This window comes from Neorhizobium phenanthreniclasticum, from assembly GCF_040066075.1.
Lineage (GTDB): Bacteria > Pseudomonadota > Alphaproteobacteria > Rhizobiales > Rhizobiaceae > Neorhizobium > Neorhizobium petrolearium.
On sequence record NZ_JBEAAL010000020.1, the window covers coordinates 106,031 to 151,888 of the forward strand.

44 protein-coding genes (1 of these 44 running past the window's edge) are annotated in these 45,858 nt (G+C 61.6%); 39 read left to right on the plus strand and 5 right to left on the minus strand.

What is annotated here, in order from left to right; all coding sequences use genetic code 11:
- The 14 genes from ABK249_RS23150 to lpxB all read left to right on the plus strand — a co-directional run.
- Window positions 1–287, plus strand: partial view of a pentapeptide repeat-containing protein gene (locus ABK249_RS23150; protein WP_227702731.1) — the end only. 391 nt of this gene lie to the left of the window's left edge; 287 of the gene's 678 nt are visible here — the last part of the coding sequence; its start codon lies off the left edge, out of view; it ends in the stop codon at window positions 285–287.
- A gap of 214 nt (window positions 288–501) precedes the next feature.
- On the plus strand, window positions 502–1,269 hold the full coding sequence (gene rpsB, locus ABK249_RS23155; RefSeq protein WP_037154952.1) for a 30S ribosomal protein S2: 768 nt from the start codon (window positions 502–504) through the stop codon (window positions 1,267–1,269).
- Window positions 1,270–1,437: 168 nt separating this feature from the next.
- Window positions 1,438–2,364, plus strand: coding sequence for a translation elongation factor Ts (gene tsf, locus ABK249_RS23160; protein WP_348864188.1), 927 nt, complete (start codon window positions 1,438–1,440; stop codon window positions 2,362–2,364).
- A 116-nt stretch (window positions 2,365–2,480) separates the two neighbouring features.
- On the plus strand, window positions 2,481–3,203 hold the full coding sequence (gene pyrH / locus ABK249_RS23165) for a UMP kinase (RefSeq protein WP_227702732.1): 723 nt from the start codon (window positions 2,481–2,483) through the stop codon (window positions 3,201–3,203).
- A gap of 48 nt (window positions 3,204–3,251) precedes the next feature.
- Window positions 3,252–3,812: a ribosome recycling factor gene (gene frr / locus ABK249_RS23170; protein ID WP_037154961.1), complete on the plus strand. Its 561-nt coding sequence runs from the start codon at window positions 3,252–3,254 to the stop codon at window positions 3,810–3,812.
- 36 nt (window positions 3,813–3,848) lie between these two features.
- Complete coding sequence (locus ABK249_RS23175) at window positions 3,849–4,592, plus strand: isoprenyl transferase (RefSeq protein ID WP_037154963.1); 744 nt, start codon at window positions 3,849–3,851, stop codon at window positions 4,590–4,592.
- Window positions 4,592–5,425 carry a phosphatidate cytidylyltransferase gene (locus ABK249_RS23180; protein ID WP_348864189.1) on the plus strand — a complete coding sequence of 278 codons (834 nt, stop codon included), beginning with the start codon at window positions 4,592–4,594 and terminating at the stop codon, window positions 5,423–5,425. The genes ABK249_RS23175 and ABK249_RS23180 overlap by 1 nt, the downstream gene beginning before the upstream one ends.
- 39 nt (window positions 5,426–5,464) lie before the next feature.
- Window positions 5,465–6,586, plus strand: a complete 1,122-nt coding sequence (gene rseP, locus ABK249_RS23185) for an RIP metalloprotease RseP (RefSeq protein ID WP_227702734.1) — start codon at window positions 5,465–5,467, stop codon at window positions 6,584–6,586.
- 199 nt (window positions 6,587–6,785) lie between these two features.
- Window positions 6,786–9,149, plus strand: a complete 2,364-nt coding sequence (bamA, locus tag ABK249_RS23190) for an outer membrane protein assembly factor BamA (RefSeq protein ID WP_348864190.1) — start codon at window positions 6,786–6,788, stop codon at window positions 9,147–9,149.
- Between the two features lie 51 nt (window positions 9,150–9,200).
- Window positions 9,201–10,268: a UDP-3-O-(3-hydroxymyristoyl)glucosamine N-acyltransferase gene (lpxD, locus tag ABK249_RS23195; RefSeq protein WP_348864191.1), complete on the plus strand. Its 1,068-nt coding sequence runs from the start codon at window positions 9,201–9,203 to the stop codon at window positions 10,266–10,268.
- Window positions 10,261–10,725, plus strand: a complete 465-nt coding sequence (gene fabZ / locus ABK249_RS23200; RefSeq protein WP_037154974.1) for a 3-hydroxyacyl-ACP dehydratase FabZ — start codon at window positions 10,261–10,263, stop codon at window positions 10,723–10,725. Before lpxD ends, fabZ begins: the two co-directional genes overlap by 8 nt.
- On the plus strand, window positions 10,722–11,537 hold the full coding sequence (lpxA, locus tag ABK249_RS23205; protein WP_348864192.1) for an acyl-ACP--UDP-N-acetylglucosamine O-acyltransferase: 816 nt from the start codon (window positions 10,722–10,724) through the stop codon (window positions 11,535–11,537). The genes fabZ and lpxA overlap by 4 nt, the downstream gene beginning before the upstream one ends.
- A gap of 6 nt (window positions 11,538–11,543) precedes the next feature.
- A complete protein-coding gene (locus tag ABK249_RS23210) occupies window positions 11,544–12,434 on the plus strand; it encodes an LpxI family protein (protein ID WP_348864194.1) in 891 nt (296 codons plus the stop codon).
- Entirely contained in the window at window positions 12,431–13,609 is a 1,179-nt protein-coding gene (gene lpxB, locus ABK249_RS23215; protein ID WP_037154980.1) for a lipid-A-disaccharide synthase, read from the plus strand. Before ABK249_RS23210 ends, lpxB begins: the two co-directional genes overlap by 4 nt.
- A 30-nt stretch (window positions 13,610–13,639) precedes the next feature.
- On the opposite strand, the gene gltA is transcribed toward lpxB, so the two are convergent.
- On the minus strand, window positions 13,640–14,929 hold the full coding sequence (gene gltA, locus ABK249_RS23220; protein ID WP_037154982.1) for a citrate synthase: 1,290 nt from the start codon (window positions 14,927–14,929) through the stop codon (window positions 13,640–13,642).
- A 289-nt stretch (window positions 14,930–15,218) separates the two neighbouring features.
- Between gltA and ABK249_RS23225 the strand changes: the two genes are divergently transcribed.
- Complete coding sequence (locus tag ABK249_RS23225) at window positions 15,219–17,714, plus strand: ComEC/Rec2 family competence protein (RefSeq protein WP_348864195.1); 2,496 nt, start codon at window positions 15,219–15,221, stop codon at window positions 17,712–17,714.
- Here the strand turns inward: ABK249_RS23225 and lexA are convergent.
- Window positions 17,695–18,417, minus strand: coding sequence for a transcriptional repressor LexA (lexA, locus tag ABK249_RS23230; RefSeq protein WP_227702741.1), 723 nt, complete (start codon window positions 18,415–18,417; stop codon window positions 17,695–17,697). The genes ABK249_RS23225 and lexA overlap by 20 nt on opposite strands.
- A 199-nt stretch (window positions 18,418–18,616) precedes the next feature.
- On the opposite strand from lexA, the gene ABK249_RS23235 reads away from it, so the two are divergent.
- From ABK249_RS23235 to lipA, 12 genes are all read left to right on the plus strand, one after another.
- Window positions 18,617–19,489, plus strand: coding sequence for a VOC family protein (locus ABK249_RS23235; RefSeq protein ID WP_348864196.1), 873 nt, complete (start codon window positions 18,617–18,619; stop codon window positions 19,487–19,489).
- 4 nt (window positions 19,490–19,493) lie between these two features.
- Window positions 19,494–20,342: a 3-deoxy-8-phosphooctulonate synthase gene (kdsA, locus tag ABK249_RS23240; protein WP_348864197.1), complete on the plus strand. Its 849-nt coding sequence runs from the start codon at window positions 19,494–19,496 to the stop codon at window positions 20,340–20,342.
- Window positions 20,343–20,461: 119 nt separating this feature from the next.
- Complete coding sequence (gene eno, locus ABK249_RS23245) at window positions 20,462–21,736, plus strand: phosphopyruvate hydratase (protein ID WP_348864198.1); 1,275 nt, start codon at window positions 20,462–20,464, stop codon at window positions 21,734–21,736.
- Window positions 21,737–21,990: 254 nt separating this feature from the next.
- Window positions 21,991–22,308 carry an FtsB family cell division protein gene (locus ABK249_RS23250; RefSeq protein ID WP_348864199.1) on the plus strand — a complete coding sequence of 106 codons (318 nt, stop codon included), beginning with the start codon at window positions 21,991–21,993 and terminating at the stop codon, window positions 22,306–22,308.
- A 194-nt stretch (window positions 22,309–22,502) separates the two neighbouring features.
- A complete protein-coding gene (pdhA, locus tag ABK249_RS23255; protein ID WP_037155014.1) occupies window positions 22,503–23,588 on the plus strand; it encodes a pyruvate dehydrogenase (acetyl-transferring) E1 component subunit alpha in 1,086 nt (361 codons plus the stop codon).
- A gap of 18 nt (window positions 23,589–23,606) precedes the next feature.
- Window positions 23,607–25,001, plus strand: coding sequence for a pyruvate dehydrogenase complex E1 component subunit beta (locus ABK249_RS23260; RefSeq protein WP_037155027.1), 1,395 nt, complete (start codon window positions 23,607–23,609; stop codon window positions 24,999–25,001).
- Between the two features lie 15 nt (window positions 25,002–25,016).
- Complete coding sequence (locus ABK249_RS23265; RefSeq protein WP_348864200.1) at window positions 25,017–26,411, plus strand: pyruvate dehydrogenase complex dihydrolipoamide acetyltransferase; 1,395 nt, start codon at window positions 25,017–25,019, stop codon at window positions 26,409–26,411.
- Window positions 26,412–26,473: 62 nt separating this feature from the next.
- On the plus strand, window positions 26,474–27,112 hold the full coding sequence (locus ABK249_RS23270) for an SGNH/GDSL hydrolase family protein (protein ID WP_348864201.1): 639 nt from the start codon (window positions 26,474–26,476) through the stop codon (window positions 27,110–27,112).
- An 86-nt stretch (window positions 27,113–27,198) separates the two neighbouring features.
- On the plus strand, window positions 27,199–27,465 hold the full coding sequence (locus tag ABK249_RS23275; RefSeq protein ID WP_037155035.1) for a YdcH family protein: 267 nt from the start codon (window positions 27,199–27,201) through the stop codon (window positions 27,463–27,465).
- An 80-nt stretch (window positions 27,466–27,545) separates the two neighbouring features.
- A complete protein-coding gene (gene lpdA, locus ABK249_RS23280; RefSeq protein ID WP_348864202.1) occupies window positions 27,546–28,991 on the plus strand; it encodes a dihydrolipoyl dehydrogenase in 1,446 nt (481 codons plus the stop codon).
- Window positions 28,992–29,207: 216 nt separating this feature from the next.
- The gene (locus ABK249_RS23285) at window positions 29,208–29,453 is read left to right on the plus strand and encodes a GlsB/YeaQ/YmgE family stress response membrane protein (RefSeq protein WP_227702750.1); all 246 of its coding nucleotides are present in this window, start codon (window positions 29,208–29,210) and stop codon (window positions 29,451–29,453) included.
- Between the two features lie 28 nt (window positions 29,454–29,481).
- Window positions 29,482–30,456 (plus strand): lipoyl synthase, encoded by a 975-nt coding sequence (lipA, locus tag ABK249_RS23290; RefSeq protein WP_037155086.1) that lies wholly within the window; start codon window positions 29,482–29,484, stop codon window positions 30,454–30,456.
- A 23-nt stretch (window positions 30,457–30,479) separates the two neighbouring features.
- Here lipA and ABK249_RS23295 read toward each other — a convergent pair whose 3' ends face one another.
- Window positions 30,480–30,665: a hypothetical protein gene (locus tag ABK249_RS23295; RefSeq protein WP_037155363.1), complete on the minus strand. Its 186-nt coding sequence runs from the start codon at window positions 30,663–30,665 to the stop codon at window positions 30,480–30,482.
- Between the two features lie 286 nt (window positions 30,666–30,951).
- Here ABK249_RS23295 and ABK249_RS23300 point away from each other — a divergent pair, with 286 nt between their 5' ends.
- Both ABK249_RS23300 and ABK249_RS23305 read left to right on the plus strand, forming a co-directional pair.
- The gene (locus ABK249_RS23300; RefSeq protein ID WP_348864214.1) at window positions 30,952–31,536 is read left to right on the plus strand and encodes a P-loop NTPase family protein; all 585 of its coding nucleotides are present in this window, start codon (window positions 30,952–30,954) and stop codon (window positions 31,534–31,536) included.
- A gap of 9 nt (window positions 31,537–31,545) precedes the next feature.
- A complete protein-coding gene (locus tag ABK249_RS23305; protein ID WP_348864203.1) occupies window positions 31,546–32,001 on the plus strand; it encodes a type II toxin-antitoxin system RatA family toxin in 456 nt (151 codons plus the stop codon).
- Here the strand turns inward: ABK249_RS23305 and ABK249_RS23310 are convergent.
- Together ABK249_RS23310 and ABK249_RS23315 are read right to left on the minus strand one after the other, a co-directional pair.
- Window positions 31,992–32,510, minus strand: a complete 519-nt coding sequence (locus ABK249_RS23310; RefSeq protein ID WP_348864204.1) for a CinA family protein — start codon at window positions 32,508–32,510, stop codon at window positions 31,992–31,994. The genes ABK249_RS23305 and ABK249_RS23310 overlap by 10 nt on opposite strands.
- A complete protein-coding gene (locus ABK249_RS23315) occupies window positions 32,507–33,730 on the minus strand; it encodes a bifunctional 2-C-methyl-D-erythritol 4-phosphate cytidylyltransferase/2-C-methyl-D-erythritol 2,4-cyclodiphosphate synthase (RefSeq protein ID WP_037155097.1) in 1,224 nt (407 codons plus the stop codon). The genes ABK249_RS23310 and ABK249_RS23315 overlap by 4 nt, the downstream gene beginning before the upstream one ends.
- A 154-nt stretch (window positions 33,731–33,884) precedes the next feature.
- On the opposite strand from ABK249_RS23315, the gene dusB reads away from it, so the two are divergent.
- The 10 genes from dusB to ABK249_RS23365 form a co-directional block, all read left to right on the plus strand.
- On the plus strand, window positions 33,885–34,904 hold the full coding sequence (dusB, locus tag ABK249_RS23320) for a tRNA dihydrouridine synthase DusB (RefSeq protein ID WP_348864206.1): 1,020 nt from the start codon (window positions 33,885–33,887) through the stop codon (window positions 34,902–34,904).
- Entirely contained in the window at window positions 34,901–36,061 is a 1,161-nt protein-coding gene (locus ABK249_RS23325; protein WP_037155103.1) for a two-component system sensor histidine kinase NtrB, read from the plus strand. The genes dusB and ABK249_RS23325 overlap by 4 nt, the downstream gene beginning before the upstream one ends.
- A complete protein-coding gene (gene ntrC, locus ABK249_RS23330; protein ID WP_037155105.1) occupies window positions 36,058–37,509 on the plus strand; it encodes a nitrogen regulation protein NR(I) in 1,452 nt (483 codons plus the stop codon). The genes ABK249_RS23325 and ntrC overlap by 4 nt, the downstream gene beginning before the upstream one ends.
- Window positions 37,510–37,841: 332 nt before the next feature.
- Window positions 37,842–40,130 (plus strand): sensor histidine kinase NtrY-like, encoded by a 2,289-nt coding sequence (locus tag ABK249_RS23335; RefSeq protein ID WP_348864207.1) that lies wholly within the window; start codon window positions 37,842–37,844, stop codon window positions 40,128–40,130.
- On the plus strand, window positions 40,120–41,484 hold the full coding sequence (gene ntrX, locus ABK249_RS23340; protein ID WP_037155107.1) for a nitrogen assimilation response regulator NtrX: 1,365 nt from the start codon (window positions 40,120–40,122) through the stop codon (window positions 41,482–41,484). The genes ABK249_RS23335 and ntrX overlap by 11 nt, the downstream gene beginning before the upstream one ends.
- A 35-nt stretch (window positions 41,485–41,519) precedes the next feature.
- A complete protein-coding gene (trkA, locus tag ABK249_RS23345) occupies window positions 41,520–42,896 on the plus strand; it encodes a Trk system potassium transporter TrkA (RefSeq protein ID WP_348864208.1) in 1,377 nt (458 codons plus the stop codon).
- 30 nt (window positions 42,897–42,926) lie between these two features.
- Window positions 42,927–43,790 carry a D-amino-acid transaminase gene (locus ABK249_RS23350; RefSeq protein ID WP_348864210.1) on the plus strand — a complete coding sequence of 288 codons (864 nt, stop codon included), beginning with the start codon at window positions 42,927–42,929 and terminating at the stop codon, window positions 43,788–43,790.
- A 105-nt stretch (window positions 43,791–43,895) separates the two neighbouring features.
- Entirely contained in the window at window positions 43,896–44,138 is a 243-nt protein-coding gene (gene hfq / locus ABK249_RS23355) for an RNA chaperone Hfq (protein WP_037155370.1), read from the plus strand.
- Between the two features lie 74 nt (window positions 44,139–44,212).
- A complete protein-coding gene (hflX, locus tag ABK249_RS23360) occupies window positions 44,213–45,565 on the plus strand; it encodes a GTPase HflX (protein ID WP_348864211.1) in 1,353 nt (450 codons plus the stop codon).
- 142 nt (window positions 45,566–45,707) lie between these two features.
- Window positions 45,708–45,858: helix-turn-helix domain-containing protein (locus ABK249_RS23365; RefSeq protein ID WP_348864215.1), on the plus strand; the 151-nt coding region annotated here is incomplete at its 3' end.

Sequence of the window (45,858 nt, forward strand, 5' to 3'; positions counted from 1 at the left end):
AAGCCGATCTGAGTCGGGCCATTTTCGACAAGACCGTGCTCACCGGTGCGAACTTTTCCTATTCCAATCTGTCGCGTGCCGATCTGACGACAGCCGTTTTCGAGGGGGCGATCAATTTCGAGGACGCCTTCTTTTTTCTGACGCGGATAGAGGGCGTGGATCTTTCGGCGGCGATCGGTCTCGATCAGCATCAGGTGGACATAGCCTGCGGCAATGCCGCTACCAAACTGCCGGCCGGTTTGGTTACGCCCAAGAAATGGCCTTGCGCCGAAGCCGAGAAGGACTGAAGCGCGACAGGGGCGCCGCCTCACGGCGTTCCGCAAGGTCCAAGCTTTTTTCGCGATACCCTTGCATTTCCGGCAAATCGAATGTATGGCCAGCCGCATTCCACACGTAGGGCATGGGATCGTCCGGGAGAAATCCGGGCTTTTCCGCCGGTGGCATTCCCGAAGGGTTTGCTGATCGCCTTGCGGAGGTTCAACCGGAAAAGGAGAAAAAGGCATGGCATTGCCTGATTTCAGCATGCGCCAGCTTCTGGAAGCTGGTGTTCACTTCGGCCACCAGACCCACCGCTGGAACCCGAAGATGAAGCCGTACATCTTCGGCGATCGTAACAACATCCACATCATCGACCTCGCACAGACCGTGCCGATGCTGTCGCGCGCCCTGCAGGTCATCAGCGACACCGTCGCCCGTGGCGGCCGCGTTCTTTTCGTCGGCACCAAGCGCCAGGCTTCGGAACTGATCGCCGACAGCGCCAAGCGTTCGGCCCAGTATTACGTCAACTCCCGCTGGCTCGGCGGCATGATGACGAACTGGAAGACGATCTCGAACTCGATCCAGCGCCTGCGCAAGCTCGACGAGATACTGTCTTCGGAAGCATCGGGCTTCACCAAGAAGGAGCGCCTGAACCTCGAGCGCGAGCGCGAGAAGCTTGAAAAGGCTCTCGGCGGTATCCGCGACATGGGTGGCACGCCGGACCTGATGTTCATCATCGATACCAACAAGGAAAAGATTGCCATCGACGAAGCGAAGCGTCTGGGCATCCCGGTCGTCGCCATCATCGATTCGAACTGCGATCCGGACCTCATCGATTACCCGATCCCGGGCAATGACGATGCCTCGCGCGCCATCGCTCTTTATTGCGACCTGGTTGCCCGCGCTGCCATCGACGGTATTGCCCGTCAGCAGGGCGCTTCGGGCCGCGACGTCGGCGCTTCTGCCGAAGCCCCGATCGAGCCGGCGCTGGAAGGCGAAGCCGAAGCTTGATTTCTCATGGAGAGGCGGCGCTCAAGCCGCCTCTTTCCCCCGTCCCGGAATCGAGACCGGGCGGTGTGGATCGAAACATCACGCTGTCATACTCCGGGTATAATCGTCCCGAAATCCATGCGCCCGCCAACCCGGCTGGGCGCTAAATGAATCGACAAGAGGTAAACAATGGCCGAAATCACAGCCGCAATGGTCAAGGAACTGCGCGAAAAGACCGGCGCAGGCATGATGGACTGCAAGAAGGCGCTTGCTGAAACCAATGGCGACATGGAAGCGGCGATCGACTGGCTGCGCGCCAAGGGCATTGCCAAGGCCGACAAGAAGTCCGGCCGCACTGCAGCCGAAGGCTTGATCGGCATCGCCAGCGCTGGCACCAGGGCCGTCGCCGTCGAGATCAATTCCGAAACCGACTTCGTCGCCCGCAACGACGCCTTCCAGGGCCTCGTCCGAGGCGTTGCCGAAGTGGCGCTTTCGACCGACGGTTCCGTCGACGCGATCGGTGCTGCGACCTATCCGGCGTCCGGCAAGTCCGTTGCCGACACGATCAAGGACGCGGTTGCGACGATCGGCGAAAACATGAATCTTCGCCGCGCCGCGCTGCTCTCCGTCGAGGATGGCGTCGTTGCGACCTACATCCACAACGCGGTTGCCGACAGTCTCGGCAAGCTCGGCGTTCTCGTCGCGCTGAAGTCGACCGGTAACAAGGATGCGCTCGCCGCCATCGGCAAGCAGGTCGCGATGCACATCGCCGCAACCGCGCCGCTGGCCATCCGTGCCGAGGAAGTCGATCCGGCCGTTGCCGAGCGTGAACGCAACGTCTTCATCGAGCAGTCCCGTGCTTCCGGCAAGCCGGACAACATCATCGAGAAGATGGTCGAAGGCCGCATGCGCAAGTTCTTCGAGGAAGTCGCGCTTCTTTCGCAGGCTTTCGTCATCAATCCGGACCTGACCGTCGGCGCTGCCATCAAGGCTGCCGAGAAGGACGTCGGCGCCCCGATCGAAGTAACCGGCATGGCACGCTTGCTGCTCGGCGAAGGCGTCGAGAAGGAAGAAACGGATTTCGCGGCGGAAGTCGCCGCAGCCGCCAAGGGCTGATTAAGCTCTTTAGCAAAAGCCGACAAAACCGAAGGGCACCGGGTGACAAGCCGGTGCCCTTCGTGTATCCGCAAGCCGTTTCCCTCCGCAGGCAGTCTCGATTCCAAGGAGCCCCCATGTCGCCTCAGCCCCTCTACAAGCGTGTCTTGCTCAAGGCCTCCGGAGAAGCCCTGATGGGCAGCCAGGGCTTCGGGATCGACGTCAACGTCGCCGATAGGATCGCCTCCGATATCGCAGAAGCGCGCGCCATGGGCGTCGAGGTCGGTGTGGTGGTCGGCGGCGGCAACATTTTCCGCGGCGTGGCGGTGGCGTCCAAGGGCGGTGACCGGGTGACCGGCGACCACATGGGCATGCTCGGCACGGTGATCAACGCGCTTGCACTTGCCACCTCGCTTCGCAAGCTGAATGTCGACACTGTGGTACTTTCGGCGATCTCGATGCCGGAAATCTGCGAGAGCTTCACCCAGCTCCGCACGCTGCATCATCTGGGGCAGGGCAGGGTGGTGATCTTCGCCGGCGGCACGGGCAACCCCTTCTTCACGACCGATTCGGCTGCCGCGCTACGCGCCGCCGAGATCGGTGCCGAGGCGATCTTCAAGGGCACCCAGGTGGACGGCATCTATTCGGCCGACCCGAAGAAGGATCCGACCGCGACCCGTTTCGAGACGCTGACGCATGGCGAAGTGCTCGAAAAAGGGCTGGCTGTAATGGATGTAGCGGCGGTAGCGCTTGCTCGCGAGAATGCGATACCGATCATCGTGTTCTCGATTCATGAAAAGGGTGGCTTCGCCCAAATCTTGACCGGCGGCGGCCGCAAGACCATCGTAGCGGACAACTGAGCCGCAAGTTTTCAGGGCTGCCCAAATAACAATAAGGGAGTAGATGTGATGAGTGGAGCAATCGATCTCAACGATATCAAGCGTCGCATGGACGGCGCAATTACCGCTTTCAAGGGCGATATCGCATCGCTCAGGACCGGCCGGGCTTCGGCCAATATTCTCGATCCGGTGACGGTCGAGGCCTATGGTTCGCGTATGCCGCTGAACCAGGTCGCCAACATCACCGTGCCGGAATCGCGCATGCTCTCCGTCTCCGTCTGGGACAAGTCGATGGTGGGCGCGGTGGATCGCGCGATCCGCGAATCGCATCTTGGCCTCAATCCGATTGTTGATGGCCAGAATCTGCGCATCCCGCTTCCCGAACTCAATGAAGAGCGCCGCAAGTCGCTGGTCAAGGTTGCTCACGATTATGCGGAAAAGGCCAAGGTTGCGATCCGTCATGTGCGCCGCGATGGCATGGACGGCCTGAAAAAAGCCGAAAAGGACGGCGTAATCGGCCAGGACGACAGCCGCGCGCAATCGGAAAAAGTGCAGAAGATGACGGATGATACGATTTCCGAAGTCGACCGCTTGCTTGCGGACAAAGAAAAGGAAATCATGCAGGTCTAAGGCTTGACCTTGGCCGCCAAAGGAACCGCATAGAATATGGCGAATCCCGAACTTGCGATCATCCCTCAACATGTTGCCATCATCATGGATGGCAACGGCCGCTGGGCCAACAAGCGCGGGCTTCCCCGCACCGTCGGGCACAGCAAAGGAGTGGAAGCAGTCCGGGAAACGGTGCGCGCCGCAGGCGAGGCAGGCGTCAAATACCTGACATTGTTTGCCTTCTCCTCGGAGAACTGGAGCCGCCCTGAATCCGAAGTGAATGATCTTCTAGGCCTTCTGCGCCGCTTTATCCGCCGCGATCTCGCCGAACTTCATCGCGAGAATGTTCGCATCCGGGTGATCGGCGAGCGCGACGAACTCCAGGGCGACATTCTGCCGTTGCTGGTGGAGGCCGAAGAGACGACGCGGTTCAATACGGCTCTCACGCTCGTCATCGCCTTCAATTATGGCGCGAGAAACGAGATCGCCCGTGCGGTCGCCAAGCTTGCCCGCGACGTGGAGGCTGGCCTTTTGACGGCGGCCGATATCGATGCCGACCGGATCAGCGAGAGCCTGGACACTGCCGGCATTCCCGATCCCGATCTCATCATTCGCACGAGCGGTGAGGAGAGGCTCTCGAACTTCCTTTTGTGGCAGGCCGCCTATTCCGAACTCGTCTTCCTGCCGGAATACTGGCCTGATTTCGACCGCAAGCTCTTCTATGATGCCCTCAGGATTTTCGCGTCGCGCGACCGGCGTTTCGGCGGCTTGTCGAACCAGACCGCCGCAGTGGTCGGTTGATGAGCCCGGAACTCAAACGCCGCATCGTTTCCGGCCTGATTCTTGCGGTGGTCGTGCTTGCGGCCACCTGGTATGGCGGTTTTTCCTTCCGCGCGTTGGCGGCGGTGATCGCCATCCTGATCTATTACGAATGGTCGACGATAACCAAACTTGGCGAACGCGATTTTTCGGCAAATGCCTTCGGCTGGGTCGCGATCCTTCTGGTCGCCTACAATATCGTCTTCGGTGAGAGGGATCTGGCGATCCCGCTTCTCGGCGGCGCTGCGATCACGGCCATTCTCCTCGTGCTGTGGCGCAAGGGAAGCTGGTGGTTGCCGGGCGGCATCGTTTATGCGGGCCTGAGCGGGATATCGCTCGCCGCAATTCGGGCCGACGATCAGGCCGGGTTCGTTGCGACGCTCTTTATTTTTGCAGTCGTTTGGGCAACCGACATCTTCGCCTATTTTGTCGGTCGGGCCTTGCAGGGACCGAAGCTGGCGCCAAGGATCTCACCGGGAAAGACGTGGTCGGGTGCGATCGGTGGTACCGTTTCCGCTGCCATCGCGAGCTCGGCGGTGGCGCTGGTCGTCTTTTCGCGGCTGTCCCTCTGGACCGTGGCGATCTCGATCCTGCTGTCCGTCACCAGCCAGATCGGCGATCTTTTTGAATCCTTCATCAAGCGCCGGTTCGGCGTGAAGGATTCGAGCCATCTCATTCCGGGACATGGCGGTGTCATGGACCGTGTCGACGGCCTCGTTTTCGCCTGTTTCGCAGCGTTTCTGTTGACACTTGTTTACTCGGCCTCGACGGGCCATCTTGGTATATCGGTTGCGGCCTTCCTTTTCGGTTTTTGAAGGCGCTGCGACCGATAGAATGTTGAAACGGAAACTTTGATGGCCATCCTCAGCTTCATCACCGGCTACATCATCCCCTTCATACTCGTCCTGTCGCTGCTCGTTTTCGTGCATGAGATGGGCCATTATCTCGTCGGCCGCTGGTGCGGCATCCGCTCCACCGCCTTTTCGGTCGGTTTCGGCCCGGAACTTTTGGGGTTCACTGATCGTCGTGGCACGCGGTGGAAGATCTCCGCGATCCCTCTCGGGGGGTATGTGAAGTTCTTCGGCGATGAGGATGCGGCGAGCCTGCCGGATGCGAGCGGGCTTCAGGGGATGACCGAGGAAGAGAAGGCTCAGACGCTGGCCGGGGCGAAATTGTGGAAGAGGGCGGCGACTGTCGCGGCTGGCCCGATCGCCAACTTTATTCTCGCGATTGCGATCTTCGCAGTCCTGTTCAGCGTTTACGGCAAGGTCGTTGCCGATCCGGTGGTTGCCGAAGTGCAGCCGGACAGCGCCGCTCTGGCGGCCGGCGTTGAGCCCGGTGACCGGCTGGTGGCGCTTGACGGCTCGCGCATCCGCACCTTCGACGACGTGCGGCGTTATGTCAGTGTCAGGCCCGAGACCCCGATCGTCGTGACGGTCGAGCGCAACGGTCAGGATATTGACCTGCCGATGATCCCCAAGCGGACGGAAATCACCGACCAGTTCGGCAACAAGGTCGAGCTCGGCCTGATCGGCATCGTCACCAACGAGGAGCGCGGCAATTTCCGGGTCGAGAGCTTCACGCCGCTGCAGGCGGTGGCAGAAGGTGTCACGGAGACCGGGCATATCATCACGGGCACTTTCCGCTATATCGGCAACCTGGTGACCGGCCGCATGAAGGCCGATCAGCTCGGAGGGCCGGTGCGCGTCGCCCAGGCATCCGGACAGATGGCGACGCTCGGCTTTGCCGCCGTGATCCAGCTTGCCGCCGTTCTTTCCGTATCGATCGGGCTTCTCAATCTGATGCCTGTCCCGGTTCTGGACGGTGGACATCTCGTTTTTTATGCCATAGAGGCAGTGCGTGGCAGACCGCTGGGAGCCGGTGCTCAGGAGATGGCTTTTCGCATCGGACTTGCCATGGTGCTGAGCCTGATGGTTTTCGCGACCTTCAACGACATCAGCAACCTGATCGGCTGATGTCCTTCAAATGATGAAGGAAACTGTTTATTCACCATGTTTCCAACTGTTGCGTGGCGATTGGGTCACGCATGAGAAGGAAGTAAACAGAAATTAACGCGATCGCTTGCTTGTAGGGCAAAAGAAGGTAAAACGACACACGTGGCCGGAGTCGGGCTCCCACCCGGTGAGGGACAACGGGAAAAGGTAAGAATTGAAAATGAAGGCTGGTTCAAAGTTCTTGAACGCAGTGTCGGCGGTTGCGCTGTCTGCTAGTGTTGTTGCATCGGGCGCAGGTGTACTGGTACTTGCTTCCGCACCTTCTGCCGAAGCGGCGGTGATCCGGAGCGTCCAGGTTCGGGGCGCACAGCGGGCGGGCGAGGAAGCCGTTCGTTCCAATCTGACGATCCGTCCCGGTGTCTCCTTTTCCAACAATGACATCGACGAATCCGTACGCCGGCTCTATTCGACCGGCTACTTCTCCGATGTCCGCATCAGCGTTTCCGGCAGCACGCTGGTTGTTACGGTGAGCGAGAATCAGCTCATCAACCAGGTCGTGTTCAACGGCAACCGCAAGATCAAGGACGACAAGCTGCAGACGGTGGTGCAGACGCAGCCGCTCGGTCCCTACAGCGAGACGATGATCAATGCCGATATCGAGCGCATCCGCGAAGCCTACCGGGCGATCGGTCGTGACGATGTGGAGGTCACCACGCAGACCGCACCGGTCGGCGAGGGCCGTGTCAATCTTGCCTTCGTGGTCAACGAAGGAGACCGTACGAAGATTGCCGACATCAATTTCGTCGGCAACCAGGCTTACGGTGACGGCCGCCTGAAATCCGTGATCATCACGAAGGAATCCGGCCCGCTCTCTTTCCTGACCCGCAAGGATATCTATAGCGAGGACAAGCTGCGCGCCGACGAGGATGCGCTGCGCCAGTTCTATTACAATCACGGCTATCCGGATTTCCGGGTGATTTCCTCGAGTGCCGAACTCGACGAGTCGACCAACAAATACAACATCACCTTCACCGTCGAGGAAGGTCAGCGTTACCAGTACGGTAACATCGGGGTCGAATCCACCGTCGAAGGCGTCAGCGGCGAGGATCTCCAGGGGCTCGTCGAGACTCGCCAGGGCGGCACTTACGACGCGCGCGAGATCCAGAAGACCATGGAAGGGATTTCCCGGCGCGTTGCCGCGGCCGGTTATCCGTTCGCTCGCGTCACTCCGCGCGGCGACCGTAATATGGAAAACCACACGATCGGCGTCAGCTATCTCGTTGATCAGGGCGAGCGTGCTTATGTCGAGCGCATCGAGGTTCGCGGCAACACCCGCACTCGTGACTACGTGATCCGCCGCGAGTTCGATTTCAGCGAAGGCGACGCCTTCAACCAGGAAATGATTTCGCGTGCCAAGCGTCGCCTGGAAGCGCTGGGTTATTTCACGAAGGTCAACATCTCGACGACGCAGGGCAGCGCATCCGACCGGGTGGTCGTCGTGGTCGATGTGGAAGATCAGCCGACCGGCTCGTTCGGTATCGGTGCCGGCTATTCCGCCGGTGGCGACGGCTTTATCCTGGAGGCCTCTGTCGAAGAGAAGAACTTCCTGGGGCGCGGACAGTTCATTCGTGTCGCGGTCGGCGGCGGTCTCGACGATGCCCGCACCTACAACATTTCGTTCACCGAGCCCTATTTCCTAGGTTACCGTCTGGCCGCGGGCTTCGACCTCTTCAAGAGCTCCACGTCGTCGAACGATTATTACGACTACGAGGAACAGGGCGTCACCTTGCGCGTCACGGCGCCGATCACCGAGGATCTGGCGACGACGTTCCGCTACACCTACAAGGAAATCAAATACGACAACGACGGCGCTTTCGGGGCCGATGGGCTGCCATTCACGGCCGACGACAACGTTTCGTATCCTTATGCCGCGATGATCGATGAAGGAACGTTCGTTCAGTCGTCGATCTCGCAGACGCTGACTTACAACACGCTCGACAGCCAGACGCTGCCGCGCGAGGGTATCTATGCGACGATCACGCATGAATATGCGGGTCTTGGTGGCGATTCCGACTTCTACAAGATTTCCGGCCGCGCCCGTTATTTCCAGACACTGTCGACGGAAGCGGACCTGATCGGCTCGATCGCGGTCGGTGCCGGTCACGTTGTCTCGACGGGTGATGATCTGCACGTCTTCGATCAGTTTACCATCGGCGGCCGCCAGATTCGTGGCTTCGAGAACGACGGTATCGGTCCGCGCACGGTCGATCATGGCAATCCGCTGGGCGGCACGACTTACTTCACGGCCTCGGCTGAAATGTCCATGCCGATGCCGGCTTTCCCGGAGGATTTCGGTCTGCGCGCCGCGGTCTTCGCGGATGCCGGTACGCTTTACGGCAATGACGTCAACCTGGGTACCAGCACCGCGCAGGGTACGGACATGTCCTGGCGTGCGTCCGTCGGCGTCGGCGTCATGTGGGCATCGCCGTTCGGCAATATCCGCTTCGACTACGCCAAGCCGGTCGTCAAGGAAGACTTCGACGAAACCCAGGAATTCCGGTTCAGCATGGCGAACCAGTTCTGATCGTTTCCGCCCGCGCCAGTGGGCGGAAATCTGTTCTGGAGTTCCGGTTTTATGGACCCCAATGAGTTCTTTCCGCCCCATGATGGCATGAGCCTGCGCGAGCTGGCCGTCCGTCTTGGGGCCGAGCTGCTTGACGAGAGTGCCGGCGGCCGGATGATCTATTCGGTGTCTCCGGTTGCGCGGGCGGGCGAAGGGCAGATCTGTTATATCCTGTCCCGCAAGAGCCGGCATGAACTCGAGACCTGCCGGGCGTCCGCGATTCTCTGCGAGTCGGCCATCAGCGCAATCGTTCCCGACCATATTCCTGTTTTGTTGACCAAGACGCCGCATACGGCCTTTGCGCAGGCCGGAGCGATCTTGCATCCGCAGGCAATGAGGCCGGCGCCGGTCATGTCATCGCCGCCGGGCATTTCGCCTGCGGCTTTCGTCGATCCCACGGCAAAGCTGGAGCCGGGGGTTGAAGTCGAGCCTATGGCCGTGATTGGTGCCCGGGCAGAGATCGGCAGCGGAACGCGGATCGGCGCGGGCAGCGTTGTCGGCGCTGACGTCAGGATCGGCCGGGATTGCACGATTGCCGCAGGCGCGAGCGTCTTCGTGGCCCTGATCGGCAATAACGTCATCATTCACAACGGGGCCCGCATCGGGCAGGACGGGTTTGGTTATGCACCGGGCCCGAGGGGCATGCTGAAGATCGTGCAGATCGGCCGCGTGATCATCCAGGACAATGTGGAGATAGGCGCCAACACGACCGTCGATCGTGGGGCGATGGACGATACGGTGATCGGCGAAGGAACCAAGATCGACAACCAGGTTCAGATCGCGCATAACGTCCGCATCGGTCGCCATTGCGGCATCGCCGCGGGCGCGGGCATCGCGGGCTCCACGAAGATCGGCAACGGTGTATTGATCGGCGGCGCGTCTGGCATTAATGGCCATATCACCATCGGCGATGGAGCCCAGATTGCTGCGATGAGCGGTGTGGTCGCCAATGTTCCGCCGGGTGTGGTCTATGGCGGCATTCCCGCCCGGCCGATGAAGGATTTCTTGCGGGACATGGCCGAGATCATGGCGCGGTCGGATGAGCGGGCAAAGCGCAAAGGAGAAAAGAAGAATGACTGATGAGACCAAGCCGGAGCTCGGCGCGGCCGACATTCAGGAAATCATGAAGCTGCTGCCGCACCGCTATCCTTTCCTGCTGGTCGACAAGATCATTGAGATCGATGGCGACAATTCCGCTATCGGCATCAAGAACGTAACCGCTAGCGAGCCGCATTTCACCGGCCATTTCCCTGATCGGCCGATCATGCCGGGCGTGCTGCTGATCGAGGGCATGGCTCAGACTGCCGGCGCCATATGTGCGCGGAAGGAAGGCGAGGGCGGCTACCTCGTCTATTTCATGACCATCGACAACGCCCGTTTCCGCAAGCCGGTCGTGCCGGGTGATCGGGTCGAATACCATGTCATCAAGCAGAAGCAGCGCGGCAATATCTGGAAATTCCATTGTGACGCCAAGGTCGATGGCGCGCTTGTTGCGGAAGCCGATATCGGCGCGATGATGCGTAAGGGCGGCGAATGAGCAAGATCGCTGCCAGCGCGCGCATCCATCCGCTTGCGGTGGTCGAAGACGGCGCCGTCATCGGCGAGAATGTCATCGTCGGCCCGTTCTCGCATGTCGGTCCGCGCGTCGTGCTGAAGGATGGCGTTGAGCTGATTTCCCATGCGGTCGTCACCGGCAATACGGAGATCGGCCGCAATTGCCGCATTTTTCCGATGGCGGTGATTGGCGGGATCTCGCAAAGTCTTCATGAGGCCGGCGAGAGTTCCTCGCTGACGGTCGGCGATAACTGCACCATTCGCGAAGGCGTCACCATGAACTGCGGCACCGTCGGCGGCGGCGGCAAGACCGTTGTCGGCAACAATTGCCTGTTTCTCGCAAATTCCCATGTCGCCCATGATTGCCAGCTCGGCAACGATATCATCATGTCCAACAATGTCATGTTGGCGGGGCATGTGTATGTGGCGGATCGCGCCATTCTCGGCGGCGGCTGCGCCGTGCACCAGTTCACCCGCATCGGCCGCCAGGCCTTTATCGGCGGGCTTTCGGCAGTGAATTACGACGTCATTCCCTATGGCATGCTGAACGGCAATCCGGGCGTGCTCGGCGGGTTGAACGTGGTCGGCATGACGCGCGCCGGCATTGAGCGTTCGACCATCCACGCGGTGCGACGCGCCTTCAAGCAGATCTTCGAAGGCGAGGGCAATATCCGCACCAATGCGGCGGCGATCCGTGATGAATATGCCGATTGCAAGGAAGTGATCGAGATTCTTGATTTCATCGCGGCCGACAGCGACCGCGCTCTCTCTTCTCCCTTCCGCGGCAAGGGCTGATCTGCCGTGCCGGGCCTTGCGCCGAAGGGCCGGCTGGCGATCATCGCCGGAAACGGATTCCTGCCGGTCCACCTGGCGGAGGCCGCACGTGCGACCGGTGAAAATCCCTTTATCATTCCGCTGCGCAATGAGTCCAACCAACGGTTTGACGGCTTCGAGACTGCCACGGCCAGCATTGCCGACATCGTCGGCTTCGACCGGATTTTCCGCGAGAAAGGCATCGATCGCGTCGTGCTTTCCGGCGGGGTTACCCGGCGGCCGGACTGGCGCGACATTCGCCCCAATTGGAAGGCGCTGCGCAAGCTGTCGCAACTGGTCCGCACACTGGTCTCCGGCGGCGACGACGCGCTGCTGCAGGCGGCGATCGGCATTATCGAGGCGCAGGGTTGCCGGGTGATCGGCGCGCATGAGATCGCTCCCGGGTTGCTGGCGAGGACCGGGCCTCTTGGCGCCCACAAGCCTTCCGAAGAGGACTGTCGCGATATCGAAATGGCTTCGGAGGCGGCCCGGCGCTTAGGAGAACTCGATATCGGCCAGGGCGCGGTGAGCGTCGGCGGCCGCGTGGTTGCGCTCGAAGGTGTGGAGGGCACGGATCGCATGCTGGAGCGGGTCGCCACCTTGCGCGCCGAGGGACGTATTTCAGCACGTCGAAAAGGAGTGCTGGTCAAACTCTGCAAACCGCAGCAGGATATGCGCGCAGATCTTCCCGCAATTGGCCCTTCGACCGTCGAGAATGCGGTGAAGGCCGGGCTCGCAGGCATCGCTGTGGAGGCCGGACGTGCGTTGGTACTGGAGGAGGAGACGATGATCGCTGCCGCGGATGCCGCAGGCATTTTCGTCTTCGGCATCGACCTTGGCCTTTCGAATTCCGGCCTGCTGAATGGAGGATTGTCATGAGCAGGGCCTTGAAGGTCGGTGTTGTCGCTGGCGAAGTCTCCGGCGATCTTTTGGGTGGCGATCTGATTGCTGCGCTGAAGGCGGCTCATGGCGGACCGGTCGACCTGATCGGCGTCGGTGGTGATGCGCTGGCGGCGCAGGGCCTGGCCTCGCTTTTCGACTTTTCCGAACTGTCGATCATGGGCCTCACCCAGGTGCTGGCCCGCCTGCCGAACCTGATTAGAAGGATCAACCAGACGGCCGCGTCGATCGTCGCCGCCAGGCCGGATGTGTTGGTCATCATCGACAGCCCGGATTTCACCCATCGAGTCGCGAAGAAGGTGCGGGCGGCTCTGCCCGATCTGCCGATCATCGACTATGTCTGCCCGAGCGTCTGGGCGTGGAAGGAATATCGCGCCACGGCGATGCTCGCCTATGTCGACCACGTGTTGGCCGTTCTGCCCTTCGAACCGGAGGCGATGAAGCGGCTCGGCGGTCCCGAGACGACATTCGTCGGCCATCGGCTGACCGACGATCCGTCGCTGCTCAAGGTGCGCGGCATTCGCGCCGAGCGTCCCGCGAAGGTAAAGCATGAGGAGAAAACCATCCTGCTTCTGCCGGGCTCGCGGTCGGCCGAGATCAAGGCGCTGCTGCCGGTGTTCGGCGAAGCGGCACGGGAATTCGTCGCGCGCAACGGCAAGGCACGCTTCCTGCTGCCGACCGTACCGCGCCAGGAGAAACTGGTGCGCGAACTAGCGGCAGCCCTTCCGGTCAAGCCCGAGATCACCGTCGACGCGGAGAGCAAATGGGCAGCCTTCGCGGAAGCCGATGCGGCGATTGCCGCCTCCGGCACCGTCATCCTCGAACTCGCCCTCTCGAACGTGCCCGTCGTCTCGGCCTACAAGGCGGACTGGCTGATCATGCTGATGTCGAAGCGGATCAAGATCTGGTCCGGCGCGCTGCCGAATCTGATCGCGGATTATCCTGTGGTGCCGGAATATATCAACGAAGTGGTGCGGCCAGGCAGCCTTTGCCGCTGGGCGGAGCGGCTGTCCAGCAATACCACGCAGCGGTATGCCATGATGGAAGGGTTTGATCTCACCTGGCAGCGCCTGCAGGTGCCTGTGCCGCCGGGCGAAGCAGCGGCCGGCGTCGTTCTCGAAATTCTGGACAAGAAAAAACCCGGCCATCTTTGACCGGGTTTTTCATTTCGAATTTGGCTTCGATCAGCGCTTGGAGATCGGCAGGTAGTCCCGCATCGGCTCGCCGGTGTAGAGTTGGCGGGGGCGACCGATGCGCTGCTGCGGATCTTCGATCATCTCGGCCCACTGGGCGATCCAGCCGACGGTACGGGCAAGCGCGAAGAGCACGGTGAACATCGTGGTGGGGAAGCCCATCGCCTTCAGCGTGATGCCCGAATAGAAGTCGATGTTCGGGTAGAGCTTCTTCTCGATGAAATATTCATCGGTAAGCGCGATGCGCTCCAGCTCCATGGCGACCTGCAGCAGTGGATCGTCCTTGTGGCCGAGCTCGCCGAGAACTTCGTGCGTCGTCTTCTGCATGATCTTGGCGCGCGGATCGTAGTTCTTGTAGACGCGGTGGCCGAAACCCATCAGACGGAACGGATCGTTCTTGTCCTTGGCGCGGGCGATATATTCCGGGATGCGGTCGACCGTGCCGATTTCCGTCAGCATGTTGAGTGCCGCTTCGTTGGCGCCGCCATGGGCCGGGCCCCAAAGGCAGGCGATGCCGGCCGCGATGCAGGCGAACGGGTTGGCGCCGGAGGAACCTGCGAGGCGGACCGTCGAGGTCGATGCGTTCTGTTCATGGTCCGCATGCAGGATGAAGATGCGGTCCATGGCGCGCGACAGCACCGGATTGACGACATATTCTTCGCACGGAACGGCAAAGCACATGCGCAGGAAGTTCGACGCATAGTCCAGGTTGTTCTGCGGATAAACGAAGGGCTGGCCGATGTGGTACTTGTAGGCCATCGCGGCAAGGGTCGGCATCTTGGCGATCATGCGCAGCGAAGCGACCATGCGCTGATGCGGATCGGTGATGTCGGTCGAGTCGTGGTAGAAGGCGGAAAGTGCGCCGACGCAGCCACACATGACGGCCATCGGATGAGCGTCGCGGCGGAAGCCGGTGAAGAAGCGGCTCATCTGCTCGTGCACCATCGTGTGATGCGTGACGCGATAGTCGAAGTCCTTCTTCTGGGCGGCGGTCGGCAGTTCGCCGTAGAGAAGCAGGTAGCAGGTTTCCAGGAAGTCGCCGTGCTCGGCGAGCTGCTCGATCGGATAGCCGCGATGCAGCAGGATGCCTTCGTCGCCATCGATATAGGTGATCTTGGATTCGCAAGATGCTGTCGAAGTGAAGCCCGGATCGTAGGTGAAGGTACCGGTCTGCTTGTAGAGGGAGCCGATGTCGATTACGTCCGGACCGATGGAGCCCGACTTGATCGGCAGATCGACTTGTCTGTCGCCGACTACCACGTTTGCGCTTTTATCCGTCATGCTGATCCTCCAACCTTTTGGCGGCGTGGCGCCCAAAAAGCGCCACAAGAATTAAGCGTCCGATGCTTTGCTATATGATCCGAAAGCTGATGCCAAGCAGTCGTTGGTAGCATTTTGTGCAGCGCGAAAGAATATTAGGCAACCGCTTTTGCTTGGGCTTCCAACTTGTTGTTGCAACCCGGTTCAGGTCTCTGGGATTGCTGAGGTTTCCCGGGCAGTTGACGGGAGGGCGGGAAACGCGCAGGTTGCATCGTCGCATGATTTGGCGACGGGGCGGGCTTAGCGTTTCATGTCGGAAGACACTGCGTTTCCGAAGCTGATCAAGACGGGGCGGCCGGCAACCAGGCCGATGGATTTCGCGTTCGGCGAAGACGCATCCCGATCGGTGGACCAGGGGCATCTTTCGGAGCTTTCTCCAGCCTTCGAACGAAGGTCGGTGGTGCATCCGGGGAGGGCGCTTCCGCATCGTATATCCGTGGGTTTGAAGCGCCTGTGGCGCAATGCGCCGTCCATGATCTTGGAAGAGGAGGCGCATGGGCATGGCTTCCTCTTCGTTCCCGTTGTCGTCGGTGCAGGGGCCGCATGCTGGTTCTCCTTGCCGCAAGATCCGGCTTTTCTGCCGTTTTTTGTGGCTTTTCTCGCATGCACCATAATTGCTGCCATAACGCGTCACCAATTCGGCATGGCACGTATCATCCCGGTCGCCGCCGCACTCTTTCTCGGCGGCATGATGCTCGCGGAGCTGGAAACATGGAGGCAAAGTACAGTCGTTCTCGACTCGCCGGTGACGACCGAACTGACCGGCGTGGTCGAGCGGCGGGAAATCGATGCGAATGGACGCTGGCGCTATTTAGTCCGCGTCGGACGGACAGCCAATCCCGAGATCCGACGCCCTCCGGAGCGGGTGTCGCTGCTTGCCAGGGCGCGGCACGAATCTGCGGAAACCGGCGAGACGATCAGCGGCCGGGTACGCATATCGCCGCCTTCGGGGCCTGCGCTGCCGGGGCTTAACGATTTCGCCTTCTCTTCTTATTTCGATGGTATCGGCGCCGTCGGTTTTTTCTATGGAGTGCCGAATAAGGAGGCAGGCCCGGCGTTGCCGCGAGCCTGGATTGCAGAATTCGAAAGCGGGCTTTTTGATCTGCGCAGCGCCATTGCAAGCCATATTCGCGAAACGGTGCCGGGCGATGCGGGCGCCTTCGCAGCCGCGATCGTGACCGACGAACGCCGGGCTATTTCCAAGGAGACCACCGAGGCGCTCCGGCTTTCCGGACTTGCCCATATCGTCGCGATCTCCGGGCTGAACATGGCGCTTGCCGCCGGCATCTTCTTTGTCGGCGTCCGCACTGTCCTTTCGTTTTTTCCCGGGTTTGCCCAGGCCTATCCGGTGAAGAAGATCGCTGCCGCCGGCGCGCTCGTGATGGCGACCGCCTATTACCTGATTTCCGGCTTCGGTGTTTCGGCCGAGCGGGCGTATATCATGATGGCGGTCATGCTTGTCGCAGTCTTCTTCGACCGACCGTCGATCAGCTTGCGCAACGTGGCGCTTTCGGCCCTGATCATTATCGCCGTTTCGCCCTCGGAAATCCTGGGGCCCAGCTTCCAGATGTCCTTTGCGGCTACCGCAGCGCTGGTCGCCGGTTATGCGCTCTGGAAAAATCGATCGAAAAAGCACGATCCGGAACCGCTGCAAATTCGTCACCCTGTGGTGACGCCGGTACTGGCTTCCTGGAAATTCATTGCGGGCATTCTTGCCACGACCCTGATCGGCAGCACGTCGACGGCGATCTTTTCGGTCGAGCATTTCCATCGGATTGCGACCTACGGCGGCCTGGCGGCAAACCTCGCCGCCATGCCGATCATTTCTTTCGTGGTCATGCCGGCCGGACTGGTCGGCATGCTGCTCGTACCGTTCGGGCTCGATGCGCCTTTCCTGAAGCTCATGGGTCTCGGCCTGGAAGCGGTGATCTCCATAGCAAGACATGTCGCGGCCTGGGGCGGCGACGCCGGTATCGGTCGTCAGCATCCCTGGTTCCTGCCTGTCTCCACGGCCGGTTTTCTTCTGCTGACCCTTTTGAGAAGCAGGCTTCGGCTGGTCGGCATTCCGCTCGTTGCCGCCGCATTGCTGTTCTCCTGGCACGAACGATCGAAGCCCCTGCCGGATATTCTAGTTGCCGAGGACGGAACGATGATTGCCGTGATAGGCAGGGAAGGTATTGCCACCAACCGCACCCGTCCGCCCGATTTCATCTACGGCCAGTGGAAACGGGCACTTCTCCTGGGCGATCCCATAAAACCGGACGTGTCATCAGCAAGAGATAAACCGCCCGATGGGAAGCCTGAGGAGCGCCGCGAGCTGACGCAGGCCGAAATCGAGACGGCGCGGTCCCGCATCAGGCAGGTGCCTGCCGGTCATTTCGTATGCGAGCCGCGTGTCTTCTGCGGGGTGAAAACTTCCGGGGGCACCAACATAGCCTCCGTCGAAGACAGCCGTTATGCCGGTGCGGCCTGCGATGCCGCCCATATCATCATCGCGCCGCGCGCCCGTTTCGATCACTGCCGCTCCGGCGCATTGATGATCAACGGCAATGCTTTGCGAAAGACTGGTGCGCTCGAAATTTCCCTGCACGGCGCAGCCGACATCCGGCAATGGACTATTCGCCCCGCCATGGCCGGCCATGACCGCCCCTGGAGCAGGCATCGCCACTATGACTGGCGGAACAAGATGTTCGCCTCGGCGCTCCCGGAACCGCTTCGGCAATTGATCAATGGTAACGGCGGATGAGGCCGACCAGCTTGCCCTGGACCTTTACCCGGTCGGGCGGGAATATCCGGGTTTCGTAGGCCGGGTTCGCGGCTTCCAGCGCGATCGAGGCGCCACGGCGGCGGAAGCGCTTCAGCGTCGCTTCCTCCTCGTCCACCAGCGCTACGATGATGTCTCCCGGATTGGCGGTGTTGCTGTTGCGGATGATCACCGTGTCGCCGTCCAGGATGCCGGCCTCGATCATCGAATCACCCTTGACTTCCAGCGCGTAATGTTCGCCGGAACCAAGCATCTCGGCGGGCACTGCGATATCATGCGTGTTGTTCTGGATCGCCGAGATGGGCACGCCGGCGGCGATGCGGCCCATGACGGGAACCGTGGTGGCGTTGGAGAGATCGTCGTTGGCTGCGGGCTTGGCCGGAGCGGCAGCGACCGGCTGCGGCTTGCCGAGGCTGCCCTCGATAACACTCGGCGAGAAGCCGCGGCGTGGCTGCAGGCTCGACTGATAGGCTTCCGGCAGCTTGATGACTTCAAGGGCACGTGCCCGGTTCGGCAGGCGGCGGATGAAGCCGCGCTCCTCCAGTGCGGTGATCAGCCGGTGGATGCCGGACTTCGACGCGAGGTCGAGCGCGTCCTTCATTTCGTCGAAGGAGGGCGGCACGCCGGATTCCTTCATGCGTTCGTGAATGAACAGAAGCAATTCCTGCTGTTTGCGCGTGAGCATATTTGGCACCTTGAGAGTCGGAAACAAATCAAGAACATACACTATATGTTCCATATGTGTTCCGCAAGTCCCTAAATTTTCGTGAAGTATGATGATTTTTCTTCATGGATGTCTGCAACATATCTCTTTCGACACCACTTGCTCGAAGCCGATCCGCTGCCAATGTAGTGCTGCGATTCCGGATTCTGGGGGCTCTCGCGTGAATGCTAGACTAATCGATCATCTCGTTCTGCCGGTGGCGGACCTTGCCGTCGCGCGTTCGCGACTGGCAGAACTCGGATTTACAGTTGCGCCGGAGGCCTTTCATCCTTTCGGCACGGCCAATGCCTGCGTGTTTTTCTCGGATGGGGCCTATCTGGAGCCGCTGGCGATCGCCAACCGGCGTCAGGCGACAGCCGCGGCCAAGCGCGGCAATGTCTTCACCGCCCGGGATCTCGACTTCCGCAAGGCGCGTAACAGTCAGGGCTTTTCGGCCCTCGCGGTTGCCACGGGCGATGCGGCAGCCGATCACGCGCGTTTCAGGCTGCGCGGGATTTCCGCGGGCGATATCCTGGAATTCTCCCGCGGCGTGAAGATGCCGGACGGTTCCGAGACTGAGGCAAGCTTCCGGCTGGCCTTTGCGGGAGACGAGCATGCGCCGGATTTCTTCTTGTTCTCTGCACAGCGGATCAATCCGCTGCCGGCCGATCGAGGCGAACTGGAACGCCATTCCAATACGGTGACCGGCTTGAGCGAGATCGTTCTTTCGGCCGCATCGCCCGACGATTTTGCGCCCCTGCTCGAAGAGGTGCTGCTTGCGAAAGCCGGGATCGAAGCTGCGGCCGTGGAGCTTGTCGCTTCGAACACGCGCATCCGCGTCATGCAGGATCAAGATCTCGAATCGGAATTCGCCCTTGCGCCGTTGCCGAATGCCGAAGGTCTGCGCGGCCGGGCGATCATCTTCAAGACTGCCGATCTTGCCGTGACAGAGATCATCCTTGCTGCTAATGACGTCGCATTCGTCCGTCGGGAGGGCCGTGTGCTGGTCCAGGCGGCGCCCGGCCAGGGTGTGTTGTTCGGTTTCGAGGAATAGTCTCATGGAAGTCTCCGCCAATCCGCGCGTCTCCGTCGGCGAAGGGCACGGCAAGGTCGTCTTCGCACAGGATGCCCGCCTGTCGCTGATCGCCGGCCCGTGCCAGATGGAAAGCCGCGACCACGCCTTCATGATGGCGGGTGCGCTGAAGGAGCTTTGCGACAAGCTCGGCATCGGGCTCGTCTACAAATCATCCTTCGACAAGGCGAACCGCACGTCGATTTCCGGCAGGCGCGGCATCGGGCTCGAAAGCGCCATGGAAATCTTCGCCGATCTGAAGAAGGAATTCGGCTTCCCGGTTCTCACCGACATTCACACGGAAGAGCAGTGCGCCATCGTCGCACAGACGGTGGACGTGCTGCAGATCCCGGCCTTCCTTTGCCGCCAGACGGACTTGCTTGTCGCTGCGGCGAAAACCGGCCGCGTCATCAATGTCAAGAAGGGCCAGTTCCTGGCACCCTGGGACATGAAGAACGTGTTGGCCAAGTTCACCCAGAGCGGCAATCCGAATGTGCTGCTCTGCGAACGCGGCGTCTCTTTCGGTTACAACACATTGGTGTCCGACATGCGCTCGCTGCCGATTATGGCGGCGATGGGCGCTCCGGTCGTCTTCGACGCGACGCATTCGGTCCAGCAGCCGGGTGGACAGGGCGGCTCCACCGGCGGCCAGCGCGAATTCGTCGAGACGCTGGCGCGGGCGGCCGTTGCCGTCGGTGTCGCCGGCCTCTTCATCGAGACCCACGAGGACCCGGACAATGCTCCGTCTGACGGTCCGAACATGGTGCATCTCAAAGACATGCCTCGGCTGCTGGAAAAGCTGCTTGCCCTCGATGCGGTCGCAAAGGCTGCCTGAAGCGCCTGCCTGAAAAAGCGCGAAAAGCGGCTGCATTGTAATTTTCGTGTCACTGACTGTGGGACATGTTCAGTGACCCGAACCGTATAGATCCGACGTCCAAGCCCAGGGAGAGTCTTTTGACCGCCATCACCGATATCATCGCCCGTGAAATCCTCGACAGCCGCGGTAATCCGACGGTTGAAGTGGACGTTTATCTGGAAGACGGTTCTTTTGGCCGTGCAGCTGTTCCGTCCGGCGCGTCGACCGGCGCGCACGAGGCGGTCGAACTGCGTGACGGCGGCAAGCGTTACGGCGGCAAGGGCGTCGAAAAGGCTGTCGAGGCGGTCAACACCGAGATCTTCGATGCGATCGGTGGTTTCGATGCCGAAAGCCAGATCCACATCGACAAGACGATGATCGCGCTCGACGGCACGCCGAACAAGTCGCACCTCGGCGCCAATGCCATCCTCGGTGTGTCGCTCGCCGTCGCCAAGGCCGCCGCCGAATCCGCCGGCCTGCCGCTCTACCGCTACGTGGGCGGTCCGAACGCGCATGTCCTCCCCGTTCCGATGATGAACATCATCAACGGCGGCGCCCATGCCGACAACCCGATCGACTTCCAGGAATTCATGATCATGCCGGTCGGCGCCGATACGCTGCGTGACGCGGTGCGCATGGGTTCGGAAATCTTCCATGTCCTCAAGAAGGAACTCGCCGCCCAGGGGCATAACACCAATGTCGGCGACGAGGGCGGTTTCGCTCCGGGCCTGAAGAGCGCCCCGGAAGCCCTCGATTTCATCATGAAGTCGGTCGAGAAGGCCGGCTACAAGCCGGGCGACGACGTCTGCCTGGCGCTCGACTGCGCCTCGACGGAGTTCTTCAAGGACGGCAAATACGTGATGGAAGGCGAAGGCCGCACGCTGGAATCCGGCGCCATGGCCGATTACCTCGCCGAGCTCGTCGGCAAGTATCCGATCATTTCGATCGAGGACGGCATGGCGGAGGACGACTGGGACGGCTGGAAGGCGCTCACCGACAAGATCGGCGCCACGTGCCAGCTCGTCGGCGACGACCTCTTCGTCACCAATTCCGCGCGTCTGCGCGACGGCATCCGCATGGGTGTCGCAAACTCCATCCTCGTCAAGGTCAACCAGATCGGTTCGCTTTCGGAAACGCTCGATGCCGTCGAGACCGCCCACAAGGCGCGCTACACGGCTGTCATGTCGCACCGTTCGGGCGAGACGGAGGATTCCACCATCGCCGACCTCGCGGTCGCCACCAATTGCGGACAGATCAAGACCGGCTCGCTGTCGCGCTCCGACCGCCTTGCCAAGTACAACCAGCTCATCCGCATCGAGGAAATGCTGGGTCCGCAGGCGGCTTATGCCGGCCGCGGCATTTTGAAGGCCTAAACTCCACGCCCCTCCCTCACCCTCTCCCCGCACGCGGGGAGAGGGGATGTCCCTCCGCGCGGCGTTGTGAATGGGCAAAACGGCGCGACATATTTCTTCTCCCGTCAGAACTTACGGGGCTTCCACGTCCTGAATGTCGAGATCGGCGGACTCGATTCTAGTTAGCGATTGCTTAAGCAAGTTCTGCGAATTTGAAATTCTGTTCGGATCGATTTCTGCGATCCCCGTAGAGCGTGACAAGGCGTTGATTGGGCATGTGGACGAAGCATCACAGACAAAGAAAATTCGGTCGTTTTGTCCTCCCCGCCATTACCGTCGCCTTCCTTTCATACTTCGGCTATCATTCTGTGCATGGTGATCTGGGTCTGATCGCCACCGAGGAATTCGAGCGTCAGCGGCAGGCGCGTGCCGAGGAGCTCGCCAGGCTGACGGCCAGACGCGAGGCGCTTGAGCGGCAGGTGCAGCTCATGAGTGACGGCTCTCTGGAGAAAGATATGCTCGATGAGATCGCCCGCTATCAGCTCAATGTTTCGCGCAACGACGAAATCGTCATCTTCAATAACTACTTCTGAGTTAACCGGAATCTGGTTAACTTAACATTTCGCAAGTCTTTTCAGTGTGTTGTGCGGAATGTGAGCCATGCATTTATGGCATTGCTGGGGTCTCGTTTCTTGCCTATGGTACGGCCTCGAAACCGGAGCGGGTTTCCGACGGCCAGCGTCGGGCACTAAAGCCGCTCTCCATGCAGCACGAGAGGGAGGGATGAATGGCGCCGACCAAAACCGCGTCTGTATCCGGCCGCAAATCCGCGGCAAAGTCTGCTACGGCAAAATCTGTTACCAAGACGGCATCCAGGCCGGCAAAGAAGAATTTCGACGGCGGCACCTTTGCTGACTTCAGCAAGGAAGAGGAGCTCAAGGCCCTCCGCGACATGCTCCTGATCCGCCGCTTCGAGGAAAAGGCCGGCCAGCTTTATGGCATGGGCTTCATCGGCGGCTTCTGTCATCTCTATATCGGCCAGGAAGCAGTCGTCGTCGGCATGCAGATGGCGCTGAAGGAAGGCGACCAGGTCATCACCGGCTACCGTGACCACGGCCACATGCTGGCGACGGGCATGAGCGCGCGTGGCGTCATGGCGGAGCTCACCGGGCGCCGGGGCGGCTATTCCAAGGGGAAGGGCGGCTCCATGCACATGTTCTCCAAGGAAAAGAACTTTTACGGCGGTCACGGCATCGTCGGCGCCCAGGTCTCGCTCGGTACCGGTCTGGCCTTTGCCAACAAATACCGCGGCAACAATGCGGTCAGCACCGCCTATTTCGGTGACGGCGCGGCCAACCAGGGTCAGGTCTACGAGAGCTTCAACATGGCCGAGCTCTGGAAGCTGCCGGTCGTCTATGTGATCGAGAACAACCGCTATGCCATGGGCACCTCGACCGCCCGGGCCACGGCGCAGGCCAATTTCTCGCAGCGCGGCGCTTCCTTCAACATTCCCGGTTTCCAGGTGGACGGCATGGATGTACGCGCCGTGAAGGCTGCCGCCGACGAGGCGATGGAACATTGCCGGTCCGGCAAGGGCCCGATCATCCTCGAAATGCTGACCTACCGGTATCGCGGCCACTCCATGTCGGATCCGGCCAAGTACCGCTCGAAGGACGAGGTACAGAAGATGCGCTCCGAGCACGACCCGATCGAGCAGGTGCGCGCTCGCCTTCTCGAAAAGGGCTGGGCGACCGAGGACGAATTGAAGGCGATCGACAAGGACGTCCGCGACATCGTCGCCGACAGCGCCGATTTCGCCCAGGCCGATCCGGAGCCGGATGTGTCCGAGCTCTATACCGACATTCTGCTCTGATCGAGGGGAGGGAGTTTTATGCCTATCGATATCCTTATGCCCGCCCTTTCCCCGACCATGGAGGAAGGCACGCTCAGCAAATGGCTGAAAAAAGAAGGTGACAAGGTTACCTCCGGCGACGTGATCGCCGAAATCGAGACCGACAAGGCGACCATGGAAGTGGAAGCCGTCGATGAGGGCGTGATCGGCAAGCTGCTCGTTCCGGCCGGCACCGAAAACGTCAAGGTGAACACCAAGATCGCCGTTCTCCTCGCCGACGGCGAAAGCGCTGCCGACATCGGTTCTGAAGCGTCCGCCGAAACGCCGAAGGCTGCGGCTCCGCAGGTACCGCAGGAAGAAAAGCCGACTGAAACCGGCTCCGCATCCGCACCTGTTCCGGCCCAGCCGATCGCGCCGACGGCCTCCGACCCGGATATTCCGGCCGGCACCGAAATGGTGACCATGACCGTCCGCGAAGCGCTTCGTGACGCCATGGCGGAAGAAATGCGCCGCGACGAGGATGTCTTCGTCATGGGCGAGGAAGTCGCCGAATACCAGGGTGCCTACAAGATCACGCAAGGGTTGCTGCAGGAGTTCGGTCCCCGCCGCGTGGTCGATACCCCGATCACCGAGCACGGTTTCGCAGGCGTCGGCGTCGGTGCCGCCATGGCCGGTCTCAGGCCGATCGTGGAGTTCATGACCTTCAACTTCGCCATGCAGGCGATCGACCAGATCATCAATTCGGCTGCCAAGACGCTCTACATGTCCGGCGGCCAGATGGGCGCTCCGATCGTCTTCCGCGGTCCGAACGGTGCGGCCGCCCGCGTCGCCGCCCAGCACAGCCAGGATTATGCCGCCTGGTACAGCCATGTCCCGGGCCTCAAGGTCGTCATGCCTTACACGGCAGCCGACGCCAAGGGCCTCCTGAAGGCTGCCATCCGCGATCCGAACCCGGTCATCTTCCTGGAAAACGAGATCCTCTACGGCCATCATTTCGAAGTGCCGAAGCTTGATGATTTCGTGCTGCCGATCGGCAAGGCCCGCATCCACAAGACCGGCAAGGACGCGACCGTCGTCTCCTTCGGCATCGGCATGACCTATGCCGTGAAGGCGGTCGAGGAGCTTTCAAAGGAAGGGATCGAAGTCGAATTGATCGACCTTCGCACCATCCGCCCGATGGATCTGCCGACGGTCATCGAATCGGTCAAGAAGACCGGCCGCCTCGTCACCGTCGAGGAAGGGTATCCGCAGTCGTCGGTCGGCACGGAAATCGCAACCCGCGTCATGCAGCAGGCTTTCGACTATCTCGACGCGCCAATCCTGACGATCGCTGGCAAGGACGTCCCGATGCCTTACGCGGCGAACTTGGAAAAGCTGGCGCTGCCGAATGTCGGCGAAGTCGTCCAGGCGGTGAAGACCGTCTGCTACAAATAAGGGGAGGGCGTTTCGATGCCGATCAACATCACCATGCCTGCCCTTTCGCCGACCATGGAAGAGGGCAACCTTTCCAAGTGGCTGGTCAAGGAAGGCGACAAGGTCAAGTCCGGCGATGTGATCGCCGAGATCGAAACCGACAAGGCGACCATGGAAGTGGAAGCCGTCGATGAGGGCACCGTTGCGAAGATCGTCGTCCCGGCCGGCACGGAAGCGGTCAAGGTCAACGCCCTGATCGCGATCCTCGCCGGAGAAGGCGAGGATGTTTCGGCTGCCGCGTCTTCTGGCGGTGGAGCTGCCCCTGTGCCGAAGGCCGAGGCCGCCCCTGCGCCGAAGGCGGAAGCCGCTCCGGCCCCGAAGGCTTCCGAGACCGCTCCGGCACCTGCCGCCCCGGCACCCGCTGCCGCCCCGGCACCCGCTGCCGCCCCGGCATCGGCCCAAAGCGGCACCGGCATCGGCAATGGCTTGTTTTCCTCACCGCTCGCCCGTCGCCTCGCGAAGGAAGCCGGTATCGATATTTCCGCCGTTACCGGCTCCGGTCCGCATGGCCGTGTCGTCAAGGCCGATGTCGAGAAGGCCGTCGCCTCTGGCACCGGAAAGGCCGCTCCGACAACTGCTCCGCAAGCTGCACCCGCTGCCGCGCCGGCCATGGCAAAAGGCCCGTCGGACGACGCCGTGCTCAAGCTGTTCGCGGAAGGCTCCTACGAGCTTCTGCCGCATGACGGCATGCGCAAGACGATCGCCGCTCGGCTCACCGAGTCGACGCAGACTGTCCCGTCCTACACCGTCTCGATGGATTGCGAACTCGACGCGATGCTGAAGCTGCGCGCCGAGATCAACGCCTCAGCCCCGGTGAAGAAGACCGAGAAGGGCGACGTTCCGGCCTTCAAGCTGTCGGTCAACGACTTCATCATCAAGGCGATGGCGCTGGCCCTGCGCGATGTGCCGATGGCGAACGCCTCCTGGACCTCGACCGCCCGCGTCCTGCACAAGCATTCGGACGTCGGCGTGGCCGTATCGATCCCGGATGGTTTGATCACCCCGATCGTTCGCAAGGCGGAGGAGAAGGCATTGTCCGTCATCTCCAACGAGGTGAAGGACCTTGCCAAACGCGCCCGTGACAAGAAGTTGAAGCCGGAAGAATACCAGGGTGGCACCACGTCGGTGTCCAACCTCGGCATGTTCGGCGTCTCCTCGTTCACCTCGATCGTCAACCTGCCGCAGGCCTCGATCGTCTCGATCGGCGCCGGCGTCGAAAAGCCGGTCGTTCGGGGCGGCAAGATCGAGGTGGGCACGGTGATGACGGCGACCTTCGCCTTCGACCACCGCGTCATCGACGGCGCGCTGGGGGCGGAGCTTGCTTCCGCCTTTAAGCGCTACATCGAAAACCCGATGGCGATGCTGGTGTGATGGACTTTCCCTCCCCCTTGCGGGGAGGGTGTCCGCGTGAGGGGGAAACCAGGAGTGCGTCGATGAAAACCGTTCTCTGCTATGGCGATTCTCTGACCTGGGGCACGGACGCCGAAACCGGCGGCCGCCATGCCTTTGAGGACCGCTGGCCGAGCGTGCTTGCGGCCGCTCTTGGTCCCTCCGTGAATGTCGTGGCCGAGGGGCTCGGCGGCCGCACCACCGCTTATGACGACGGGCTTGGGGATTGCGACCGCAACGGCGCGCGCCTGTTGCCGACGATCCTGCATACCCATGGCCCATTGGATCTGGTGATCATCATGCTCGGCACCAACGACATGAAGCCGATGATCCACGGCACGGCGATCGGCGCGCGACAAGGGATAAAGAAGCTCATCAGCCTCATTCGTTTCCATGATTGGACGCGGGAATGCGAGCCGCCGGAAATACTGATCGTATCGCCACCCAGCCTCTGCGAAACGGCCAATCCGCTGACCGGTGCTCTCTACAGGGGAAGCATCGAGGAGTCGGCAATGCTTGCTTCGCTTTACCGTGATCTCGCCGACGAGATGAGTTGCGGTTTCTTCGATGCGGGCTCGGTTGCGAAAACGACGCCGATCGACGGCATCCATCTCGATGCGGATAATACCCGCGCGATCGGACGGGGTCTGGAGCCCATCGTCCGGATGATGCTGGGGCTCTGATGGAAACGAGGGATTGATCGGGGTCAAGGAGTAGCGGAATGGAATGGTTCTAGCATTTCCCGGATTGTCCAACGGAGGTCTGGGAAATGTCGAACACACCACACCATCTCGCCGAAGAATTTCCGGAATATGCCGTCCAGATGCGCCATCTGCGTGAGAGGGACGGACATTTTCACCGGATATGCAGTGACTACGAGGATGTGAACCATCAGATCCACAAGGCCGAGACGAATATCGAGCCATGCGACGACATCCGCATGGAGGAAATGCGAAAGCGGCGCCTCGCCTTGAAGGATGAAATATACGGGATGCTGACGCGGGCCGAACCGGCAGCCGAAAAACTCGGCGAATAGGGGCCAAGCTTCACTCCCGGAAGAACAAGGGCAGGGCTGCGGCAGCAGCCTTTGCCGGCTAGACAAGGAGTGAAGCGCCTATGGCCAATGCTTACGACGTCATCATCATCGGATCCGGTCCGGGCGGATATATTGCCGCCATCCGCGCCGCGCAGCTTGGCATGAAGGTCGCGGTCGTGGAGCGCGAGCATCTGGCCGGCATCTGCTCCAACTGGGGCTGCATCCCGACCAAGGCGCTGCTGCGTTCGGCCGAAGTCTTCGAATACGCAAAACATCCGGGCGATTACGGCGTGAAGATCGAAGGCTCGGTGACCGCCGACCTGAAGGCGATCGTCGCCCGCTCGCGCGGCATAGCGCACCGCATGAACAATGGCGTCGCCTTCCTGTTCAAGAAGAACAAGGTCGATATCATCTGGGGCGAGGCGAAGATCACCAAGCCCGGCGAGATCGTCGTCGGCAAGCCGACCAAGAAGCCGGTCGAGCCGATCGGCCCGATCCCGAAGAACACGCTCGGCGAAGGCACCTATACCGCCAAGCATATCATCGTCGCGACCGGCGCCCGCCCGCGCGCGCTTCCCGGCATCGAGCCGGACGGCAAGCTGATCTGGACCTATTTCGAGGCGATGAAGCCGGAGGAAATGCCGAAATCGCTGCTGGTCATGGGCTCGGGCGCGATCGGCATCGAATTCGCCAGCTTCTACCGGACACTCGGCGTCGACGTCACCGTCGTCGAGATCATGAGCCAGGTCATGCCGGTGGAAGATGCGGAAATCTCCGCCCTTGCGAAGAAGCAGTTCGAGCGGTCAGGCATGAAGATCCTGCTCGAAGCCAAGGTCGCCAAGGTCGTGAAGGGCGCCAACTCGGTCACCGCGACGATCGAGCTCAAGGACGGCAAGACGCAGGAGATCACAGCAGACCGGATGATCTCCGCCGTCGGCGTACAGGCCAATATCGAAGGCATCGGCCTTGAGGCTGTCGGCGTGAAGACCGACCGCGGCTTCATCGTCATCGACGGCTACGGCAAGACCAGCGTGCCGGGCATCTATGCCATCGGTGACGTCGCCGGTCCGCCGCTGCTCGCCCACAAGGCCGAGCACGAGGGTGTCATCTGCGTCGAGAAGATCGCCGGCCTCCCTAACGTCCATCCGATGGACAAGTTGAAGATTCCCGGCTGCACCTATTGCCACCCGCAGGTCGCCTCGGTCGGTTTGACCGAAGCAAAGGCGAAGGCCGAGGGCCGCGACATCCGCGTCGGCCGTTTCCCCTTCGTCGCCAACGGCAAGGCGATCGCACTCGGCGAGGACCAGGGTCTCGTCAAGACGATCTTCGACAGGAAGACCGGCGAACTTCTCGGTGCCCATATGGTCGGCGCGGAAGTCACCGAACTCATCCAGGGCTTCGTCGTCGCCATGAACCTGGAGACGACGGAAGAGGAATTGATGCACACGATTTTCCCGCATCCCACCATTTCGGAGACGATGAAGGAAAGCGTGCTCGACGCCTATGGAAGGGCATTGAATGCCTGATTGGGATCGCCCCTCACCCTGACCCTCTCCCCGCCAGCGGGGAGAGGGGACGTGCCACGTGCTAGGCCGAAGAGAGACGGCGGCGGCGCGGCATATACCTTCTCCCCGCTCGCGGGGAGAAGGTGCCGGCAGGCGGATGAGGGGCCTTTCGGTTCTATTGTAGATAGATGGGCAACCGCCCATATTTCTTGGACTTGGTCTGGACGGGAGAAAAACATGGGTATCGGTTGGATTGCAGCGATCATCATCGGCGGCGTGGCCGGCTGGCTTGCCGGCATCCTGATGGACCTCCGGTTCGGCGTCTTGATGAACATCGTGATCGGTATTGTCGGCGCGGTGATCGCCAACGCCGTCTTCGAGAGCGCCAATATCCATGTCGCTGGCGGATGGCTGGGTTACCTGGTGCAGGGTTTCGTGGGCGCCTGCATTTTGCTATTCGTTGCCAAACTCGTCAGGCGCTGAAAAAGCACGCGGTTGAAAGCAGGTTTTTATGGTCACCATTCTCGATACGATCGGGTCCAGCGAGGAAAAGCGCGTCCGCCATCCGGAAAAGGCGCATCGGCCCGATACGGAAGTGCTGCGCAAGCCCGAATGGATTCGTGTGCGTGCGCCGGTTTCGAAAGGGTATGCGGAAACCCGCTCGATCGTGAAGGAAAACAAGCTGGTGACGGTCTGCGAGGAAGCGGGCTGCCCCAACATCGGCGAGTGCTGGGACAAGAAGCACGCCACCTTCATGATCATGGGCGAGATCTGTACCCGCGCCTGCGCCTTCTGCAACGTCGCGACCGGCAGGCCGAACGCGCTCGACATGGATGAGCCGGAAAACGTCGCCAAAGCCGTCCGGCAGATGGGCCTGTCCCACGTCGTCATCACCTCGGTCGACCGTGACGACCTGGACGATGGCGGTGCCGAACATTTCGAGAAGGTGATCTTCGCGATCCGCGCCGCGTCTCCGATGACGACCATCGAGATCCTGACGCCTGACTTCCTGAAGAAGCCCGGCGCGCTGGAGCGCGTCGTCGCCGCCAAGCCGGACGTCTTCAACCATAACCTGGAAACCGTGCCCGGCAATTACCTGACGGTTCGCCCGGGTGCGCGCTACTTCCACTCCGTCCGCCTGCTGCAGCGGGTGAAGGAACTGGACCCGACCATGTTCACCAAGTCGGGCATCATGGTGGGGTTGGGCGAGGAGCGCAACGAAGTGCTTCAGCTCATGGACGACCTGCGCACGGCGGACGTCGATTTCCTGACGATCGGCCAGTACCTGCAGCCGACCCGCAAGCACCACAAGGTGGAGCGCTTCGTCACGCCGGAGGAGTTCAAGTCCTACGAGACGGTCGCCTATACCAAGGGTTTCCTGATGGTGTCTTCGAGCCCGCTGACCCGGTCCTCGCATCATGCGGGAGACGATTTCGCCCGCCTCAGGGCTGCACGTGAGAAGAAGCTGCTGGCTGCCGCCGAATAAGCGGCAGTCACGTTTTCTGCTCTTTATTCGGCCGCCTCGACCTTTTCGTGCTTGTCGTGACCGCGCCTGCGGTCGCGCAGGATGAATCGGTGACCTCGCGCTTCGGCCTTTGCCATTTCAATCAGATAGACGAGCATTGGAAGCTGGTTCATGTCGGCGAGCTGCTTTGCGGATTCGAGCAGCTTTATCATCTGTGAGAAATCGTCCATGGATGCTTCTCTTTCGGGTGCGTCCGGTCTTCTGCTGATTGAATATTCCATTGTACGTGTTCGCTACAGCGGAACATTACAACCGGATGAATCCTAGATTAAATTTTCTTAATCCGAATAATGCCCGGCGATTGTCGGATCGGCTGCCTGACCAGACTACCGTGACGTATTCGGCGGACTTCTATAATATTCTCTGCGCGATATTGAAATCCTCCTGTCATCATCGGCGGCTAATGCCGCGTTCTGTGGGGTCGGGCCTGATTCTCGGGGGGAGCTTATCATGGACATGAAATCGGGCTCGAATGTGATCCGCTACGTGGGGATTGCAGAGGCCGCCGACAAGGTCCGGCATGCGGATCGCATCCTGGTCGTCGGTTGTTCCGGCGGCGGAAAATCGACGCTCTCCCAGAAGATTGCCCGCCGTTTCGGCCTCGTCTATCTCTCGATTGATCGCGACGTGCTGTGGCTGCCTGGCTGGGTGCAGCGGGAAAGGGGCGAGCAGCGCCGCATCATCGAGAAGCTGATCCTTCAGGATCGCTGGGTCATGGATGGCACCAATTCCTCCACCTTCGATATCCGCGTGCCGCGCAGCGATATCGTGGTCTGGGTGCGCATGCCGCGGCTGGTCAACGTCTGGGGCATCTTGAGCCGCTGGATGAGACATTGGGGCCGCACGCGGCCGGACATGGCTCCCGGCTGCCCTGAAAAGATGGATTGGGAGTTTTTTCAGTTCGTCTGGACCTGGGAGGAGAAGTTCAGGCCGCGTGTCTTGGCCGGCCTGGAGGAACATGCGGGCGACAGGCCGGTGCTGGTGTTGAAATCGCGGGCCGATATGCGGGAACTTCTTGATCTTGTCGGAGCTCACGCTTAACTGGGTCTCATGCCCAAGTTCGAAATCCGCCGCCCCGTCAAGCATAGCGCCGATGAAATGTACGCGCTCGTTGCCGATATCGAGAAATATCCGCAATTCCTGCCGCTTTGCGAGGCGCTGGCCATCCGCTCCAGCAAGGAGCGTGATGGCAAGATCTTGCTCGTTGCCGATATGACGGTGGGCTACAAGGCGATCCGCGAGACTTTCACCACCCAGGTCCTGCTCAATCCGCCGGAGCGCGCCATCGACGTGAAATATATCGAAGGGCCGTTCAAGTATCTGGAAAACCGCTGGCGTTTCGAGCCAACCGCGGACGGTTCGCCGGACGCCTGCGTGGTGCATTTCTTCATCGACTACGAATTCAAGAGCATGATTTTAGGCGCGCTGATGGGCTCGATGTTCGACCGCGCCTTCCGAATGTTCGCCGAAGCCTTCGAAACGCGGGCGGACAAGGTCTACGCCTGACGCTTTTTCATGCCGAAGGCGGCCTCGACCAGCATTTCCAGTGCCGTTCCGACAGTCGCGAGTCTGATTTCGGTCCGGCCGATATCGCCGTAACGCATTTCCCGGTGCAGGATCGTTCCCGATCGGCTTTGGGCGGCGAGATGCACGAGGCCTACCGGCTTTTCCGATGTCCCCCCGCTGGGGCCGGCAATCCCCGTCACCGCAACGGCGACAGACGCGCGCGAGCGAAACAGCGCGCCATGCACCATCTGCAGCGCCGTTTCCTTCGAGACTGCGCCATGGGCGAACAATGTGGCCTGCGTGACGCCGAGCATGTCCGCCTTCGCCTCGTTCGTATAGGTCACGAAGCCGCGGTCGACGACGGCGGACGAACCGGAAATCTCCGTCAGTGCGCCTGCGATCAGCCCTCCCGTGCAGGATTCTGCGGTCGCGACCATCAGGCCTCGAGCGGTGAAGTCGACAACGATCTTGCGCGCCTGCTCTTCGATATCGCCGGGAAAGAGGCTCATGCGGTTTCCCCGCGATAGACGACAGTGGCGGTGGCAATCGCCGCGATGCCCTCGCGGCGGCCGATGAACCCTATCTTCTCATTGGTTGTGGCCTTCACCGAGCAGCGGTCGACCGAAATGCCGAGGATGTCTGCCAGGGTCTCGCGCATCTTCTGCCGATGCGGGGCGATCTTCGGCGCTTCGGCGATCAGCGAGATGTCGGCGTTCATGATCGTGCCGCCGCGTTCGCGAACGATCTTTGCCGCATGGTCCAGGAAGATCTTTGATGGCGCGCCGCGCCACCGCATGTCCGACGGTGGGAAATGGTCGCCGATATCGCCGGCGCCGCAGGTGGCGAGCAGCGCGTCGGTCAGCGCATGCAGGGCGACATCCGCATCCGAGTGGCCGCTGAGCTTCTGGTCATGGGGAATGAAGACGCCGCAGAGTGTCACACCGTCGCCCGGTTCCAGTTGATGCACGTCGTAGCCGTTGCCGGTGCGCACATCGGGAAGGAAGTTGGCGGGAAGGGTGCTCTGCGAAAGCTTTTCGTCGGCCATGGCGATATCCCGCTTGACGGTGAGCTTGATGTTGTCGACCGAGCCTTCGACCAGCGTTACGGTCAGGCCGGCCCATTCGGCGATCGAGGCATCGTCGGTGAAATCCTCGCGGCGAAGTGCCGCCGCTTTCTCATGCGCGATACGGATTGCGGAAAGGTGGAAGCTCTGGGGTGTCTGGGCGGCGTAGAGCCCGGCGCGCGGCACGGTTTCGTGCACCAGCCCATCGGAACCGCCACGCTTCAGCGTGTCGGTGACGGGGATTGCCGGCAGCACGCCTTCCTGCCCCTCGTCGAGCGCTTGCGCCACGCGGTCGAGGACGTCCCGGTCCACGAAAGGCCGCGCCGCGTCGTGGATCATCACGTGTGTCGCATCGGTGCCGGATAATGCCCGGAGGCCTTCATAGACGGAGCGCTGTCGGGTCTCGCCGCCGAATGTGGTGATGACCCGCTCTGCTCCCGGAAGCTTGCCGCATGCTTCGGCAAACAGAGCCTCGTCGTCCCGATGGATGACGACCACGATCGGGCCGCTGCGGGGCCATGTGAGAAACCGTTCCAGCGTATGGGTGATGACCGGCCGCCCACCGATTCGCCGGTACTGTTTCGGACCATCCTCAAGCGAGCCGGCCCGCTCGCCACGGCCTGCTGCGACGATGACGATACCGATTGTCATGGTTCTGTCGTCCATCGGCCGTAACCCGTTTGCGTTTCCTCAAGGATTGACAGCGGGAGAACTATAGACTCAAAAGCTCCATTTCCAGCAGCCCGCCCAAAAATAACGCAGTTCCGGAATTGCTCTTGGCAAACGCTCAGGAACTGAATAAAAATAGTGCAAAACTCTCATGTGCCCGAAAGATCATCACTTGCGTTTCCAGGATCTTGCCAAGCCTTTCCAGATCGGGCCTGTCGCCATTCGCAATCGCGTCGCCCTGGCGCCGATGTCCGGCGTGACCGACCTGCCGTTCAGGCAGCTTGCCTGGCGTTTCGGCGCCGGCCTTGTTGTGACCGAAATGGTGGCAAGCCGAGAGCTCGTCATGAACCGCGGCGAATCCTGGGCGCGGCTGAAAGGCGCGGGCATTTCGCCGCATATGGTTCAGCTTGCCGGCCGCGAGGCGCACTGGATGGCAGAAGCGGCGAAAATCGCGGCCGATAACGGCGCCGACATCATCGACATCAACATGGGCTGTCCGGCAAAGAAGGTGACGGGCGGTTATTCCGGCTCGGCGCTGATGCGCGATCCCGATCACGCCCTGTCGCTGGTCGAGGCGACCGTCAATGCCGTCAAGGTGCCAGTGACGCTGAAGATGCGTCTCGGTTGGGACGAAAATTCCATCAATGCGCCTGAGATCGCCCGCCGCGCCGAAGAGGCCGGGGTTCGGCTCGTGACGATCCACGGCCGCACCCGCATGCAATTTTATGAGGGCCGGGCGGATTGGGATGCGATCCGGCTTGTGCGTGATGCCGTCTCCATCCCGCTGATCGCCAATGGCGATGTCGAATCGCCGGAAGATGCCGCCGAGATACTGGAGCGTTCCGGCGCCGATGCCGTCATGGTCGGCCGCGGCGCGCAAGGGCGCCCCTGGCATGTGGGCTGGCTCGCCGGCCATGCGCCGCCGCAGCAGGACGGGGTGGCCGGCCTCGTCATCGAGCATTACGAGGCGATGCTGGCGCTTTACGGCCGCGAGGCAGGGCTGCGTCATGCCCGCAAACATCTCGGCTGGTATCTCGATCGTTTTGCGTCGGACCTGCCCGTGGAAGAAAAGGCTGCCATCATGATCTCGAAAGACCCGGCCGACGTCTCGCGCCGGATGATTGCCGCGCTGTCCGGCGAAGCCTTCGTGGCACGCAAGGAGGCCGCATGACGAAGTCGCCAGGGTCGAACAATGGGCAGAATGCCGCGAACGGCAATGCGCTCGCCATGGCCGTCCTGAATTCGGTGCAGAACCCGGTGATCCTGGTCGATGCGGCAGGCCGGATCGCCTTCGCCAATTGGGAGGCGGAAGCCTTTTTCGGCTCCAGCGCCGCCCATCTGGCGAAGAACAGGATCTCCACGTTCATTCCTTTCGGCAGTCCGCTCCTGGCGCTGATCGATCAGGTGCGCGAGCGCAAGGCGCCGGTCAACGAGTATCGTGTCGATCTCTCCTCGCCGCGTCTCGGCCAGGACAAGCTGGTGGACCTCTATGTCGCCCCGGTGGTGAGCGAGCCGGGCTCGGTGGTGATCGTCTTCCAGGAGCGGTCCATGGCCGACAAGATCGACCGCCAACTCACCCATCGTGCAGCGGCCCGGTCCGTGACGGGGCTCGCCTCCATGCTGGCGCACGAGATCAAGAACCCGCTTTCCGGCATCCGCGGCGCCGCCCAGCTCCTGGAAACCTCCGTGCAGGACGAGGACCGCGCGCTGACCCGCTTGATCTGTGACGAGACCGACCGCATCGTCTCATTGGTCGACCGCATGGAGGTCTTCTCCGACGAACGCCCGGTGGATCGGGTGCCGCTCAACATCCATTCGGTCCTCGACCATGTGAAGGCAGTCGCCAAGGCCGGTTTCGCGCGGGAAATCAAGATCACCGAATTATACGATCCGTCGCTGCCGCCGGTCTATGCCAATCGCGACCAGCTCGTGCAGGTCTTCCTGAACCTCATCAAGAATGCGGCGGAAGCGATCGGCGACCAGCCGGACGGCGAGATCATGCTGACGACGGCCTACCGTCCCGGCATCCGGTTGTCCGTCGCGGGAACGCGGGAGAAGATTTCGCTGCCGCTCGAATTCTGCGTGATCGACAATGGCCCCGGCGTTCCCCCGGATCTGCTGCCGCATCTTTTCGATCCCTTCATCACCACCAAGACGAACGGTTCCGGCCTTGGCCTTGCGCTGGTCGCCAAGATCATCGGCGCGCATGGCGGCATTGTCGAATGCGACAGCCAGGCGCGCCGCACCACGTTCCGGGTTCTGATGCCCATGCATAAGGAAGAGGCCGGCGACGGCCGCGCTTTGAACTCCACAGGAAGTGAAAAATGACTGCCACGATCCTTGTCGCGGACGATGACGCGGCGATCCGCACCGTGCTGAACCAGGCTTTGACCAGGGCGGGCTACGAAGTACGCATCACCTCCAATGCGGCGACCCTCTGGCGCTGGATTTCGGCCGGTGAGGGGGACTTGGTCGTCACCGATGTCGTCATGCCGGACGAGAACGCCTTCGACCTTTTGCCGCGCATCAAGAAGGCACGGCCGGAGCTGCCGGTTCTCGTGATGAGCGCCCAGAACACCTTCATGACGGCCATCAAGGCTTCGGAGAAAGGCGCCTACGACTACCTGCCGAAACCCTTCGACCTGACGGAGCTCATCGCCATCATCGGCCGCGCGCTTGCCGAACCGAAGCGCAAGCCTGCCCGTCTCGACGACGACATGCAGGACGGCATGCCGCTTGTCGGCCGTTCCGCCGCCATGCAGGAAATCTACCGCGTCCTCGCCCGCCTCATGCAGACGGACCTGACGCTGATGATCACCGGCGAATCCGGCACCGGCAAGGAGCTCGTCGCCCGGGCGCTGCACGATTACGGCAAGCGCCGCAACGGGCCGTTCGTGGCGATCAACATGGCGGCGATCCCGCGCGACCTGATCGAGTCGGAGCTTTTCGGCCATGAGAAGGGCGCTTTCACCGGTGCGCAGAACCGCTCGACCGGCCGCTTCGAACAGGCCGAGGGCGGCACGCTGTTTCTCGACGAGATCGGCGACATGCCGATGGACGCACAGACGCGCCTGCTGCGTGTCCTGCAGCAGGGCGAATATACGACGGTTGGTGGCCGCACCCCGATCCGCACCGATGTCCGTATCGTCGCGGCGACCAACAAGGATCTGAAGCACCTCATCAACCAGGGTCTGTTCCGCGAGGACCTCTATTATCGCCTGAACGTCGTGCCGCTGCGCCTGCCGCCGCTGCGCGACCGCGCCGAGGATATTCCGGACCTCGTCCGCCACTTCATGCAGATGGCCGAGAAGGAGGGGCTGGACGCCAAGCGCTTCGACAACGAGGCGCTGGACCTCATGAAGGCCTATGCCTGGCCGGGCAACGTGCGCGAGTTGGAAAACCTGGTGCGCCGCCTGATGGCGCTTTATCCGCAGGACGTCATCACTCGCGAGATTATCGAGGCGGAATTGCGCTCGGACGTGCCGGACAGCCCGATCGACAAGATGGGCGCCCGCACCGGCTCGCTCACCATCGCGCAGGCCGTGGAAGAGAACATGCGATCCTATTTCGCGAGCTTTGGCGACGGCCTGCCCCCGCCCGGCCTCTATGACCGCGTCCTGACAGAGATGGAATATCCGCTGATTCTCGCGGCGCTCACCGCCACCCGCGGCAATCAGATCAAGGCGGCGGACCTGCTCGGCCTTAACCGCAACACGCTGCGCAAGAAGATCCGCGAACTCGGCGTGTCCGTTTATCGCAGTTCCCGCAGCGCCTGACACCTGGAATTTGTCTCTCGTCCTGGCCCCCTCGCCGCAAGCGCGGAGAGGGCCGGGAGTTCGCAGCTTGCGTCCTTCTCCCCGTCTGAACGGAAAAAAGGTGCCGGTAGGCGAATGACGGATAAACCTTGTTCCCGGCTTCTTGACACCCTTGGCCCATCGTTGCATTTTCGCCACAAAGCGTTGCTTAAAGGTCACGCAGGACTTGGTGAATCCTCGACGGAATGGCGGCCGGCGAGAAGATGAATCGGGCGTTTTCCAGGAAGTTGTTAGTGCTTCACCCGGTCTGACCGGGCCGAAGCGATCGACCCGCGAGGATTGGAGTGGATTCGATGACGGATGGCGTGAAAGCGCCCGAGGCCGATAGCGATCCGCCAGGGATCGAACTGGCAGCCTCGGCCCAGGACCGGCGTGCGTCGTTTGCGCTTCCCGGTCTCCTGCTGGCGAGCGGCGCGCTGATCTGTGCGACGCTGACGCTCTTCGTGCTCCTGGGCCTGACGCCGATTGCGCCGACCACCAATGTCGTCATCGCCTCGGCCGTCGTCAATTCGCTTTTCATCCTGGGCTTGATGTACCTGATCGGCCGTGAGGTCGCGCGGCTGCTGAAGGCCCGCAATCGCGGACGCGCCGCTGCCCGCCTGCACGTCCGCATCGTGGTTCTCTTCTCGATCGTGGCGATCACGCCGGCCGTGCTCGTGGCGATCTTTGCCAGTTTGACCCTGAATGTCGGCCTCGACCGCTGGTTCTCGCTGCGCACCCAGTCGATCGTGCAGTCCTCGCAGGATGTCGCCCGCGCCTACATGCTTGAGAATGCCAGCTATCTTCAGGGCCAGACGGTGTCGATGTCGAACGACCTCGAACGCAATCGCGCGATGTTCTATCTCGATCGCACCGGGTTCGTCGAGCTGATGACGCGTCAGGCGCGTGGTCGCGGCATGCTCGGCGCCTTTCTGGTGCAGGAGGACGGCCAGGCGATCGTCCAGGCAGATATCAAGACGGAAAAGCCGCTGCCGGCGATCCCCGAGGACGCGCTGAAGTCCGCAGCCGCAGGCCAGCCGACACTGATCCCGCCGGGCATCACCAATCTCGTCGGCGCCGTCATCCGGCTTGATGCCATTCCGGGCTCCTTCCTCTACACGATCCGGGCGGTTGATCCGAAGGTCATCTCGGCCATGCGGCTCATGGAGGAGAATACCGCCGAATACCAGCAGATGGAGGCGGGACGCACATCGCTGCAGATAGCATTCGCGGTGCTTTATCTCGGCTTCGCCCTGATCGTGCTGCTTGCGGCGATCTGGACGGCGATCGCGGTGGCCGACCGTATCGTGCGGCCGATCCGGCTGTTGATCAGTGCGGCCGATAACGTCGCGGCCGGCAATCTTAACGTCGTGGTGCCGGTGCGGGCGGCGGATGGCGATGTCGGCAACCTGTCGCGCACCTTCAACAAGATGATTTCGGAAATCCGCAGCCAGCGCGACGAGATTCTCGAGGCAAAGGATGAGGTCGACGATCGCCGTCGCTTCATCGAGGCCGTGCTTTCGGGCGTCACCGCAGCGGTGATCGGGGTCGAGGAGGACCGGCGAATCACCATCGTCAACCCTTCCGCGGAGGATGTTCTCGGTGCCCCCGCCGAAAAGCTGATCGGCGAGAAGCTGCAGGATGTCGCCCCCGAGGTTGACCAGGTACTGACGGAGGCCAGGACGCGCGCTCGTGCTGATTTCCGCAAGCAGGTGAACCTGATGCGCGGTGGCAAGGAGCGGACGCTGTCCGTCCAGGTCACGCGCGAGGAGCAGCACGCCGCGCATGAATCCTACGTGGTCACGCTCGACGACATCACCGATCTCGTCATCGCCCAGCGTTCGACCGCCTGGGCGGATGTGGCGCGGCGCATCGCGCACGAGATCAAGAACCCGCTGACGCCTATCCAGCTTTCGGCCGAGCGCCTGAAGCGCCGCTATGGCAAGCAGATTGCCGAGGATGACCGTGCCGTCTTCGACCAGTGCACCGATACGATCGTGCGTCAGGTCGGTGATATTGGCCGTATGGTCGACGAATTCTCCGCTTTCGCACGCATGCCGAAGCCCACCAAGGAGGAGGCGGATCTGCGTGATATCCTGCGGGACGCGATCTTCCTCAGGGAGATGGGCACCTCCCACGTGGAATTCATCCGCGAACTCGGCGAAGAGCCGCTCCGGGGCATGTTCGATACGCGCATGCTCGGCCAGGCTTTCGGCAATCTGATCAAGAACGCTGTGGAGGCGATCGAGTCGGTGCCGAGCGGCGATGAGCGCGACGGCCGCAAGATCAAGGTGCGCTCCGTCTTCGATGCGGCGCGCGAGGCCTATGTCGTCGACGTCATCGACAACGGCAGCGGCCTGCCGAAGGAGAACCGGCATCGCATTCTCGAACCCTACATGACCATGCGCGAAAAGGGCACGGGTCTTGGGCTCGCAATCGTCAAGAAGATCATTGAGGAACACGGCGGGCAGCTCGAATTGCACGACGCACCCGCCGATTTCGATCATGGCAAGGGCGCCATGATCAGGGTTCTGCTGCCGCATGTACAGAAGGCAGTGGTTCCCGGGACGGACAAAAACAAGGAATTGGCTTATGGCGTCTGATATTCTGGTCGTGGATGATGAGGCAGATATTCGGGAAATCGTTTCCGGCATTCTGTCCGATGAGGGGCATGAGACCCGCACCGCGCATGATAGCGACAGCGCGCTTGCCACGATTTCGGATCGCGTGCCGCGGCTCGTTTTCCTGGACATCTGGATGCAGGGATCGAAGCTCGACGGGCTTGCATTGCTCGACGAGATCAAGAGCCGCCATCCGGAGCTGCCGGTGGTCATGATCTCCGGCCACGGCAATATCGAGACGGCCGTTTCCGCGATCAAGCGCGGCGCCTTCGACTTCATCGAAAAGCCGTTCAAGGCGGACCGATTGATCCTGATCGCCGAGCGGGCGCTCGAAAATTCCAAGCTGAAGCGCGAGGTGACCGAACTCAAGAAACGGGCTGGTGATGCGGCGGAACTGGTCGGGACATCGGTTGCCGTCTCGCAGCTTCGCCAGACGATCGAGAAGGTGGCGCCGACCAACAGCCGCATCATGATCCTTGGCCCGTCGGGTTCCGGCAAGGAGCTCGTGGCGCGCATGATCCACAAGAGGTCGGCACGGTCCGGCGGGCCGTTCGTGGCGCTGAACGCCGCCACGATCACCCCGGACCGGATGGAAGTGGCGCTTTTCGGCACCGAAGGCGGTCCCGGCCAGCAGCGCAAGATCGGCGCGCTGGAAGAGGCCCATCGCGGCATTCTCTATCTCGATGAAGTGGGCGAAATGCCGCGCGAGACGCAGAACAAGATCCTGCGCGTGCTGGTCGACCAGCAGTTCGAACGCGTCGGCGGTTCGAAGCGTGTCAAGGTCGACGTCCGCATCATCTCGTCGACTGCGTATAATCTCGAAAATCTCATCGCCGACGGCTCGTTCCGCGAGGATCTCTATCACCGCCTCGCCGTGGTTCCGGTCAAGGTTCCGGCGCTGGCCGAGCGCCGCGAGGATATCCCGTTCCTGGTCGACATGTTCATGCGGCAGATTTCCGAACAGGCCGGCATTCGCCCGCGCAGGATCGGTGAGGATGCCATGGCCGTCTTGCAGGCGCATGACTGGCCGGGCAATATCCGTCAGCTCCGCAACAACATCGAGCGGCTGATGATTCTCGCCCGCTCCGATGGCCCCGACACGCAGATCTCCGCCGATATGCTGCCGACCGACCTGGGCGACATGCTGCCCAAGGTGGCGGGCAAGGGTGATTACCACATCATGACCCTGCCGCTGCGTGAAGCGCGCGAGATGTTCGAACGCGATTATCTCATCGCCCAGATCAACCGTTTCGGCGGCAATATCTCCCGCACGGCCGAGTTTGTCGGCATGGAGCGTTCCGCCCTTCACCGCAAGCTCAAGTCGCTTGGCGTCTGATCCATGGAAGTCCCCGCTGGAAAGGTCCTCGACCGATGAAAGTCATCATTTGCGGCGCAGGGCAGGTGGGCTACGGCATCGCCGAACAGCTGTCGCAGGAAGACAACGACGTCTCCGTGATCGACACTTCCGCAGCCCTGGTTGCGGCGATCACCGAGACACTCGATGTGAAGGGCTATGTAGGCCACGGAGCGCATCCGGATACGCTGGAAAAGGCGGGCGCCGAGGATGCCGACATGATCATCGCCGTGACGCTTTATGACGAGGTCAATATCGTCGCCTGCGAGGTGGCGCACGCGCTGTTCTCCGTCCCGACCAAGATCGCCCGTATCCGTGCCCAGAACTATCTGAAGCCGGAATATGCCGATCTCTTCAACCGCCAGAACATGTCGATCGACGTGACGATCTCGCCGGAGGTCGAGGTCGGCAAGATGGTGCTGCGGCGTATCTCCTTTCCCGGCGCCACCGACGTGGTCCGTTTCGCCGAAGACCAGATTGTCATGGTGGCGATCGAGTGCATGGAGGATTGCCCGGTCATCGCGACGCCGTTGCACCAGCTCTCTGCTCTCTTTCCGGATCTGATGGCAACGGTCGTCGGTATTTTCCGCAACGGCGGGCTGACGGCCGCTCGCTCCGCCGACCAGCTGGAGGTCGGCGACCTCGCCTATGTCATCTGCTGCCGCGAGCACATCCGCCGCACGCTTGGCCTTTTCGGCCACGAGGAACAGGAAGCGCGGCGCATCATCATCGCCGGTGGCGGCAATATCGGGCACTATGTTGCCCAGATGATCGAGGAGCATCAGCCGAGAACGCGGCTGAAGATCATCGAAAGCAACCGGGAAAGGGCCGTGGCGATTTCCGAACAGCTTCGCAACACGATCGTGCTGCACGGTTCGGCGCTCGATCAGAACATCCTGATGCAGGCGGATATCCAGGATACCGACCTGATGGTGATGCTGACCAACAGCGACCAGATCAATATTCTCGGCGCGGTATTGAGCAAGTCCCTCGGCTGCAAGTCGAACCTGGTGCTGATCAATTCCACCTCGCTCCATCAGATCACCGATTCCGTCGGCATCGACGCGCAGATCAATCCGCGCGCGGTGACCGTTTCCCGCGTTCTGCAGCATGTCCGCAAGGGCCGGATCCGCTCCGTCTATGCGGTGCAGAAGGGCGCGGCGGAAGTGATCGAGGCGGAGGCGCTCGAAACCTCGCCGCTGGTCGGCCGGCCGTTCCGTGACCTCGACCTGCCGGACGGCATCCGCATCGGTGCGATCTATCGCGGCGACACCGTCATCCGCCCGGATGGCGATACCAGGATCAAGGCGCGCGACCGGGTCGTGCTCTTCGCGACCGCCGATGCCGTGCGCGACGTGGAACAGCTTTTCCGCGTTTCCATCCAGTATTTCTGACCAGCATTCTGAAAGAGCAGGGGACATTTGATGTCGAGGATTGCCTATGTGAACGGACAATATGTCCGCCATCCCGAAGCCGCCGTGCATGTGGAAGACCGCGGATTCCAGTTTGCGGACGGCGTCTACGAGGTCTGCGAAGTGCGCCAGGGCATGATCGTCGATCTGACGCGGCATCTGAACCGCCTCGACCGGTCCCTCCGCGAACTGAAGATGGCATCCCCGATGAGCCGCGCGGCCCTGACCTTCGTGATCCGCGAGGTGCTCCGCCGCAACCGGGTCAGGAATGGCATCTTTTATCTGCAGGTGACGCGCGGTGCCGCCCGCCGCGACCATTATTTCCCGGCCCCCGATACGCCGCCGACCATAACGATCACCGCCAAAAGCACCGACCCGTCCGTGGCGGCGAAGAAATACGCCAATGGCATCAAGGTTATCACTGTGCCGGAAAACCGCTGGGACCGTGTCGACATCAAGACCGTCGGACTTCTGCCCAACGTACTCGCCAAGCAGCAGGCGAAAGAGCAGGGTGCTCAGGACGCCATCTTTGTCGATCGCAACGGCATTGTCATGGAAGGAGCCTCCTCCAATGTCTGGATCGTCACGCCTGAGGGTGAACTGGTCACGCGTCCCGCGGAGCATGGAATCCTGAAGGGAATCACCCGCACGACGCTGATGGATGTCGCCGCGACGCTCGACCTCAAGGTCGCGGAACGTGAGTTCAAAATCGAGGAAATGATGGCGGCCCGCGAAGTCTTCTTCACGTCGGCAACCGGCATCTGCGTCCCGATCGTTGAGATCGACGGAAAGCCCATCGCCAACGGCCATCCGGGCACCGTGTCGGCAAGCATCCGTGACGCCTTTTTCGACATTGCGGAAAAGACGCCGATTTGATAACCAGACGTGAGGGGAAGGGAATACGAGGGCATTTCCCGGTCGTCTCTCACCAGCTTGATCATGATCCCGGCCCTTGCCGGCAAAAAAGAAAGAAGCGGCGCTATGGCGGAACGTTCTCAGAACCTGCAGGATTTATTTCTTAATACCGTTCGCAAGCAGAAGATTTCCCTGACGATATTCCTGATCAACGGGGTGAAGCTCACAGGCGTTGTCACTTCTTTTGACAACTTCTGCGTCCTTCTTCGTCGTGACGGCCACTCTCAGCTCGTGTATAAACACGCGATCTCGACCATCATGCCGGGCCAGCCCATGCAGATGTTCGAAAGTGAAGAGAACGCCGCTTAAGGACGAACGAAATCACAACGCGCGACACTTCGAACGAATCGCTTGTTCCTGAGTCCGAAAGGCTCCGGGACGATATGCGTGCGGTCGTGGTGGTGCCGGTCCTCAAGCAGGCAAGGCCCCAAGGGGGACATAGGGCCGGGCAGGGTGATTCGCCCGCGGCACCGGTGCCGCAGCGGTCCAGCGAGGCCCGCCTCGACGAGGCGATCGGACTGGCCAAGGCAATCGACCTGACGGTGGTCGAGGGTCTCATCGTGCCCGTCGGCCAGCCGCGCCCGGCGACCCTCATCGGCACCGGCAAGATCGAGGAGATCAAGGCGCTGCTCGACGCGAAGAACGCCGGGCTCGTCATCGTCGATCATCCGCTGACGCCGGTGCAGCAGCGCAATCTCGAAAAGGAATGGAACGCCAAGGTCATCGACCGCACGGGCCTGATCCTCGAAATCTTCGGCCGCCGCGCCTCCACCAAGGAGGGCACGCTGCAGGTCGATCTGGCGCATCTCAACTACCAGAAGGGCCGCCTCGTGCGAAGCTGGACCCACCTGGAGCGCCAGCGGGGCGGCGCGGGCTTCATGGGTGGTCCCGGCGAAACCCAGATCGAGGCCGACCGTCGGCTCCTGCAGGAGCGAATCGTGCGGCTGGAGCGCGAACTGGAACAGGTGGTCCGCACCCGCCAGCTTCATCGCGCCAAGCGCCGCAAGGTACCGCATCCGATCGTGGCCCTGGTGGGCTACACCAATGCCGGCAAGTCGACGCTCTTCAACCGCATCACCGGTGCCGGCGTGCTGGCCGAGGATATGCTGTTCGCGACCCTGGACCCGACGCTTCGCCGCATGAAGCTGCCGCATGGCCGCACGGTCATCCTGTCCGATACGGTCGGCTTCATCTCCGACCTGCCGACCCATCTGGTCGCCGCTTTCCGCGCCACGCTGGAAGAGGTGCTGGAGGCCGATCTCATCCTGCATGTGCGCGACATGTCCGACCCGGACAATGCTGCCCAGGCCTCCGATGTCCTGCGCATCCTTGCCGATCTCGGCATCGGCGAGAAGGAAGGGGCCGAGCGCATCATCGAGGTCTGGAACAAGATCGACCGGCTCGACCCCGAAGCGCACGAGGCGATCGCCGAGCGCGCTGCCAGCCGCAAGAACGTCATGGCGGTGTCGGCGATTACCGGCGAGGGCATCGACGCCCTGATGGAGGAGATCGCAAGACGCCTTTCCGGCGTTCTGACCGAAACCACCATCACCATTCCGCCGGACAGGCTTTCGCTGGTCTCGTGGATCTACGGCGATGCCGTCGTTGACGACCGGAAGGACAATGACGACGGCTCCGTCACGCTCGACGTGCGGCTGACCGAGCGTCAGGCTGCCGATCTGGAACGCCGGCTCGGCAACGCCCCGAAGCCGGTGAAAGAGGATTGGGAGCGTTAGTCAGCTGCCGCTGCTTTTCCCCTCACCAACAAAATCTATGACTTAGCTAGAGCGGGATGAATTTAGGCGGAATCGGCATGGGGATTCCCTTTTGTGAGCAAATCAGATTCACCATTCAGGCCGGTGCAGGAGGCCGGCCAGGATGGCGAGACCCTTTTCGGATGACCTTAGGGACCGTGTTGTTGGTGCAGTGACGCGCGATGGGCTGTCCTGTCGGGCGGCGGCGAAGCGCTTCGGCATCGGCATCAGCACGGCGATCGATTGGGTACGGCGCTTCCGTGAGACGGGCAGCG

Bases quoted from the DNA above. Each gene is read 5' to 3' on its own strand.
- lexA (WP_227702741.1), bottom strand. From the start codon at position 18,417: ATGCTCACGCGCAAACAGCAGGAATTGCTTCTGTTCATTCACGAACGC.
- hfq (WP_037155370.1), top strand. From the start codon at position 43,896: ATGGCGGAACGTTCTCAGAACCTGCAGGATTTATTTCTTAATACCGTT.
- dusB (WP_348864206.1), top strand. From the start codon at position 33,885: ATGTGCCCGAAAGATCATCACTTGCGTTTCCAGGATCTTGCCAAGCCT.
- lpxB (WP_037154980.1), top strand. From the start codon at position 12,431: ATGAGCAGGGCCTTGAAGGTCGGTGTTGTCGCTGGCGAAGTCTCCGGC.
- ntrC (WP_037155105.1), top strand. From the start codon at position 36,058: ATGACTGCCACGATCCTTGTCGCGGACGATGACGCGGCGATCCGCACC.
- ABK249_RS23285 (WP_227702750.1), top strand. From the start codon at position 29,208: ATGGGTATCGGTTGGATTGCAGCGATCATCATCGGCGGCGTGGCCGGC.
- ABK249_RS23350 (WP_348864210.1), top strand. From the start codon at position 42,927: ATGTCGAGGATTGCCTATGTGAACGGACAATATGTCCGCCATCCCGAA.
- ABK249_RS23335 (WP_348864207.1), top strand. From the start codon at position 37,842: ATGACGGATGGCGTGAAAGCGCCCGAGGCCGATAGCGATCCGCCAGGG.
- rseP (WP_227702734.1), top strand. From the start codon at position 5,465: ATGGCCATCCTCAGCTTCATCACCGGCTACATCATCCCCTTCATACTC.
- ABK249_RS23265 (WP_348864200.1), top strand. From the start codon at position 25,017: ATGCCGATCAACATCACCATGCCTGCCCTTTCGCCGACCATGGAAGAG.
- ABK249_RS23295 (WP_037155363.1), bottom strand. From the start codon at position 30,665: ATGGACGATTTCTCACAGATGATAAAGCTGCTCGAATCCGCAAAGCAG.
- fabZ (WP_037154974.1), top strand. From the start codon at position 10,261: ATGACTGATGAGACCAAGCCGGAGCTCGGCGCGGCCGACATTCAGGAA.
- ABK249_RS23325 (WP_037155103.1), top strand. From the start codon at position 34,901: ATGACGAAGTCGCCAGGGTCGAACAATGGGCAGAATGCCGCGAACGGC.
- pdhA (WP_037155014.1), top strand. From the start codon at position 22,503: ATGGCGCCGACCAAAACCGCGTCTGTATCCGGCCGCAAATCCGCGGCA.
- ABK249_RS23250 (WP_348864199.1), top strand. From the start codon at position 21,991: ATGTGGACGAAGCATCACAGACAAAGAAAATTCGGTCGTTTTGTCCTC.
- lipA (WP_037155086.1), top strand. From the start codon at position 29,482: ATGGTCACCATTCTCGATACGATCGGGTCCAGCGAGGAAAAGCGCGTC.
- ABK249_RS23310 (WP_348864204.1), bottom strand. From the start codon at position 32,510: ATGAGCCTCTTTCCCGGCGATATCGAAGAGCAGGCGCGCAAGATCGTT.
- ABK249_RS23305 (WP_348864203.1), top strand. From the start codon at position 31,546: ATGCCCAAGTTCGAAATCCGCCGCCCCGTCAAGCATAGCGCCGATGAA.
- lpxD (WP_348864191.1), top strand. From the start codon at position 9,201: ATGGACCCCAATGAGTTCTTTCCGCCCCATGATGGCATGAGCCTGCGC.
- ABK249_RS23175 (WP_037154963.1), top strand. From the start codon at position 3,849: ATGGCGAATCCCGAACTTGCGATCATCCCTCAACATGTTGCCATCATC.
- ntrX (WP_037155107.1), top strand. From the start codon at position 40,120: ATGGCGTCTGATATTCTGGTCGTGGATGATGAGGCAGATATTCGGGAA.
- ABK249_RS23275 (WP_037155035.1), top strand. From the start codon at position 27,199: ATGTCGAACACACCACACCATCTCGCCGAAGAATTTCCGGAATATGCC.
- ABK249_RS23180 (WP_348864189.1), top strand. From the start codon at position 4,592: ATGAGCCCGGAACTCAAACGCCGCATCGTTTCCGGCCTGATTCTTGCG.
- frr (WP_037154961.1), top strand. From the start codon at position 3,252: ATGAGTGGAGCAATCGATCTCAACGATATCAAGCGTCGCATGGACGGC.
- ABK249_RS23300 (WP_348864214.1), top strand. From the start codon at position 30,952: ATGAAATCGGGCTCGAATGTGATCCGCTACGTGGGGATTGCAGAGGCC.
- lpdA (WP_348864202.1), top strand. From the start codon at position 27,546: ATGGCCAATGCTTACGACGTCATCATCATCGGATCCGGTCCGGGCGGA.
- pyrH (WP_227702732.1), top strand. From the start codon at position 2,481: ATGTCGCCTCAGCCCCTCTACAAGCGTGTCTTGCTCAAGGCCTCCGGA.
- ABK249_RS23260 (WP_037155027.1), top strand. From the start codon at position 23,607: ATGCCTATCGATATCCTTATGCCCGCCCTTTCCCCGACCATGGAGGAA.
- bamA (WP_348864190.1), top strand. From the start codon at position 6,786: ATGAAGGCTGGTTCAAAGTTCTTGAACGCAGTGTCGGCGGTTGCGCTG.
- kdsA (WP_348864197.1), top strand. From the start codon at position 19,494: ATGGAAGTCTCCGCCAATCCGCGCGTCTCCGTCGGCGAAGGGCACGGC.
- rpsB (WP_037154952.1), top strand. From the start codon at position 502: ATGGCATTGCCTGATTTCAGCATGCGCCAGCTTCTGGAAGCTGGTGTT.
- gltA (WP_037154982.1), bottom strand. From the start codon at position 14,929: ATGACGGATAAAAGCGCAAACGTGGTAGTCGGCGACAGACAAGTCGAT.
- ABK249_RS23270 (WP_348864201.1), top strand. From the start codon at position 26,474: ATGAAAACCGTTCTCTGCTATGGCGATTCTCTGACCTGGGGCACGGAC.
- tsf (WP_348864188.1), top strand. From the start codon at position 1,438: ATGGCCGAAATCACAGCCGCAATGGTCAAGGAACTGCGCGAAAAGACC.
- lpxA (WP_348864192.1), top strand. From the start codon at position 10,722: ATGAGCAAGATCGCTGCCAGCGCGCGCATCCATCCGCTTGCGGTGGTC.
- trkA (WP_348864208.1), top strand. From the start codon at position 41,520: ATGAAAGTCATCATTTGCGGCGCAGGGCAGGTGGGCTACGGCATCGCC.
- hflX (WP_348864211.1), top strand. From the start codon at position 44,213: ATGCGTGCGGTCGTGGTGGTGCCGGTCCTCAAGCAGGCAAGGCCCCAA.
- ABK249_RS23225 (WP_348864195.1), top strand. From the start codon at position 15,219: ATGTCGGAAGACACTGCGTTTCCGAAGCTGATCAAGACGGGGCGGCCG.
- ABK249_RS23315 (WP_037155097.1), bottom strand. From the start codon at position 33,730: ATGGACGACAGAACCATGACAATCGGTATCGTCATCGTCGCAGCAGGC.